Genomic DNA, 57025 nt, shown 5'->3' with positions numbered 1-57025 from the left:
TGCCAACGAGGCCGCGCGCGAGCTCGAGCGCGTCGAGCAGGCGAGCCGCACGCAGGGCAGCCGTCTTGAGGAGGCGCGGTTTGCCCTCGAGCGCATATCCGATGTCGATCCCAAGCCCGGCGAGCTCGAGGAGCTCGAGGAGCGCCTGCCCCGCGTCGAGCACGCGGAGAGCCTCGCATGCTGCGCCAACGATGCCGCTGAGGCTCTGACCTGCGAGGGCGGTGCGCTGGATGCACTCAATACGGCCATCGCGGAGCTGTCCCGCATGGCCCGCGTCGACGTCAAGCTCTCTGAGTTTGCCGACCAGCTTTCCGGCGCTGCCATCACGGTCGAAGATGCGGCTGCGGAGCTGCGCAGATACCGCGATTCGGTCGATTTTGACCCGGCGGAGCTGGCCGCCGCACAGGAGCGCTACTCGGCGTTCAAGGGCTTGTTGCGCCAGTGGGGCCCGCATATGGAGGACGTCTTTGCCCGTCGCGATGAGGCGGCCGAGCTGCTTTCGCTCGTCGATGACGCCGAGGCCCGCGTGAGGCGCGCCCGCGATGCCCGCGATGCAGCCGAGGCCGAGCTTGCCGAGGCCGCCCGGACGTTGACCAAGCGTAGAAACGCTGCGGCGCCGCGTTTTTGCCGCGAGGTGGGCAAGCAGATGGCGCGTCTCGAGATGGGCCGCGCCGAGCTCGTGTGGGACAGCAAGCCGCTCGCACGTGAGCGCTGGACCGTCCAGGGCCCAACCGCTTGCGAGCTGCTGTACCGCAGCGGTGCCGGCATGACGCCTCGTCCGCTGCGCCGTATCGCCAGCGGCGGCGAGCTCTCGCGCGTCATGCTCGCTTCCAAGGTGGTCCTCGGCGAGGCGGACGCCGTCGACACGCTCGTGTTCGACGAGGTCGACGCTGGCGTCGGCGGCTCCACGGCCCGCTCCCTCGCGCAGGTGCTCGCAGACCTGGCGCGCACCCATCAGGTGATCGTTGTCACGCATCTGGCCCAGGTGGCCGTGCAGGGCTCCGTCCACTACGTGGTGCGTCGCGACGATGCGGCCGACATCCCCGAGACGAGCCTCATCCGCGTCGAGGCCGCCGACCGCATTGCCGAGATTGCTCGCCTCCTCTCCGGAGACGCCACCGAAGAGTCCCTCGCCCACGCCAAGCAACTCCTCGCCGAAGCAGGAAGGCTCTAACTGTTCGCCCAGCGGGAACGTATAAGGTTCAGCGCTCGGTCAGTCCTGGCTCGCGACGAAGGCCCCACTGGGGCCTTCTGCTCGTGCGGAATCTACGCTGAACCTTATACGTTCCCGCTGGGCTGCGTTGAGCTTATGTTCGCTGGCGGTTTCCAGGCGGAATCTCGTTGTGAATGCGCGTCCGTCGAGCCTTGGGGCTGGGTCGGGTGCGTGTTTGCCGTAGATTCCGCACGCAAAGAAGAGCCCAGTGGGCTCTTCGTCTTGCGCAGGACTTGACCGAGCGGCAAACACGCACCCGACTCAGCCAATTTCAGGTAAGATGGTGAGCATGAATACTTTTGATACCTCCCACATCCGCAACTTCTCAATCGTTGCGCACATCGACCACGGCAAGTCGACGATTTCCGACCGCATCCTCGAGCTCACCCGCACCGTCGAGGAGCGCGACATGGAGTCGCAGCTGCTCGACACCATGGACATCGAGCGCGAGCGCGGCATCACCATCAAGTCCAACGCCGTCCGAGTCATGTACGACGCCGACGACGGTGAGACCTACCAGTTCAACCTCATCGACACGCCGGGCCACGTCGACTTCACCTACGAGGTCTCCCGCTCGCTCGCCGCGTGCGAGGGCGCGGTCCTCGTGGTCGACGCTACGCAGGGCGTCGAGGCGCAGACGGTCTCCAACGCGAGCCTCGCGATGAACGCCGACCTGGACATCGTACCGGCCATCAACAAGATCGACCTGCCCTCCGCGCATCCCGAGGAGGTCAAGGTCGAGATTGAGGACGAGCTCGCCATCCCCGCCGACGACGCCGTGTGCGTGTCCGGCAAGACGGGCGAGGGCATCCACGACCTGCTCGAGGCCATTGTGTTCCTGGTGAGCCCGCCCAAGGGCGACGCCAACAAGCCGCTCAAGGCCCTTATCCTCGATTCTTATTTCGATGAGTACCGCGGCGTCGTTGCCACGGTCCGCATTTTCGACGGCCAGGTCAAAAAGGGCGACCATCTGCGCATGATGCAGGGCGGCGAGGAGTTCCTCGTCGACGGAGTCGGCGTGCGCCGTCCCGCCGAGTTCGCGCTCGACGCACTCGGCGTGGGCGAGGTCGGCTTTGTGGTCACGGGCCTGAAGGACCCCGAGGCCGTGCATGTGGGCGATACCCTCACCCTCGTGGGCAACCCCTGCGATGCGCCCCTGGAGGGCTATCGCGAGGCCAAGCCCATGGTCTACACCGGCCTGTTCCCGATCGACAACAAGGACTACGAGAGTCTGCGCGACGCGCTCGAGAAACTCCACGTCAACGACCCGTCGCTCGTCTGGGAGCCCGAGACCTCCGCGGCGCTCGGCTTCGGCTTCCGCGTCGGCTTCCTTGGCCTGTTGCACATGGAGGTCATCAAGGAGCGCCTGGAGCGCGAGTTCGACCTGGCGCTCATCGCGACGAGCCCCAGCGTGGACTACCACGTCTACAAGACCGATGGCGAGATGCTCGAGGTCCGCAGCCCGCAGGACCTGCCCGACGTCACGCGCATCGACCATATCGAGGAGCCCTATCTCAAGGCCAAGATCATCACCCCGCCCGAGTACACCGGCGCGGTCATGCAGCTCGCCATCGAGCACCGCGGTATCACCACCGACATGATCCACTTGTCGCAGAAGTCCGTGGAGATGCACTTCGACATCCCGCTCGCCGAGCTCATCCTCGACTTCTTCGACCAGCTCAAGAGCCGTACCAAGGGCTACGCGTCCCTGGATTACGAGTTCTCCGACTATCGCATGAGCGAGCTCGTCAAGCTCGATATTCTGCTGTCCGGCGACGAGGTCGACGCCCTGTCGTTCATCGTCCACAAGGACAAGGCCTACGGCCTGGCCCGCGGACTGTGCGACAAGCTCAAGGAGATCATCCCTCGCCAGCTGTTCGAGGTGCCCATCCAGGGCGCCATCGGCAACAAGATCATCGCCCGCTCCACCGTCAAGGCGCGTCGCAAGGACGTTCTGGCCAAGTGCTACGGCGGCGACATCTCGCGTAAGCGCAAACTGCTCGAGAAGCAGAAAGAGGGCAAGAAGCGCATGAAGGCCATCGGCTCCGTCGAGGTGCCGCAGGAGGCGTTCCTCGCCATTTTGAAGGTCGAAGATTGATCGACCTGCGCGAACAATTCAAGCGTCAGCCGTTTCTGATGGCGCCCATGGCGGGCGTCACGGATGCGGCGTACCGCATCATGTGCCGCCGTCGAGGTGCCGAGATGGCCTATACCGAGATGGTGAGCGTGGCCGGCCTCTCCTATAAGAGCGCCAAGACGTGGGTGCTCGTGGAGCCGGAACCAGAGGAGCCGCAGATCTGCGTGCAGCTGTTCGGCACCAAGCCCGAGCAATTCGCGTTCGCGGTGAACGCCGTGCAGGAGCGCGTAGGGGACAAGCTCACGCTCATCGACATCAACATGGCGTGCCCGGCGCGCAAGGTCATTACCAAGGGCGAGGGCTCCGCGCTCATGAAGGAGCCCGAGCTTGCAGCGTCGCTGGCGGAGGCATGCGTGCGTGAGGCGTGCGTGCCCGTCACGGTCAAAATCCGCCGCGGCTTTGCGGCGGGGGAGAACACGGCGGCCGAGTTCGCCGCCCGCATGGAGCAGGCCGGCGTCGCCGCCGTTGCCGTGCACGGCCGCACTGCTAACCAGCTGTACACCGGCGAGGCAGACTGGTCCACCATCGACGAGGTCGCCGCGCGCGTGGGCGTGCCCGTGATCGGCTCGGGCGACGTGTTCTCCGCGGAGGACGCCGCGCGGATGCTCACCGAGACGGCCGCCGACGCCGTGTTCATCGCCCGCGGTACGTATGGCAATCCCTGGGTGTTCGGCGACGCCCGTGCGCTCGCTCTCGACGGCGTGCCCGTGCCCGAGCGTTCGGCGATCGAGCGCATCGAGGCCCTGCGTGAACATCTCACGCTGCTGCACGAGACGCAGCCCTTCATGGCGCGCGGTCGCGCGTTCTCGAGCTGGTACCTCAAGGGCCTGCCGCATGCCGCTGCGTGGCGTGGCCGCGTGGTGCAGTGCACAACCTACGACGAATTCATGGCCCTGCTCGACGAGGCCGAGGCCGAGTTGGCGGTGGGGCCTGACGCGGACGGCCGATGACGTCTGCTTGCCGGAGTTTTGGAGCCCAGTTTTTGATGCGGCGTTGCCCTGGTTTGCCTCGCGGGCCGCATGTACGCCGCGGGAGCCGCAAGCCGCCGTTTCGTGCGGGGTATGTTTCTTCGGATATTTGACATAGTTCGAAACTAATTACCAAAAGTCGACGATTTTTTTCCGAATCCTGGGGAAATGCAAAATAAACTTCGGGTTTTGGTAACTAGGGTTGAGTATCCGCAATCGGTACCTTGGATTTGGGGGTCGCTATTCGTGAAGCCGCGCGCTCTGTACCTGCATATTCCGTTTTGCAAGGCAAAATGCCTGTACTGCGATTTTGACTCGCGCGCCTTGGGTGGCTGTGAGCTCGACGCCGCGATGGACCGCTACTGCACCGCCCTCACATCCCAGATCGACACATACGGTGCCGCGGGCGAGCTCGACGAGGTGGAGACGGTCTACATTGGCGGGGGAACGCCGAGCCTCTTGGGTGCGCGCCTTGTTTCGCTGGTGGAGCGCGTGCGTGGGTATTGCGATCCCACCGAGTTCACCTGCGAGGCTAATCCCGAGTCGTTCACGCTTGAGCTCGCGCAGGCCCTGCGCGAGGCCGGTGTCACGCGTATCTCCCTCGGCGTTCAGACGCTCGATGCAGGCGAGCTAAAGGCCATCGGTCGCATTCATTCCGCCGAGCAGGCCATGCTCGCCATTGCTCAGGCCAAGGCAGTTGGCTTTTCCACCTCATGCGATGTCATGTGCGGGCTGCCCGGGCAGACGCTCGAATCGTTCGGTCGTACGCTCGAGACCCTTATGACGCTACGGCCCGATCACATCTCGGTGTACCCCCTGCAGCTCGAGGAGGGCACGCCGCTTGCGCGTTTGGAGGAGCAGGGTCGCATTGCGGTCCCCGATGAGGATTTCCAGGCCGTATGCATGGACCTTGCCGCCGAGAAGCTAGCGGGCGCGGGCTTTGAGCGATACGAGGTCGCGAGCTACGCCCTGCCTGGTCAGCGCTGCCGCCACAACATTGCGTATTGGACCGGTAAGCCCTATCTGGGTCTCGGCCGCTCCGCCGCCGGCATGTTTGACATCCCCGTCACTTCCGAGATGTGTAATTTGGGGACGTACCCCTTTTACACATCGGGCGCGAACCTCTCGAGCGCCCCGCAGGAGGGGCGTGTGCGCTACCGCCAGCTCGACGATGAGGGTACGCAGTTCGACACTGAGCACCTCACGCCGCGCGAGGCCATGGCTGAGGACCTGATGCTTGCCTGTCGCATGACCGACGGTATTCCGCTCGACCTGCTCACACGGGCCACCTCGTGTATTCCGGAGGCGGACCTGCGTACGGCCTGCGAGACCGCTATTTCCTCCGGTCTTGCGACGTGGGACGAGGACGCGCTCAGGCCCACCCACCTCGGCTGGCTCGATGGCAACGAGTTGTTCGGCCTATTCTGGGGTCTCGCTGAGTAGCCGCATCGGCATATTTCTCGCGGACCCCTTGCGCGCTGCCGCTGGTTGCGCCATGCTGTGCAAAACCGTTTGAGAGGAGAGCGCCATGCCCGGTAAACGCGAAAATGTGATCAGCTGGGACGAGTTCTTCATGCGCGCCGCCGTTGCGGCATCCCTGCGCAGCAAGGACCCCAACACGCAGGTGGGCGCTTGCATTGCCGATACGAACAACCGCATCCTCTCGGTGGGTTACAACGGCACGCCGTCAGCGCTGAACGACGATGATTTCCCCTGGGGCACCGCGGACGACCCGCTGCATGACAAGCACAACTACGTGATTCATGCCGAGGCCAACGCGATCCTCAACTACCGTGGTTCTCTCAAGGACATGGCGGGCGCGACTGTTTACGTCACCCTGTTCCCGTGCCACGAATGCGCCAAGACCCTCGTGCAGGCGGGCATCGGTGAGGTCGTGTACCTGGACGACAAGTACTGCGGCACCGAGGACAACCTTATCTCCAAGAACATCCTCGATCGCTGTGGTATCACGTATCGCCAGGTCCAGCTCGGGGATTAACGTCTCAATTGGGGACAGGCACGAATTGATCCGTCGCGCGTTCGCGCGTGTAAAAGGGGACGGGTGCAAATTGCACATTGTGCAGCTTGCACCCGTCCCCTTTTACACATTGGGGGCATTTGGTGCCCGATGGCGCTCCGTGGGTGTGCCGGGTGTTCATCGGGATATAATGTCTCCCACTGAATACAGCCGTAGCAGGGAGTTTTTTGCCATATGGCAGGAATGAACGATAAAGACTACTACGCCATCCTTGGCGTGGATAAGGACGCCTCGGCCAAGGACATCCAGAAGGCGTTCCAGCAGAAGGCCCGCAAGCTGCATCCCGACGTGAACAAGGAGCCGGATGCCGAGGAGCGCTTCAAGGAGGTCTCCGAGGCCTACGCTGTCCTCTCCGATGAGCAGAAGCGTGCCCGGTACGACGCCATGCGCTCGGGCAACCCGTTTGCCGCCGCAGGCGGTCCCGCACCCGCCTCGGGCGGGTACTCCGGAGGCTACACCGGCTTTGGCGGCTTTGGTTTCCCGTTCGGCGGCATGGGCGGCTTTTCCACGCAGCGCCGCCGCGGCGCCTCCGCTTACAACCCCTCGATCGGCGCGGACGTGGTCGTCGAGGTCAAGCTCTCCCGCGAGCAGGCGCGCGACGGTGCGCGCGTCGCGGTCAAGTACCCGCGCTACGAATCCTGTGATAACTGTCACGGTTCCGGATCGGTGGCCTCCGAGCACCATCGCGCGTGCCCCACGTGCGGCGGCACCGGCTCCATCGCCGTCGATCTGGGCATGTTCGGCATGGGCCAGGCCCGCATGGTGTGCCCCGAATGCGGCGGCTCCGGCAAGGTCGTTGCCGATCCGTGCCCGGTGTGCGGCGGCGAGGGTCGCACGCGCGTCCAGGGCGAGGCCGTGGTCGAGTTCCCAGCAGGAACGCACGACGGCGATCTGGTCCGCATGAAGGGCCGCGGTAACGCCGGCACCAACGGCGGCGAGACGGGCGACCTGGTCGGCCGCGCCCATGTGAGTGCTGAGCGCCTCGAGGGCCGTGCCCGCTCGGGCTTCTACACGCTCGGCTTGGTAACGCCCTTCCTGGTGCTCTCCTCGTTCTCGGGCACGTTCTCCATGTTCTTGCTTCTGTGCGCGATCCCGCTCGTCATGGGCCTGGTCATGGTCCTCTCCGACGACGTGTTCCATCGCAGCGGCCTGTGGTGGAAGCGCGGCTTGCAGGTGTTTGCCAGCGGCGTTTCGAACGGTCTGCTCTTCGCCTTGATCTCCGTGTGGTTCTGCAGCTGCACGCAGGCCATGTTCTTGGGGCCGTATCGGTATATGTAGCGTGCGCCCGATGCGCCCGAGTCATTTTGGGCGTGTGAGGCTGCCGCGCTTTGGGTAGAACGAAAAGCGTCGGTGCGCTGCCCGGGGCCTTATGCGGTCCTGGAGGCGGCGCCGGCATGCCGCATCCGTCGGGGGTGCGGCGCGACCGGCAGGGCGTTCGCGTCCCGCGTGGCCGCATGAGTTAAGGAAAACCTTGGGGGAGGGTCCACACAGTGGCGGACAAGAGGGATTACTACGAGGTGCTCGGCGTCGATCGCGATGCCACGCCCGATCAGATCAAGCGCGCGTTCAGGAAGAAGGCGGTCAAGCTTCATCCCGATCATAACGATGCGCCCGATGCGAACGAGCAGTTCGCCGAGCTGAACGAGGCCTACTCGGTCCTGTCCGACGAGCAGAAGCGCTCCATGTATGACCGCTACGGCACCGTCGATGGCATGCCCGGCGGCTCCGGCTTCGTCGATTTCTCCGACATCTTCGGCGGCGTGGGCGTCGATGACATCTTCTCTTCGATCTTCGGCGGCTCCGGCGGCGGCACGCGCGATCGCGCCCGCGACCGGGCCCGTCGCCGCGCCGGCCGCGATATGGCCATCTCGCTCTCCATCACCCTCGAGGAGGCGGCTCAGGGCTGCAAGAAGACCATCACGTTCGACCGCCTCGGCCCGTGCGAGGACTGCGACGGCTCCGGCAGCGAGGAGGGCGGCCAGGAGCAGCCGTGCCCGCACTGCAACGGCACGGGCTACGTGACCACGGTCCAGCAGTCCATCTTCGGCGCCATGCAGTCCAGCTCACCGTGCCCCGATTGCAAGGGCGAGGGCACCGTCATCGACAAGCCCTGCTCGCACTGCCACGGCGACGGTCGCGTCCGCACCCATGAGCGCCTGGACGTCGAGGTTCCGGCGGGCGTGGGCACTGGTCGCCAGCTGCGTCTGCGCGGCTACGGCGAGGCGGGCTTCCGCGGCGCTGGTGCCGGCGACCTCATCGTGACCATCCAGGTCGAGGCCGACGAGCGCTTCGAGCGCCACGGGGATGACCTGCTGAGCGAGGTGCACATCGGTATCGCCGAGGCGGCGCTGGGATGCACGGTCGACGTCGAGGGCATCCTGCCCGATGAGCATTTCGAGCTCGAGGTCCCCGCGGGCACGCAGTACGGCGAGGCCCTTGTGGTGGACGGCTACGGCATGCCCCGCCTGGGCACCGGCAGCCGTGGCAGGTTCGTCGCCCGCATCGTGGTCGACGTCCCCACCAAGCTCTCCGACGACGCCCGCGAGGCGCTCGAGCGCTTTGCCGAGGCGGCGGGCGAGAACGCGTCCGGCTCCAAGAAGCATCGCACCATGGGCGACCGCATCCGCGACGCCATCGACGAGATCCTCGATTAGGACGGTAGCCATATGACGCGTCCCTTCGCATGCGTGGTCAACCTGGGTTGCCGGGTCAACCGCGTCGAATCCGATCGCATCACTTCCGACCTCGTGGGCGCCGGCTTTTCGCTGGTTGATCAGGACGAGGCCGACATCATCGTCATCAACACCTGCGCCGTCACGGGCGAGGCAGAGTCCAAGACGCGCAAGGCCGTGCGCCATGCGCTGGGGCTCCCGCGCGAGCCGATCGTGGTGGTAACGGGCTGCGTGGTCAACCTGCATCCCAGCGAGCTCACCGACCTGTCGCCGCGGGTCATTGCCCAGCCCTCCAAGATCGACGTGGCTCGCACCGCCGCCGACGCGGCGGGCCTGCCCGCGCGCACGGTCAACCTCGACGAGGGGCACGACCTCGCCGACCTACTCGGCCGCTCGCGCTTGGGCGTCAAGGTGCAGGACGGATGCAACAACCGCTGCTCGTACTGCATCGTGTGGAAGGCGCGCGGGCCGGAGCGTTCCGTGCCGGTTGCATCGGTGCTCGAACAGGTGCGTCGAGCCGAGCGCGCGGGCATCCCCGAGGTCGTTCTCACCGGTGTGAACCTCGGCGCCTACGACGGCATCGATGCGTCCGACTCGCACGTCGAGATCGACGAGCTGCTCGACATCATCCTCGAGCAGACGGACATCCCCCAGGTGAGGCTGTCCTCGCTTGAGCCCATGGACGTCCACGACCGCCTTATCGACGCCATGGTCGCGGGCGGGGAGCGCGTCGCTCCGTTCCTGCACCTCCCGCTGCAGTCCGGCTGCACGGCCACGCTCGAGCGCATGAACCGCCCTTATACGGCCGAGCAATACGAGGCCATGGTCGATCGCATCCGCACCAAGCTCCCGAACGCCGCCATCTCCTGCGACATCATCGCCGGCTTCCCCGGCGAGACGGATGAGGAGTTTGCCGAGAGTCGCGCCCTGTGTGAGCGCGTGGGCTTTTCCCGCATGCACGTGTTCCGTTACAGCGCCCGCCCCGGCACCCCCGCCGCCACCGCTCCCGGACAGGTGGCGCCCGAGGTCATGGCCGCCCGTTCGAGCGAGCTTCGCCATGTGGCCGAGAGCACCTCCCAGGCCGACGCACGTGCGCGCATCGGTGCGTTCGAGACGGCCGTGCTCGAGTTTGGCAACCGCGGCACGCTCGGCAGCTTCCATCGCGTGATCGTGGACGATGCCGGGACCGACCGCACGGGCCAGCTCGTCCGCGTGAAGATCACGGGCATGGACGACCGCGGTCTGCTGCATGCGAGCATGGGGGAGAGCGACCTATGAGCGCCGGGACCGCGCGTGTGCGCCTGACCATCCCCGAGGGCGTCGATCCCGGTGCCGTTACCGGGGCGTCTGACGAGTTGCTCCGTGCGATCGAGGCGCTGAGCGATGCGGATGTCACGCTGCGCGGCGACACCGTCTCGATTGCGGGCGATCCCGCGGAAGTCGAGTTTCTCACGCGCGTGTTCCAGCAGCTGTTCGCGGCCGCCCGCGAGGGCGATCGCCTCCGCGCCGACGACGTCGAGCGTCTCATCGGTGCCCTTCGCCGCGAGGATGCGCGGGCGCTGCGCTCGCACGACGACGTCCTGCTTACCTATCACGGCAAGGCCATTCGCGCCAAGACCCCCGGTCAGCGCCGGTACATCGAGGGCATCCGCAACAACACCGTGACGTTTTGCCTCGGGCCCGCGGGCACCGGCAAGACCTATCTGGCCATGGCCATGGCCGTGTGTGCCCTGCAGCGCCGCGACATCGGTCGCATCGTCCTCACGCGCCCGGCCGTGGAGGCCGGCGAGAACTTGGGCTTCTTGCCCGGCACGCTCGAGGAGAAGGTGGACCCCTACGTCCGTCCGCTCTACGACGCGCTGTTCGACATGATGGATGCCGAACGCGTCCACGAGCTCGTCGAGCGCGGCGTCATCGAGATCGCGCCGTTGGCCTACATGCGCGGCCGCACCCTGAACGACGCGTTCGTCATTCTGGACGAGGCACAAAACACCACGCCCGAGCAGATGAAGATGTTCCTCACCCGTCTCGGCTTTAATTCCAAGTTCGTGATCACCGGCGACGCCACGCAGCGCGACCTGCCAGGCAAGCGCGGCGGCCTGACCGACGTGGCGGACATCCTCTCGGGTGTCGAGGGCATCGCGTTCGTCGAACTCGAGCGCGCCGACGTGGTCCGTCACAGCCTGGTTGGTAAAATCGTGGAAGCCTATGAGGCCTTCGACGCCCAGCCCCATGGTCTCAATGGGGGACAGGTACAAATTGATACGTCCGGTGCCAGTGGCAAGGCCGCGGGGAAGGCCCGTCACAGGGGAAAGGATGATGGACATGTCCGTGCTCATCAGTAACGACGCGAACCTCGACACGCTGCTGTCCGAGGACGAGGTCTGCGCGATCGTCGCGCACGTGCTCACCGCCGAGGGCGTGGAGCGCGATGTCGAGATCTCGCTCTCCTACGTGGATGAGGACGAGATGCACGAGCTCAACCGCCAGTGGCGCGACATCGACCGCACCACCGACGTGCTCTCGTTTGAGTGTGATTCCGCCTTTGACGAGGACATCCCGGTGGACGAGGTCCTCGAGCTGGGCGATATCATCCTCGCCCCCGAGGTCATCGCGCGGCAGGCGCCGGGTTTTGGCAACGACCCCGCCGATGAGTGCCGTCTCATGCTCGTCCACGGGCTGCTGCACCTGCTCGGCTACGACCATATCGAGGACGACGAGGCCGAGGAGATGGAGGCACGCGAAGACGCGCTTCTGCGCGAGCTGGCCGTCCAGCGCGGCGACGACCCCTCCAAGGTGGAGGTCGGCCCCATCACCAACCACGCACACGACTAGGAGCTGCCATGATCCCGGGTTCCAATAAGGACCATCCGTCCTTCATTCGTTCGTTCGGCTATGCGATCGAGGGATTTGTCACCGCGGTCAAGACCGAGCGCAACATCAAGGTAATGCTGGTTGCCGGCGTGTTGACGGTGATCATGGGCTTTGTGGCCAAGCTGCAGCTCATCAGCTGGGCGCTTATCGCCATCTGTATCGGCCTGGTGATCTTTGCCGAGCTGTGCAATACCGCTATGGAGGCCATTGTCGATCTGGCCACGCAGGAGCTGCACCCGCTTGCCAAGCGCGCCAAGGACATCGCCGCCGCCAGCGTGTACGTGCTGTCCATCACCGCCGCGATCGTGGGCATCCTGGTGTTCGCCCACGACTTCGGCCTGATCGGCTCCTGGCACTAGCGCCAAGATTCCGCCCGTGGTGTGCAATAGGGGACGGGTGCGTTTTACACATCCGGCACATCGCGTTGCACGATGTGTAGAACACACCCGTCCCCAATTGCACACCTTTAGTTCCAACGTATCTGTTGAGGAGTACCTATGTCCGACACCATGACCGATTTCGACCCGTTTGCCGACCTTTCCGACGATGAGCTCGACGCCATGATCGAGGCGGGGGAGTTCCCCGGCGCCATGGACGCGCCCGCCCCGTGCGCCGATGTCCCCGAGGGCTTCCGCTCCGGCTTTGTCGCGCTGGTCGGCCGCCCCAACGCCGGCAAGTCCACGCTGCTCAACGCCTGCTACGGCGAGAAGGTCGCCATCACCTCGCCGGTCGCCCAGACCACGCGCCGCCGCCTGCGCGCCGTGGTCAACCGCGAGGACTGCCAGCTGATCATCGTGGATACCCCCGGCATCCACAAGCCCAAGGACGGCCTGGGCAGCGAGCTCAACAAGAGCGCCCTGGGGGAGCTCTCGGACGTGGACGTCATCGCCTTTGTGATCGACGCGAGCGCGCCCATCGGCCGTGGTGACGCCTGGGTTGCCGAGCGCGTGGCCGCCGCCAAGGCGCCCAAGGTCCTGGTGCTTACTAAGGCCGACCTTGCGAGCCCGGATGAGATGCTCAAGCAGCTCGAGGCGGCCCGTGTCCTCGTCGATTTCGACGACGAGATCGTGGTGTCTTCCACCGAGGGCTTCAACGTCGAGGCGTTCGTCGACGTGGTTGCCGCCTACCTGCCGCAAGGCCCGCGCTGGTTCCCCGAGGGCATGGGCACCGACGAGGCCGACGAGGTCATGGTCGCCGAGTTTGTGCGCGAGAAGGTGCTGCGTCACACGCGCGAGGAGATCCCGCATGCCGTGGGCGTTATGTGCGATGAGTTTGAGCGCCCCAAGCGCGACCTGCTGCGTCTGCACGCTACCGTGTATGTTGAGCGCGAGGGCCAGAAGGGTATCATCGTGGGCAAGGGCGGCGAGATGATTAAGCGCATCGGCGTCGAGGCGCGTCGCGACCTTGAGCGCATGTTCGGGTGCCGCGTGTTCCTGGGGCTCGACGTGAAGGTCAAGCCGCATTGGCGCGAGGATGCCCGCGAGATTCGCCGTTTTGGCTACGCGGCGGACGATGAGTAGCACCCATCCCCGGGCGTCTCGACCTATACATCGCCTGCTCGGACAGTCCTGCCCGCTCGAAGGCCCCACCGGGGCCTTCGGCTCGTGCGGAACTCGCATTCGACGTATAGGCCGTGACGTTGGAATGGTCCATCTGGTTGCGAGCGGCCATGGCCGGTAGCCGTACGTATCGCACGAAGGCGATCGTGCTTGATAAGACTAAACTCAAAGAGACCGACCTCATCCTGACGCTCGTCGACCAAACCGGTCGTCAGGTCCGCGCGGTGGCCAAGGGCGCTCGCAAGCCGGGTAGTCGCCTTGCCGCCCGGTGCGAGCTGTGCTGCGAGGTCGATCTGCTGCTGGCGCACGGGCGTAGCCTGGACATCGTATCCCAGGCGGAGCTCGTCGCGGCGCCGCTGGGGTCGCAGCCGAGCTACGAGTTGCTCATGTCCGCGAGCGCGGTGGCCGAGGTTGCTCGTCATTGTACGTACGAGGACGCCGAGGACCCATTCGTGTTCGCAATCACGCGCGCGGTTCTTGCACAGTTGGCCTCGCTCGACGCGCCGCATCTCGACCTCATCGTTGCCGCGTGCGTATTCAAGCTGCTCTCGCACATTGGGTACCTGCCCGATTGCTCCTCGTGTGTGGCATGCGAGGACGAGGCACCGACGTATTTCTCCGCGCATGCGGGAGGCCTGCTCTGCGCGAGCTGCGCCTCGAGCGTGGCTGGCAGCGAGGCACTCGAGCCCGGCGAACCCGCTTGGCTGGCAAGCCTTATCTCCATGAGGTTCGACGAGCTCGCCGCAACACCCATTGACCCGTATACGGCTGCGCGTCTGCTTGGCTTCTCTCATGTGTGGGCCGCGACCCACTTGGACTGCCGCCTGCGGGCGCTCGAGTTTTTGCTGGGGCGTTAAATGCGCGAGTTGTACCCATTTTGCGCGTAGTCTTATAAAACTGGGCGATTTGGTATCATTTGCAAATTGAGGAGACTGTCCGTGGTTCGCGCCGTTTGGCAAAATGGGACAGCAATACGCAAACAAGAGGGTTAGGAAGGTCTGGAATGACGCTCCTGGAGTTGTTGGGGCTCTTGAAAAAGAACCTTAAGCTCGTTGTGATTCTTCCTTTGGTGTGCGCCATCGGTATGGGTGCGTATGCCTTTATGGGCATGGAGGACGAATACACCGCGACCGCGAGCATGTACGTGCTGGCAAAGCAGGATGAGATTGGCGATAACCTAAATACCAACCTCTCTGCTTCCCAGATGGTCGCCAACGACGTGGCAACGCTGCTCAAGTCCGATCGCGTGCGCGATCTTGCCGCGCGCGACCTCGGGGTCAAGAGCCTTGCCGGCTTTGATATTTCCGTCACGAGCGAGACCACCTCGCGCGTGCTGAGCGTCACGGTCACGGGCGACGATCCCAAGCAGGTTGCCGAGCTTGCCAACTCCCTGGCTCAGAACGTTTCCGGCATCGCTCAGGACGTCATGCAGATCGAGGCCGTCAACGTCATCGACCGCGCAGACGCCCCTACGGCCCCCAGCGGTCCCTCGCGCGTGCTGTATATCGCTGTCGCGTTCCTTGCTGGTCTGTTCATGGCCGTTGCGATCATCGTGGTCGCTGACATGCTCAACACCAAGGTCCGCTCCGCAGATGAGGTCGAGGAGCTTCTGGGCATCCCCGTTATCGGCCGCATACCCGCCGTGAAGGGAGGGCGTTAAACATGGCTAAGAAGAAGAGGGTCAACACCGAGCAGGTGCGCATCCAGAACGCCGCCAAATCGCTCGTTGCCAACATCCGTTTTGCCTCCATCGACAAGCAGGTCCGCTCCCTTGTGGTGACCTCTTCTGTCCCCAACGAGGGCAAGACCACGGTCGCTATCGCCTTGGCCCAGGCCATGGCTTCGCTGGGTGAGCGCGTGCTGCTCGTCGAGTGCGACATGCGCCGTCGCTCCCTTGCCAACGTCTTGGGCGCGCATTCGCGCGGGGGCCTGTACTCCGTTGTGTGCGGCCAGATGGACCTCGAGGAGGCCGTTGCCACCACGTCCACGCGTGGGCTGCACTTCCTCGATGTTGAGCCCCACATCCCCAACCCGGAGGCCGTGCTCAACTCTAAGCGCTTCGCAGCTTTCTGCGAGCGTGCCGCCGCTTCGTATCGATATGTGATCTTTGACACGCCGCCGCTCACGGCGTTCGTCGATGCCGCTGTGCTTTCCACGGTCGTCGACGGCACACTGCTCGTGGTAGGGGAGAACATCGCTCGCCGTGACGAGCTCGTGGAGGCCTACGCTCAGCTCCAAAAGGCTGGCGCGAACGTCCTCGGTGCGGTGTCCAACATGTGCTCCGGAACGGATGCCAACTACGTTTCCCGTTATTACGAGGAGTCTGACGAGGCCATCCAGCGCGGCGGTAATTTGCCTGACGAGCCGCTCGCTCAGCGCGACGAGGTCCGCCCGGCGTCCAGTGCCCGCTCCGCTTCTGTCGCTCCGCAGGCCGGCGGCGCTGCGCGAGGCACGGTTCCCGTTCAGCCGGTGCAGCCCGTCCAGCCCGTTCGCCCTGTGTCCCCGCAGAGCCCTGCCAGGGGGAACATTTCCCCCGATTCGACTGCTCAGTTCATGATCGGTCGCTACGGTGCCGACGCTGCGCAGCGTCAGGGCAAGTAGCATTAGTATCTTAATCGCAGCCGCCGGGACGACCTGGCGGCTGTTTTTCTGTTTGAGAGGGGAGTGGGAAGTTGAGGGATATCCATTGCCATATCTTGCCCGGCGTTGATGACGGTGCCCGGGATCTTACGATGAGCTTGGAGATGCTCAGGGCCGCCCGCTCCGCCGGCGTCACACGGATTGTGTGCACGCCGCATTGCCGCGACCCGTATTTCGATTACGAGCGCATGCGCGCCTCGTTTGCCCTGCTGCGCGAGCATGCGGGCGGCTTTCCGCTCACTATGGGGTTTGAGGTCGCCTATCCCAAACTCATGGAGCTTGGTATTGAGCAGTGGGCACGTAGGCTGTGCTTTGAAGGTTCCAACGAGTTTCTCTTGGAGCTTGATCCCCGCTGCACTGAGCGTGACTTTATCGATTACGAGCGTGCGATTGTGCAGTTGCAGGGCATGGGGATGAGTGTGATCATCGCCCATCCGGAGCGCTATCGAGCCATTCAGGAGAATATCGACCTCGCGGAGCGCCTGGTCGATATGGGATGCCTGCTGCAGGCATCGAGCGACTTTATGGCGGGTGGGCGTTTTGGCGCGGAGAAAAAGCCGGCTAAACGTATGTTCAAACGAGGACTCTACCGCTATATTGCCAGCGACGCGCATTGCCCTGAGCATTACGGGTACCTCAAGCGCGCTTTGCGTAAATACCCACAGCGAGGGTCACATGGCCGGCTTTGATAATGGACCCAGCGGCACCGGGTGTTTGTAAAGACTTGTGCCGCTGTGTGACTTTTGCCATATTGCCGCCGCTGTTGCTAATTTATGGTGCTAGAATGGCCCAAGGTTAGTGTTACCTCTAACGTACTGTTTCGCTTGTAAAGGAGTATGACATGAAGAAGCAGATCGTCGCTTTCATGAGCGCTGCTCTCATTGCCCTCGCCGCCCCCGTGGCTGCCCACGCTTGGGAGAGCCCGTCCGGCGCCGTTAAGGCCGAGACCATCACCGTCACCACCGAGTCTGGCGTGAACGTGCGTGCCGCCGCTGCCTGCAACGGTACCGGTACGCTCAAGATCGAGGAGGCCGCGGAGGACGTTAAGGCTTCCAACGCCCAGACCCCTGAGGGCTTTACCGAGATTGGCTCCTTCAAGGTTACCTGCACCGGCAAGGTTGAGGCTCCGTATCAGTTTGCCTACAACCTGGGTGCTGCTTACGCCAACGCCGAGGTGACCATCTACGTCGATCACGAGACCGAGGGTGTTGAGAACGAGGTCATCAACAAGACCGCCAGCTCCGACGGTACCGTGACCTTCACCACGGATGCCCTGTCCATCCACACCATCGTGGCCAAGCGGTCTGCCACCAAGCCTGCCACCGATACCGGTGCCCAGTCTCCGCAGACCGGCCTTCCCGTTATGGCCGTTGCCGGCGTTTCCGCCGTTGCCCTCGGTTCTGCTCTCGTGCTTCGCAAGAAGGTTTCCGAGTAGCGATTACTTCTGCTTGTAATTAAGCGAATGGGGGACCTGTCTTTAGGACAGGTCCCTTCTTCTATCAACGAGAATCATTCGGGGGAGCCATGCCCGCATCCAGCAATCAAGACAATCAGAATAGCCAGAGCTCCAATGAGAAGCGTACAGGTTCTCGTCGCAATGCATTATTGCGTGTGGCTGCGACGGTCCTTTTGGTGATAGGCATTTGCGGCTGCGGGTACGTGGTGTGGGAGCAGTACCACGAATATAAGTCCTTACAGCGCATGCAGGGTGCCGAGGTGCCCAAGAATCCCGTGGCGGTCGAAGAGAAGGAGCTCCCCGATAACCCAATTGACTTCTCTGCCTTGTGGGGCAAGAACGTTGAATCGTACGCATGGCTCTATATCCCCGGTGCGGAGATAAACGCGCCCATTCAGCAGAGTGCGCTCGATGACTCCTTCTATCTCAAGCACGACCAGGATGGTAATTACAGCCCCGTTGGCTGTGCGTTCACGCAGCTCGCTAACTCTCAGGACTTTTCAGATCCGGTCACGGTGATTTACGGCCACAATGTGGATGGCATCTTTGCTACGCTGCACTACTTTGAAGATGCCGAATTCTTCAAGCAGAACGATACGTTCTACGTGTACACGCCTGGGCACATTCTCACGTACGAGGTGGTCTCTGCCTACGAGTACGATGGCCGTCACATCCTCAATTCCTTTGACTTTGACCGTACCTCGGTGCGCGAGGAGTACTTCGAATCGGTGCTCAACCCCAATTCCGTGGTGCGCAACGTCCGTGAGGGTGTGGAGCTCGATTCTGATAGCAAGATCGTTCAGCTGAGCACCTGCACCTTTACGCATCCGCACTCCCCAACGGTGCGCTATCTTGTTACCGGTGTGCTTGTGGATGATCAGGAGACCAAATAATGACCGACGAGCGTCCGTACGGCCGGCATTTTGCACCACGATACGAAGATGATTGTATCGAAGATCCTCATGGCCCTGAGCCAGTCTCAGCGCCTGTTGAACAGGTCCAAGAGGCTGATCGGCCCGATTGCGAGTCTTCCTGCGTTTCTTCAGAGTGTGCCGAGTCCTCGGAAGACGTTGATTGCCAGGCAGAGGCTGCTGAACAAGCTTCCGAAGATATCGACCAGAGCGACACTAAGCCCTCGCGTAAGCGTGTTGTTGGCATCACCGTTCTTGTGGTGCTGTTCATCATCGCTATGATCGCTGCAGGCATTGCTCTCTTTGTCAATCATTCCATTGCCCAGGGCAGGCGTAAGTTCGAAGATTCGATGCAGCAAATGATAGACCAGAGCGGTAGCACCATCGAGCACGATGGCGTTACTTATAGGCTTAACGAGAACATGGTCACAGTTGCTTTTATCGGGTTCGATGGCAATGTCACGAATATTACTTCTGGTGATCCGACCACGGGCCAGTCCGACACGATTATGGTCCTTGCTCTCAATGCAGACACCGGTAAGTCTACCTGCATTCTCATTCCGCGCGATAGTTGGGTTGATGTAGATACCTATATTGCCGGCAGCTACAGCGGTCAGCAAAAGATGCAGATATGCTTGCAATACACCTACGGCAGTTCCAACGAGGAGAGTTCGCAACTTGTCGCTCAATGTGCCAGTCGCGTACTTTCGGGAATCCCCATCGACCATTACTTCACTCTTAACGTGAAGGGTGTTGGGCCTCTTGCCGACGCCATCGGCGGAGTAAAGGTCACCCCTGTTAAGTCGGTTGAAAAATACGACATTTTTGAGGGTGAGGAGACCGTACTCAACGGGCGCCGTGCTCAAGAGTATGTCCAATACCGTGATTATCACGTTGACATTTCTACCCTGGAGAGGCAGGAGCGTCAGCTTTCTTTTATTAATGCCTTTGCTAATCAGGTGCTTACTGCCGCATCGGGTGATCCCGCAAAGCTGATCTCCCTCTATCAAACGGCGCTGCAATACACTTGGACGAATTTGGGGATGGAGGAGTTCTCGTATATGGCGAGCATCATGGCCAAGCACGGTGCAACAGATTTTGAGATTAGGACGCTCGAAGGTGAGTTTTCATCCCAAAATGGTCACGCTGTTTTGTACTTGGATCAGGACAGCGTAGCGCAGACGGTCCTCGACGTGTTTTATTCACCGGTATCTTAAATCAGAGCCAGTAGCTGTAATTATTGTTACAGAGCTAACACTTTACACACCCATCAAGTTGAATGTGATAGTCTTGAACAGCCCGATTCTTCATGGAGGGGTCGGGGTTACAAGAACCTTCTTGCGAGGCAGCGCCACGAGCGTGTTTTGATTGGGTGGGGGATGCATAGCAGGTCCAATCGGTCTTCCGATGTGGCGAAGCTATGCGCCTCTCCGCACATTCGAGCCTCGAGATTTACAGCTATGGGGTTCGATGTGTGGTACGTTATACAGGTGATAACGGGGAAAGAACAAAAGACAGTCGAGAGCATTCTCGATGTTGTTCCGCATGAGGTTCTACAGGAGTGCTTCTTTCCTCAGTACACCACGGAAATCAAGATAAAGGGTCAATGGGTCGCTATTGATAAACCCATGTTTCCGGGATATTTGATTGCCGTGACTGATGATCCTTACGGGCTTGATAGGGAATTGCACAAGCTCAATCTTTTTGCGCGCATTGTTTCTCAGGGCAGGGTTCTTTTGCCACTTGATCAAAGTGACATCAAGATTATCGATTCTTGTACAGAGCCCGGACATCGCGTCATTCCCATGAGCAGGGGGTTCAAGGTCGGGGATTCAGTCTCAATTGATCGGGGGCCACTTGTTGGTCAGCAGGCAAGGATAAAACGTATTAATAGGCGGAAAAGCACGGCGCTCATAGAGCTTAATTTGTGCGGTCGCATCGTGTCCGCTCGGATGGGCCTAGCGTTGATCTCTGCTGACGGCGGGGGTTCACACATAGGCACCTAAATTATCAATTCAAGTGATAAGACGGCCGAGTAGTTCAATTTCGGAATGGATAAGAAGTGAATCAAGTTAGTTATTCGGGGGCAACTGACTATCCTTCAGGCAATGGCATTCCTGTTTCGCGGGAAAGGGCCGAATATGTTGCAAAAGTCGGAAAATATGATCGATATCAAGCTATGCAGGATCTGCGCGATGCCAATCGTGGAAAATGGCTCTATCGGGCTGGACGCCGCGTGTTCGACATTGCCTTCAGCGGTACCGTCATTGCCGTTGGGCTGATTCCGGGCGCCATCATCTGTGCGGCGATCTGCCTGGAGAGCCCGGGGTGTCCCATCTACGCGCAGAAACGCATCTCGCGCACGCACCGCGACGGCCGCATGCATGAGTTCACCATGTACAAGTTCCGTAGTATGTACAGGGATGCGGATCAGCGTCTTCAGGAGCTTCAGCGCTGTAATGAGATTGACGGCGCTATGTTCAAGATGAAGGACGATCCGCGCGTTACCAAGATGGGCAAGTTCCTGCGCAAGCATTCTATCGATGAGTTCCCGCAGTTCCTCAACGTTTTTCTTGGACAGATGACTGTGGTCGGTCCGCGCCCGCCGCTGCCCAGCGAGGTCGCGGAGTACGACGCATGGGCCATGCAGCGCCTTGCGGTGAAGCCGGGGCTTACGGGTTATTGGCAGGTAGGAGGTCGTTCCGACCTCGATTTCGAGGACATGGTCGAACTCGACCTCAAGTATATTCGCGAGCGCAGCCTTTGGGTGAATTTACGCACAATACTTCAGACCATCAAGGTTGTCTTCACCGGCGAGGGGGCTTACTAGTGAGGCGTCCACTTAAGATTGCAATGATCGGACACAAGCGTTATGGGAGTCGCGAAGGCGGCGTTGAGGTCGTTGTTACGGAATTAGCTCGGCGCATGGCCGCGCTTGGGCATGTTGTCACTTGCTATGATCGGTCCGGTGCCGATGTCATGACTGGCGACCAAACCGGTGCTTGCGAGCGGATGGTTGACGGTGTGCGCGTGGTTCCCGTGAGAACTATCGACAAAAAAGGTCTTGCCGCACTTAGCTCCTCCTTTTTTGCTACGCTTGCCGCAATTCGACAGCGTCCCGATGTGATTCACTACCATGCGGAAGGGCCGTGCGTACCGCTGTCCCTCGCGCGTTGGGCTGGCATTCGCACCGTGGCCACTATCCACGGCCTCGATTGGCAGCGTGCCAAGTGGGGTAAGCTCGCCAGTACGTATATCAAGATGGGGGAGAAGACCGCTGCAAATAAAGCGGATGGTCTCATTGTTCTTTCTAAGGCAGCGGAATCTTACTTCAAGGATGAATACAGTCGCGATGCGACCGTGATTCCCAATGGTATAGATGGCAAAATATCCTGCCCGGCCGACTTTATTACTTCAAAATGGGGCCTCTCCACTGGTTCTTACATCCTGTTTCTGGGCCGGCTGGTTCCGGAGAAGCGTCCTGAGCTGCTTATCGAGGCATTCAAGGGTCTCGATACGGATAAAAAGCTGGTGATCGCTGGCGGTGGCTCCGATACTTCTGAATATGAATCGCAGTTGCACTATCTTGCCGCGGGCGATGAGCGCATAGCATTTACTGGGTTTGTCAGTGGAGGGCCGCTTGCGGAGCTCTATTCAAATTGTTTTGCCTATGTGCTGCCCTCCGACGTCGAGGGTATGCCAATGAGTCTACTTGAAGCGATGGCTTATGGTTGCTGTTGCGTGACGAGCGATATTCCTGAATGCGCGGACGTACTCGCCGGCAATGGTGTTACGTTTGAGAAGGGGAGCGCCGAGTCGCTGCGAACCGCCCTGTGCGCCCTGCTGGCAGACACCGGGCGCGTCGGCCTTCTCGGCGCCGCCGCGAGGATGCACGTCGAGGAGGCATACACCTGGGACTCCGTCGTCGAGCGGACCCTTGCCGTCTACGAGGGGGAAGCCCGATGAAGATCCTTCTGGTGAACAAGTTCCATTACCGAAAAGGTGGGGCCGAGACCTACTACCTCACCGTAGGGTCCGAGCTCGAGCGCATGGGGCACGAGGTTGCTTATTTCTCCATGAAGCACCCGAACAACCTGCCATGCAAATGGGACAAGTACTTTGTTACTCAGCGCGAGTACAACGATGTTAAGAATCCTCTCTCTGCGGTCCGCGATGGTATTGCCCTTATCTATTCTCCTGGGGCCAAGAGAAATTTCCAGGCCCTATGTGAGGAATTTCGTCCGGATGTTGTGCATCTCAATAACGTTCACAGGCAGATTACCCTGTCCATTCTAGATGCCCCCTATTTAAAGGAGCATCATGTGCCCGTCTTCTACACGGCGCACGACTACGTGACCGTCTGCCCGGGCTATCTCATGCTCGACGGCGAAGGCCGTGTGTGCGATGCTTGCCTCGAAGACGGCAAGTACCGTCATTGCATCGAGAACCGCTGCGTCAAGGGGTCGCGTGCCAAGAGCGCGCTTGCGGCGTTCGAGGCGTCCTTCAACAGGGCGCACCACTCCAACGAGCGGATCGACCGCGTCATCGCCCCCTCGAGGTTCATGCGCTCGAAGCTCATCGAGGGCGGCTGGCCAGAGGGCAAGGTCGAGGCGCTTCAGAACTTCGCGGACGACGCCATCCTCGCCCGCGCCTCGGGGGTGGCGGACGACGTGACCGATAGGGAGAGCCCCTACCTTCTCTTCTTTGGTCGCCTTTCTGCAGAGAAGGGCGTTGATGTGCTGCTTAGGGCGTTTGACGCGGCGGCTCCGTCGCTGCCTCGGGACATGCGGCTCATTGTGGTCGGCGATGGTCCCGATGCCGCCGAGTTCAGGGAGCTCGCCGAATCGCTGTATAGCGCCCCGCGCATCGAGTTCGCTGGCTACCAAACCGGGGACGCCCTCCAAATTTATGTCGAGAGGGCTTCTCTCGCCATCGCGAGCTCGCGATGTCGAGAGAACATGCCGTACTCCATCGTGGAGGCGTTTGCAGCGGGCACGCCCGTTGTCGGCACGCGCATAGGCGGCATCCCAGAGCTCGTCACAGACGGCGTCACCGGCTTTGCATGTGAACCCGGCGACGTCGCAACCATGGCGGATGCTATGGTCCGCGGCGCCGAGGCGTTTCTCGACGCTCCCGTGTACGTGAGGATGCAGGAGAGCTGCCGCGCCTACGTCCGCGAGAACTGCTCGCGCGACAAGTTCATGGACCAGCTTGTGAAGCTGTACGAGGAGGCCGTCAATGGCTAATGGCCACAACAGCATCAAGCGGATCGCGCATCGCTCCTTCGAGGAGATCGGGGCGACGGTCCGCATCGCCAAGGCCACTTCGTGGCCCGAGGCGATCAACACGTTTAGAGCCAAGCTCGATATTCAGGTCATGAGTCGTAATGGCTACAAGGAGCCGCCCGCCGTGAGGGAGCGCCTGCTGCGCAAACATGAGACGGTTCTCAAGTACCTGGATGGACGATTTGGTGATTATTACGCTTCGTATGACTACGGGGCGCTGCTTCCACCACTCGACCCCACTCTCGAGGGCAAGATCTGGATGTGCTGGTGGCAGGGTGAGGAGAACGCGCCGGAGATCGTTCGTGCCTGCATCGACTCCGTGCGGCGTAACGCCGGCGGACACGAGGTCGTCGTCATCACGGACGAGAACCTTTCCGAGTACGTCGATATCCCTGAGTGGGTCCTCGAGAAGGTACGCGCAGGGGTGATGTCGAGGACGAATCTCTCTGATCTTCTGAGGCTCTCGTTGCTCGCAGAGCACGGTGGCATGTGGCTCGATGCGACCTTTTTTTGCAGTGGTTCGCTGGAGAGCTATCTAGACCTTCCCATGTGGTCCATCAAGAGGCCCGACTACCTGCATGCGTCTGTTGCGTGCGGCATGTTTGCCGGTTACTCGCTCGCCTGCGACGCCGCAAACCGTCGCCCCTTCGTTGTCGCGCGTGACTTCTTCTTGGAGTACTGGCGCAAGAGCGACAGGCTTATCGACTACCTTCTCGTCGATTACCTCATCGTCCTCGCCCAGCGCCATGACCCCGCAATCGCTGCGGCGTTCGCCATGATCGAGCCCAACAATCCCCGTTGCGATGATCTCATCTCTCTGCTCGATAAGCCCTTTGACCAGCGTATTTGGGACGAGATGAACACCGACACCAGGCTATTCAAGCTTACCTGGAAGCAGGAGTTCCCAAAACGGCTCGATGACATGAAAACCTTTTATGGCTTGATGCTCAATGGAGCTCTCAGCTAGCCAAGTTGATGCTCGGGAGAGAGAATGATACAAACTAAACCTCATGAACTCTATATGGTTATGCCAACATTGTCCGGTGGCGGTGCAGAGCGAGTTGCAGTAGCACTTGCCAATGAGATGGTTGCGGTCGGTTATCGTTTTACCTTTCTACTTACGAAAAGCAATACATGCGTTTATGACTTAAAACCCAATGTTGAAGTCCAATTTATTTGTTCTCAAGAAAAGAATGGCCCCCTTGAACAGGTTCGTGCGATTCGTCGAGAGATGAAAAGGCATCCTGATTCAACCTTCCTGTCCTTTTTGTCCGATCAAAATGTCCTGCTCCTCCTTGCATCGCTCGCTCTCCCTAATCGAGCGGTTGTGTCTTCCCGGAACTTCCCCTCAGATGATTTCAACGGAAGGGGGGTTTTGTTTCCGCTCCGCGATTGGCTGTATTCTTCGCGTGCGGATGCTATTGTTTTCCAGACTGAGCAGCAAGGTTCCTATTTTCCAGAAAACGTGCGTCGTAAAGGCGTTGTTATAGAAAACCCCTTGACCGAAGGCTTGCCCAAAAGGGTTCCCTTTTCAGATCGGAGACGCGTCCTTGCAGCTTCCGGCAGGCTTACAGCGCAAAAGAATTACCCCATGATGCTCAGGGTATTCGAGCGTGTGCACAAGGTATTTCCCGAATATAGGCTCGAGATATACGGAAAAGGCGATTTGCTTGACGAGCTTCGCCAGCTTGCAGATTCCCTTGGGGTACTCCAGAGCGTCGATTTCATGGGTTTTAGGAAGGATGCGGTTCAAATGATTTCGACCGCATCTGCGAACCTTATGACCTCCGATTGGGAAGGGCTGTCGAACTCCCTGATTGAGGCGCTCGCAATGGGAGTTCCGACGGTCAGCACGCGCTGCGCTGGAGGTGGAGCCGAAGCCGTGATCGAGGATGGGGTTAATGGGTTCTTAGTCGATTGCGGTGATGTGGACGCGATGTCTGCTCGAGTACTCTCTATTCTTGAAGAGCCTGGCCTGAGCGAACGATTGGCCAGTGAGGCCACCAAGATCAATGAGCGCCTTTCTGTTGATGTGATTGCTCAAAAGTGGGAAAATGTTCTATTTCCGGAGGATTCGTTTTGAGGGCACATATCGATGATGCGGCGGTGAGGCGCGGTACTACACTTAACGACTTGTGGCAATACGTCCTAATTTACTTGTCGTTGTTGGCCCCTGGAAGTACATTTGTTTACATGTACGGCGGTTCATGGTTTTACATGATGCTATTGGGCCTATTCATGCTGACCTGCCTGCTTTCAAAAAAGTACCGTGAATCATATGGCATATGCTTGAGCGCCCTGCTATTAGCTAATACTGTGATTGCCCGTGCGCTAAGCGGCGGTGTGGGGCTTAATGCCTTAATGGGGTTCGTCGGCTGTGTATTGGTGGTCCAGATGGCCATCTGTTGCGATTACGCTAACTTCATAAGGCGCTGGCTTATTACGGTCGTCGCGCTCGCCGCTATCAGCATTGGTTTTTGGCTTATAGCTTGTGTGGCACCTTCGATGTTGGACACATTGCTGGGGCCCTCGTTTGTTGTTGACGTGATAGGTACATACCCGTGGCATACGTACGAGTATGGTCGCGGGGTTATTCTATATAGTTGGTTTAATATTCATCAGTTTAGGAACTGTGGCATCTTTACCGAGCCGGGTAAGTATCAAGTAGTTCTAAATAGCGCGCTGTTCATCCTGCTCTTCTGGAAGGGCAGGATCGGCTTTAAATCTGAAAGCCGGTATAATTTTTCCCTGCTTGTAATTATTCTCGCGATTATGACTTGCCAGTCCACGACGGGCTACATCGGCGCTTTATCTTGTGTTTTGTTTTTCGTCCTATTTGAAAGGGAGAGCGCCGGGTCCGGTATTAAGGGCAAAGTATTAATTCTTGTGATGCTGGCGGCAATCGTTTTACTAATCCAGCATTGGACTGATCCTTCTGAAAGCATCTTGACAACGCAGATTCTTAATAAGCTATTTGGCGGTGGTTCCGGTCTCGATTTGAGCGAGGGCACTGGATCTTATCGTTCGGACATGATCGATGTATGTTTACGGGTGATTGCCGATAATCCTTTCGGAGTTGGTTATGATGCCCTGTTTTCCGCCGCCGCCTCCAGCGGCGAGGGACTTGTGGCGGCAGCATTTGTGGCTTATGCGGCAGTCTATGGAATTATTCCTTGGGTTTTGATTCTATTTGGTGTTTTCTACCCGGTATTTAAAGGGCAAAGGTTGTCCTCGGCTTTGTTGTTTGCCGTCTTGTTCGTTAATACGACTCTCGCGCAGACCCACTTCCTTTACACGGGGCTGTTAATCATACCTGCATACCTCGCAATCGGTCACGGTTGGCCGCTGCGCTTGGAGGGGAGGAAGTATTCTCAATGGAAAGATCTTTGGTAATCGTATCTGATGCTGATTTGTACTACTTTCCTGCATTTGCGGGCGATCGCGTATTCATTACCCAGCTATTCTCGGGTAGACCTGGCAGGCTTTTTAACGCGCTAAGAAAGCTTTGCCCGCCCTTGGCTCGATTTCGCTATGGACCATGGAAAAATCAACTTGATGGCTATGACCGCATTGTCGTGATGGACGTGGCCGCTCTTATGGATGCATCCTTGTTTAGTTTTTTAAGAAGCGGTTCCGCCTCCGCTGACATTTTTATTTATTCGTGGAACATGGACCTTAGCGACGGACAGATTAAGATCCTCAAGGAGAAGGCCGAGCGCTATTCTTGCGGACTATATTCATACGATGAGGGATTCTGTGCCAGGCACGGCTTCACCTTTAACACGATTATGTTCGATGCCGGCCTGAGATGCCCGCCCGTTCCCCTTGAATGCGATGCTGTTTATCTTGGTTTGTCGAAAGACCGTCTGGATGTTGTCGAGCGCGCTGCAAGAGTTCTGACCCAAGCTGGCCTTCAACTGGACTTTACTGTTGTTGGGCCCGGGGCGGCTGACGGCATGGAGCCATACATTAAACAATCCATAAATTATGTTCCGTATCAGGAGTATCTTCTCAGAATTTATCGTAGCAGAGCGATCGTTGACATCGCCCAGCATGGGCAGCTTGGGTATTCCATGAGAGTCATGGAATCGATTTTCTACGATAAGAAATTGATTACCACAAATCCCCATGTTGTCGACGCTCCGTTTTTCAAATACGGAAACGTCCTCGTTCTCGATGAGCGCACTTCGCTTATCGAGGTGAAAGAGTTTATGGCGAGGCCCACAGCCCCGTATGGTGACGAGATCCGGCGGTATTACTCCGTCGAGGCCTGGGCGGATAGGTTTATTTAGGAGATGAAAGATTTACCAGATGCTTATTAATAAGCTGAAAAATGCAAGCTTAGAAGTCAAATCAGCAACGGTTTATACATTGTCCAGTGTCATCTCTCGTGGGCTCGCAGTGATCTCGATGCCGGTGTTTACCCGCATCATGTCCGCTTCCGATATGGGTGTCGTTAATCTTTACACATCGTGGTACTCAATGGTCAGCATTGTTTCTACCTTGGCGTTGACTTCCGGTGGGTATTCCCTTGCGATGAAAGAGTTCGGGGACCAGAGGGACGAGTACGAATCTTCGGTGCTAACTCTATCGTCCCTAATGGCCCTGATTATGGGCGGGGGGCTCGTCGCCTCTTCACCGTGGGTTTCGCGTTTTGTCGGTCTCTCTCCCCGTCTAATCATCCTTATGTCGTTTGGTCTACTTGTTATGCCCGCATGGGATTTCTGGACTCTTCGGCAGAGATACGAATACAAATACAAGCTCGCCTTTCTGCTCTCTGTTGGGTCGGCAGTTTTGGCGACGGCGGCGTCCGTGGGCGCCGTCATCATTGCGAGCTCGAGCCCTCATCTGGATTGTAGCCTTGCGGAGGCCAGGCTCTCTGCAAATTACCTCATCGTCTATGGGGTCAGCGGCGTTCTATGGGTTTTGCTGATGGTTCGTGGAAGGACGTTCTACAACTCGCGTTTTTGGCGTTTCTCGCTCGGTCTCAGCCTTCCCCTCATCGGCTATTCCGTGGCGAGCCAAGTATTAAGTGTTTCCGACAGGGTAATGATCTCGGCGATGGTCGGTGATGCTCAAACCGGCATCTACGGAGTCCTGTATTCTGCGAGCAGCATTTCCCTCTTCTTTTGGTCCGCTATCAACTCGTCCTTTATCCCCTATCTTTTCCAAAATATAGATTTCGAGGGGCATGAAGGCATTAAAAAGTCTTCTACTCTGCTACTTGCTTTATTCGCTTTAATTTCGGTGCTTATTTCTTGGTTCGGACCAGAGATAATACGAGTCCTCGCTACCGACGAGTACCTCTCTGCGGTTTCTCTTATGCCTCCCATTGCGGCTGGCGTTTTTCTCACGGCGATTTCTAACATGTATTCAAATATCCTTGTATACTATCGACAGACCACGTATATCATGTTCGCTTCAATTGCCGCCGCAACGGTCAACGTACTGCTTAATCTCGTTGCTATTCCTTTGTTCGGGTTTTACGCCGCCGCATATACTACGCTTGCGAGCTATATCGTTCTTGCATTTTCTCAGCGGGCTTGGGCGGGGAAGGCCTGTCGTGAACGCGGCAGAAAGACGACCGTTTACGAGGATGATAGGCTTGTCGTCCTGTCTGTTGGGACTTTGGCGGCGACAATGTGTGGCATGGCTCTCTACCAGGCGACGCTCGTCCGCTATCTTGCCTGCTTTGCTCTGTTTATCATGGTTCTTCTCGTGCTGGTTAAAGTAAGGGCGAACAAGGAGCGATAGGCGCTCATTCAAGCTGGCCCCTGGGTTTCCCATGCACGCTCCAGCTTCATTTTGCTTCTCATGTCTCTTGATATGCCGTGTGTTTGCTTCCGGCCCAAACGTGCTGGGGGCATACGGCTGGTTTCCGTTCTAAAAGGAGTATTGGTATGAAGGGGATCATTCTTGCTGGCGGGTCTGGGACGCGGCTGCATCCCATTACCAAATCGGTGAGCAAGCAGCTGCTGCCGATTTATGATAAGCCACTGGTGTACTATCCTCTCTCTGTCCTCATGCTTGCGGGCATCAGCGAAGTTCTTATCATTTCGACTCCGCGCGATGCTCCGGCTTTTAAAGGGCTTTTGGGTGATGGTTCCGAGTTGGGCATGCGTATTGAATATGCCGTGCAGGATGAGCCTCGCGGTCTTGCCGAGGCGTTCACTATCGGGCGTGATTTTATCGCTGGCGAGCCATGCGCGCTTGTTCTGGGGGACAACATGTTCCATGGTCAGGCCCTTACAAAGGTCATCGTTGCCGCGAAGGAGCGCGTTGAGCGTGAGGGCGGTGCTGTCGTATTTGGTTATCCGGTTAAGGATCCTAGGGCTTTCGGTGTGGTTGAATTCGATTTCGACGGCCGCGTCGTTAGTATCGAGGAGAAGCCGGAGCACCCCAAGAGCAACTATGCCGTGCCCGGCCTCTATTTCTATGACGGCAAGGTGAGCGATATCGCTGCGGGCGTCGAGCCCAGTGCTCGGGGCGAGCTTGAGATCACTAGCGTCAACGAGGAGTACCTGCGTCGTGGTGACCTTCGCGTCGAGCTGATGGGCCGCGGTATGGCATGGCTGGATACGGGCACGCCTCGGGGCCTTCTAAAAGCGGCTGAGTACGTAGAGGCGGTTGAGAGCCGTCAGGGCTACTACATCGCCTGCATAGAGGAGATCGCCTTCCGCCAGGGTTTCATTGGGGTGGATGACCTGCGCGTGCTGGGCGAGTCGATGCATAAGACCGATTACGGACAATATCTGATTTCTATCGCCGATGAGGCCGGGAGGGAATAGCCTATGTCTGAGTTTTTCGAACCCAAGAACATCATCGTCACGGGCGGCTGTGGCTTCATCGGCAGTAACTTCGTGCACTACGTCGTGAACAACCATCCGGACGTGCACGTCACCGTCCTGGACAAGCTGAACTACGCCGGCAACCCCGAGAACATCGCCGGTCTGCCCTCCGACCGTATGGAGCTCGTGGTTGGCGACATCTGCGACGCTGACCTGCTGGACCGTATCGTCCCCGGCCATGATGCGATTGTGCACTATGCTGCCGAGTCCCACAACGACAACTCCATCGCGGATCCGGAGCCCTTCCTGCGCACCAACGTCGAGGGCACCTTCCGCCTGCTGGAGGCCGTACGCAAGCACGGCATCCGCTACCACCACGTCTCCACTGACGAGGTCTACGGCGACCTGGCACTCGACGATCCAGTGAAGTTCACCGAGGAGACGCCATATAGGCCGTCCTCTCCGTACTCGAGCACCAAGGCCAGCTCCGACATGCTCGTGCGCGCCTGGACCCGCACCTATGGCCTTCGCACCACGATCTCCAACTGTTCCAACAACTACGGACCCTACCAGCACGTGGAGAAGTTCATCCCTAGGCAGATCACCAACATCATCGACGGCGTCCGCCCCAAGCTCTACGGCAAGGGCGAGAACGTCCGCGACTGGATCCATACTGAGGACCACAGCTCCGCGGTCTGGGATATCCTCACCAGGGGGCAGATGGGGGAGACCTACCTCATCGGTGCCGACGGGGAGAAGAACAACATCACGGTCCTTCGCATGATTCTCGAGGCGATGGGAAAGGATGCCGAGGACTTCGACTGGGTCGCTGACCGCCCCGGTCACGACCGTCGTTATGCCATCGACAGCACGAAGCTGCAGCGCGAGCTCGGTTGGAGGCCGGTGCATACCGAATTCGCCGAGGGCCTAAAGGCAACCATCGATTGGTATGTCGCTAATGAAACTTGGTGGCGTCCGGCAAAGGCCGCTACAGAGGCCAAGTATGCGAAGCAGGGACAGTAGAGATAGTTGGGAAAACATGGCAATGAGTGACGCAATCACTTCGGGAAACTTCACTTTTTCGGATACCTCCATCGAGGGCGTGAAGATCGTCGACGTCAAGGCCTACGGCGACGCGCGCGGGTATTTCATGGAGACCTACAAGCAGCCTGATTTCGAGGCCGGAGGAATCGGCTGCACCTTCGTCCAGGACAATCAATCCTCAAGTACTAGGGGCGTGCTGCGGGGACTGCATTTTCAGATCCAGCACCCACAATCAAAATTGGTTCGAGTGGTTTCCGGTAGGGTGTTCGATGTCGCAGTTGACCTACGTAAGGGCAGTGAGACATATGGGAAATGGGAGGGCGTGGTCCTATCTGCCGAGAACAGGAGACAGTTCTTCATCCCACGCGGCTTTGCCCACGGCTTTCTCGTCTTAAGCGACACCGCGGAGTTCTGCTACAAGTGCGACGACGTATACCGCCCCGGCGACGAGGGCGGGCTTATGTGGAACGATCCCGAGATCGGGATAGAATGGCCTGCGCTTGAAGGCGATAGCGTGCTAGACGATTCCCAGTTGGTTCTTTCCGAAAAGGACAAGCACCACCCTTCTCTTGCTAGATTGAAAGACATTGGATGTCTCATGCATCAGTAGCGCATATCGCCTTGCTGACATTTCAAGAGTATGCATTATCGGACGTATTGTTTAGGAGGTTAAATGAAGATAGCTGTTACGGGGGCTAATGGTTTTCTCGGCGTGGGAGTCGTGAGGGAGTTGGTCGGTCGCGGCCATGATGTCGTGGCGGTTGATCGGGCGGTTGACCGAGTTCCGGACTCCGCTGTGCGCATTCAGGCAAGTCTGTTTGATATGACGGATCCTTATGTGGAGATGGGAGCGCCGGACATCGTTGTGCACCTTGCCTGGCGTGACGGCTTCAAGCACGGGTCCCCTGCACACATGGAAGACCTTCCCTTGCATATTGAGCTTGTCCGCAAGCTGTCCAATTCTCCCCTTAATAGATTGGCCATCATGGGAAGTATGCACGAGATCGGATATTTCGAGGGGGGTATCAGGGCCAGCACTCCATGTAATCCACAGAATATGTACGGTATCGCAAAGAATGCCTTGAGGCAGTCTGCCGCGTTGATTTGCGACGAGACGGCTGTCGAGCTCCAGTGGCTTCGCGGCTATTACATCGTCGACAACAACCCCTACGGAGCTTCGATTTTCTCCAAGATTTGCAAAGCTTCGGCAGATGGCAAAAAATCATTCCCGTTTACGACGGGGCAATGCCAATATGATTTTCTGGATTACAGCGATTTTTGCTCGCTTGTGGCTGATGTTGTTACAGGTTCTGAGGGGGGCGGCATTTACAACATCTCCTCTGGCCACCCAGAAAAGCTTGCCGACCGCGTCGAGCGTTTCATTAAAGAAAACCACCTGGACATTGAATTAGATTACGGGGCATTTCCCGATAGGCCTTATGACTCTCCTGCCGTTTGGGGATTCAGGGATCACGCGTCAATTCCTGGCGATTTTTAGTGTGATTTCGATCTATATTTCAATTCGGGACTGCGGACATGGCAGGTGCATGTTGGATTATTGCCCCTTCGAGTAAAGCGCGGAAATTCTGTTCACGCTCTTTTCGACTTTGGTTTCCTAGTTCGCACCGCTTGCGGTTGCCATTCTTCCTGCGAGTGATTACGTATTGCTGGCTCTTCAGGTTGTTATTCCGGCAGTGGTTTACCTTTTGGTCTCGAAGTTGGTTCGCAGCGAGGGGTTTCTTGTTCTAGCTGGCTTCTTGTCTGCTAAAAAAGATTAGTTTGGTTTGGGTTTTGCCCACGCATGCGCTGTCGCGCGCCAACGTTCCCGTTGTTTTGTGTTGCCAATGCGCATGTTACACGTTGCGTTGAATTGAGGGTGATCTGAATGTCCCTGTTCACATCATTGGCCTGGCATCTCAAGTCCGGCGATAAAAAGCTCGAGCAGCTAAGATCTCGCGGTCTTACTATTGGGGAGGGGTGCGAGATTCTTAATGGCTATGACTTTGGCTCCGAGCCCTACCTCGTTACCCTTGGCAACAACGTGCGCCTTGCGAGTGGCGTGAAAATCACCACCCATGATGGAGGCGTTTGGGTGCTTAGGCACCTTTATCCTGAGCTCTCGGACGTCGATAGGTTTGGACGCGTGACGATTGGCGATAACTGTCATATCGGAATGGATGCGATGATTATGCCCGGGGTGACCATAGGTGGGAACTGCATCGTTGGCGCTCGATCCGTGGTGACCCACGATGTTCCGGATAACACGGTGGTGGCTGGTGTTCCCGCGCGCCCGATTGGGACCATCGATCGATACCGTGAAAAGCATGAGGAAGAGTTCGTCAACACGAAGCATCTGGGTTTCGAGGAGAAGCGCTGCTTCTGTGAACGGGCCTATCCAGCCTAGAGCTGATGCTCTTGATGGTGTGGATGCATATCGACCAAATGGCTGTCCAAACGCATCGTGAAGGGAGTGTGTACTTTTGAATCATGGAATGGATTTCGTGGGGGGGTGCCTCGATTGGCAGAGATGGCCAGAGGCGTCCTCGCCTTGGTCTGATCACGCGATGAGATTCATTTGGGTGTTGCGCAGATGCCAGTTATCCCGCAACCCATTCCTGAGGTTCGTTTTAAGGCGTATGCGTGAGAGATATGGTTTGGAGATACCTTGCGGTGCCAAGATAGGCCCCGGTTTCTACCTTGGGCATGCTTTCAATATCACGGTTAACGATGCTGCCGTGATCGGAGCAAATTGCAATCTGCATAAGGGCGTTACGATCGGCCAAGAGAATCGTGGGGGTCGCAAAGGCGTTCCCGTATTGGGAGACTGCGTGTGGGTTGGGGTCAATGCAACGATTGTTGGCGGGATAACCGTGGGCGACGACGTACTCATAGCCCCCGGGGCGTATGTGAATTGCAACGTACCGAGCCACTCCATCGTCTTGGGCAACCCATGCCGCATCATTTCTCGTGTGAATGCAACGGATGGCTATATCAACCGCAAGGTTCAGCTGGTTTAGTCTGACTAATGTATTGGAGTATCGAAAATGGCGAATAGAAAAGTATTCGTGACGGGAGCCGCTGGTTTCATTGGCGCGTTCCTGGTCAAGAGGCTGCTCGAGATAACCGATGATACGATCGTCGGCCTCGACAACGTCAACAGCTACTACGATCCTGCTATCAAGGAGGCTCGCCTGCACATGCTTGGCGAGGCCGATTCGGATGGCCGCTTCACCTTCGTGCGCGGCGACCTGTGCGATGCCGCCCTCGTTGAGCGCCTCTTCGCGGAGAACGGCTTCGACGTCGTGGTGAACCTCGCCGCCCAGGCGGGCGTCCGCTACTCCATCGAGAACCCGCGCGCCTACCTCGAGAGCAACCTTGTGGGCTTCTTCAACGTGCTCGAGGCCTGCCGCCATCACCCGGTGAAGCATCTGGTCTACGCGAGCTCCAGTTCGGTTTACGGCGGCAACAAGAAGGTGCCGTTCTCCGAGGAGGACCGCGTGGACTCGCCGGTGTCGCTCTACGCCGCCACCAAGAAGTCCAACGAGCTCATGGCCGCCGCGTACTCCAAGCTCTACTCAATCCCCGCCACCGGCCTTCGCTTCTTCACGGTGTACGGTCCCATGGGAAGACCCGACATGGCTTACTTCGGCTTCACCGAGAAGCTGCGCCGCGGTGATACGATTAAGATTTTCAACATGGGTGACTGCCGCCGTGACTTCACCTACGTCGACGACATCGTCGAGGGTGTGAGGCGCGTCATAGATGCCGCTCCCGTGGTCGAGATGGGCGGGGACGGGCTGCCGCTCGCCGCGCATCGCGTCTACAACATCGGCAACTCGCAGCCGGAGAACCTGCTCGACTTCGTCGACACGCTGCAGCGCGTGCTGGTGGAGGAGGGCGTGCTTCCGGCTGACTACGATTTCGAGGCCCATAAACAGCTCGTGGCAATGCAGCCCGGAGACGTCCCCGTCACCTACGCCGACACCACGGCGCTCGAGCACGATCTGGGTTACAAGCCCGCGACGCCACTCGAGGACGGTCTGAGGGCTTTCGCCAAGTGGTATCGTGAGTACTACCAAATCTAATTTACGGCTCCCGAGAGGGGGTCATTTTCATGCCGTTTTCATAGCCTTTGATAATTGGAGAATGAAATGAAGATTGCTGTCGCTGGTACCGGTTACGTGGGCCTGTCCCTCGCCGTCCTCCTTTCTCAGCATAACGAGGTTCACGCTCTCGATATCGTTCCCGAGAAGGTTGAGATGATCAACGCGTTCAAGTCGCCGATTCAGGACGACGAGATCGAGCGCTTCCTATCTGAGGCTGAGGCGGGGGAGCGCGCGCTCGACTTGCATGCCACCACTGATGTCGAGGAGGCCTATCGAGGCGCCGACTATGCCGTTATCGCCACTCCCACCAACTACGATAGCGATAAGAATTTCTTCGACACTTCTTCTGTCGAGGCGGCGATCTCGGCGGTTCGCTCTGTTAACCCCAATGCCTGGATCGTTATCAAATCGACCATCCCCGTTGGTTACACGGCGGGTCTTCGCGAGCGCTTGGGCGATGAACGAATCTTCTTTAGCCCGGAGTTCTTACGCGAGAGCAAGGCGCTTTACGACAACCTGCATCCGAGTCGTATCGTGGTCGGTGCGCCTAGGGAAGATGCGGACGCTGTCGCAGCTGCGGAGAGGTTCGCCAGCTTGCTTTCCTGGGGTGCGGATCCATCCGAGCATCAGCGCGTGAATGCCGATGGCACAATCGGTATCCCTGAGCTCGTGCTCGGCACCACCGAGGCTGAGGCCGTGAAGCTCTTCGCCAACACCTACCTTGCCCTGCGTGTCGCTTATTTTAACGAGCTCGACACCTATTGCGAGGAAAAAGGCCTTGCTGCAGCGGACGTCATCCGTGGCGTGTGCCTGGAGCCCCGCATTGGGTCGCATTACAACAATCCCAGCTTTGGTTACGGTGGTTACTGCTTGCCCAAGGACACCAAGCAGTTGCTTGCCAACTACCGCGATGTTCCGCAGAACCTCATCGGTGCCATCGTCGACTCCAATCGCACGCGCAAGGACCACATCGCCGATGTTGTGATCGACCGAGTGATGTCGCTGGTGTACGCTGGGGAGCCCATGCCTGTGGTCGGCGTCTACCGTCTCACCATGAAGAGCAATTCGGATAACTTCCGCGCGAGTTCGATCCAGGGAATCATGAAACGTGTGAAGGCAAAGGGCATTCCCGTTGTGGTGTATGAGCCTACGCTGGACGCACCTGATTTCTTCGGCTCCGAGGTCACGCACGACCTTGACTACTTTAAGTCCCGTTGTGGCGTCATCGTCGCCAACCGCTGGAGTGACGATTTGACGGACGTTGCAGACAGGGTGTACACCCGGGATTTGTTCAAGAGGGACTAAATGGGCATATCGCTTTGTATTGTGTCGGGCTGCAATGTCGCATGTGGCTCCCGCTGTGAATTGGAAGAGAGTCGCACATGGGCGAATAAGATAATCGAGATGGCTATCTCGATTATCTTAAAGGGCTGGCAGTCGTTCTCGTAGTTGCTGGTCATTGTATCCAGTTCGGCCAGGGCGAAGCAGTTCTGCAGGACAGAACATTCTTTGACGATTGGGCTTTTAGGGGCATTTATAGCTTCCATATGCCATTGTTTGCCTTGATTTCGGGATGGCTGTTTGGGGCCAGCATAGAGCGCCATGGTTTGAGCGCGCAGATGTTGCTGCATAGGTGTCTCTCCCTTGTTGCCGTAAACTTCGCATTGGTCTTGCGAGCGGAATCTATGTGCAAGGGGGCGATTGCCGCATGAATGATGTGATATGTATTGACGCTAGTGGGTTTAGCAGGCAGCGGCAACTGGTGATGGGCATTGCTGCCCTCATGATTTACTTTGCCCATGCTTATGCGATCGTTCCGGTTGATGGTGTTGTTGCAAAGTTGCTAAGCCTTGGGAACCTCGGAGTTGATATTTTTCTATTCGCGTCTGGCTTTGGGATGTATTACTCGCTGCGGAACATGGGGCGACTTTCGCTTCGCCAGTTTTATTGGAAGCGTTTTGTGCGCGTGGGAGTACCCTTCCTTCTGATCATCGGCCAGTTTATCTATTGCTCGATATGCTGATTTCCCGTGGGGGGGTGCATTCCTACTCGACATCTCAACGTTGAGTTATTGGATAGAGCATGATGGAGCCTGGTATGTATCTGCGATGCTCCCCGTGTATGCTTTGACGCCGATTTTGCCCTCGCTGCTAAGGGATGACCCCGAGCGTTGCTTGTGTCTGATTGCCTTCTTGGTTTTGGCGGTTTCATCCTTAATTCATGCGATGTCTTTTTTCTCAACAATATCGGCTTTGTGATCTCGAGGTTGCCCTCATATGCTTTGGGGTGGTGCGCGGGCAAATATAGTTATGAGGGCAGGAAGTTTTCCATCAAGGAGTACCAACTGGTCGCCGCGCTGCTAACGTCTGTTGTTATTTGGCGCTTGGGCGCTAAGATCGGGTTTGATCTCAGTTTCCTGCTCATGCTGGTGCTGTTGTTTCCTATTCCGCTGAACTGTGCGCCGTTGAAGCTCCTTGGCGATTCATCGCTAGAGTCTTACTTGCTTAACGTATATGGATTGCTACTCGTCAAGGAGCTTGCGCTTCCACTTGCTGGCGGATTTGCGTATCTCTGTTTTTCGATCGCCTGCATTATTCTTTCATTGGCGTTGCATCACATGAACGCTATTGTGACTAGGCACTTGATTTGCCGTTAGGGTGGATCAGAAATAGCTGCGCATTAGACTGTGCAGTTGTTGGAGCTGGTATTATCCGTCCGAGGATGCATTTCTGTAGACAATTCGCGCGCGGGGACATCTTCAAATAATCAAACCGCTGCACTGGGTCAAGCTGGCCGGGTGGGGGCGTTCACAACTAATCAATAGAATTGTTGATGATTTCGGTCAGGTTCATTTATGCTCCATCATCTTGGGATGTTAAAGTTTATCGAATGCAAGACTATGGATCCTGGAATCTTTAGGTTACTGCTCCAAAATGAGATAGGGAATTAACAATGAAGGCTATCATCCCCGCCGCCGGCCTCGGCACCCGCTTCCTGCCCGCCACCAAGTGCACCCCCAAGGAGATGCTGCCGGTCCTCGACAAGCCGGTCATCCAGTACGTGGTGGAGGAGGCCCTCGACCCTGAGGAGGTCGACGCCGCCATCATCGTGACGAGCCCCGGCAAGCCCGAGCTGCTGAGCTACTTCCAGCCCGACCGCTCGCTGGAGGCCCTGTTGCGCGAGCGCGGCAAGGCAGGCTACGCCGACGCCGTCGCCCACGCCGGCAGCATGCCCGTGGACTTCCGCTACCAGTACGAGCCGCGCGGCCTCGGCCACGCCATCCGCTCCGCCGCCGACGCCTGCGCCGGCGAGCCCTTCCTGGTCCTGCTGGGCGACTACGTGGTCCCGGCCAAGGACATCTGCGACAAGATGCTCGAGGTCTCCCGCGCCCACGGCGGCGCGTCCGTGATCGCCGTGGCGCCCTGCGCGCCCGACCAGGTCGACCGCTACGGCGTCATCGCCGGCGACTTCGTGGGCACGCTCGAGGGATACGAGGGCGCGGGGGAGACCGAGCCGGGCGCCGTGTGGCGCATCGGCGGCCTGGTCGAGAAGCCGAGCCCCGAGGCGGCCCCCTCCAACCTCTACATCGTGGGCCGCTATCTGCTGAGCCCGCTCGTGATGGAGCTGCTCGCCAGCCAGCAGCCCGGCAAGGGCGGCGAGATCCAGCTGACCGACGCCATGGCGCGCAGCCTGGACCGCGAGGCCATGTACGCCGTCGTCATCGACCCGCTGTCCGGCTACGACACGGGCACCCCCTCCGGCTGGATCGCCACCAACGCCCTCATGGCCGCGTCCGACCCCCGCTTCGCCGGCGAGTTCTGGGCGGCCGTCGACGAGCGCGGCGGCTTGGAGCGATAGGCCCCGATAGGGGAGGGTTCGGCCCCGCCCCCTCCGACATAGGCACCTTGCAGGGCGCGCTATCGCAATACGGTGGCGCGCCCTAGTTGTATGGAATCGCCCGGTCGTGGCGCAGCTGTGCTCCCGACTGTTATCAGGATATGGAGACCTATGACCGCTGTATCAAAAATGAGGCGTAGGCTGTTTGCCGTTGCCGCTTGCGTCGCTGCGCTAGTTTTCTTCTGTATCTATGTTCTGTCCGAGCAGGATCCTGCTCAGACGACCGACCTTTCGACAAGTGCTTATGAGCGTGTTGCAAATGAGGAGGCACGTTCTGAGGCAGCTGAGGGTGCGTCCGATGATGAAAGTCTATCGACTGGGGTGACAATTCCGTCTCCATCAGTTGCTGAATGGTTACTGGGTATTGCGGGCATCCGAAAATGGGCACACACCGTTGAGTTTTTCGCTTTTGGTGTCCCTGTTGCGGCTGCTTTGCTGCTTTGGTGGGGTCGTCCTGAGTTGACTGGCGCACGCATGTTGGTGTCTTTTGCCATTAGTGCCTGTGCCTCGCTTTTCGATCAGACTCACAAGCTGTTCGTTCCCGGGCGCGAGTTCGATGCCTCTGATTTAGTGTTTGATGCATTGGGTTATGGCGTTGGGATTGTCCTTATGTTTGGTGTCGTTGGAATCGTTCGTTGCTATATGAGGTGTCGGATTGCACGTCACGCTTGATTGGGGGCGCTATGGCTGAGATCGCTTTCGAGCCCGAGCGCATCGTCGTCACCGGCGGCTGCGGCTTCATCGGCTCCAACTTCGTCCACCACGTCGTGCGCGAGCACCCCGGCGTCCACGTCACCGTCCTCGACAAGTTGACCTACGCCGGCAACCCCGACAACATCGCGGGCCTGCCCTCGGACCGCGTCGAGCTCGTCGTGGGCGACATCTGCGACGCCGCGCTCGTCGACCGCCTCGTGTCCGGGACCGACGCCGTGGTCCACTACGCCGCCGAGTCCCACAACGACAACTCCATCGCCGACCCGAGCCCGTTCCTGAAGACCAACGTCGAGGGCACCTACACCCTCATCGAGGCCTGCAGGAGGCACGGCGTGCGCTACCACCACGTCTCCACCGACGAGGTCTACGGCGACCTGGCGCTCGACGACCCGGCGCGCTTCACCGAGGAGACGCCCTACCGCCCGAGCTCGCCCTACAGCTCCACCAAGGCGTCCTCCGACCTGCTGGTGCGCGCCTGGGCCCGCACCTTCGGCCTGCGAGCCGCCATCTCCAACTGCTCCAACAACTACGGCCCCTACCAGCACGTGGAGAAGTTCATCCCGCGCCAGGTCACGAACCTCATCGACGGCGTCCGCCCCAAGCTCTACGGCGACGGCAGGAACGTCCGCGACTGGATCCACACCGAGGACCACAGCTCCGCCGTCTGGTGCATCCTCACGAAGGGCCGCATCGGCGAGACCTACCTCATCGGCGCCGACGGCGAGCTGGACAACATCACCGTCCTGCGCGAGATCCTCAAGGCCTTCGGCCGCCCCGAGGACGACTTCGACTGGGTGCGCGACCGCCCCGGCCACGACCGCCGCTACGCCATCGACGCGACCAAGCTCCGCCGCGAGCTCGGCTGGGAGCCCTCGCGCACCGACTTCGCCGCCGGCCTGGCCGAGACCATAGCCTGGTACCGCGACAACGAGGCCTGGTGGCGCCCGGCCAAGGAGGCCACCGAGGCGAGGTACGCCGCCCAGGGGCAGTAGCTAAGCTGAGCCCCGAGGCGGCCCCGTCCAACCTCTACATCGTCGGCCGCTACCTGCTGAGCCCGCTCGTGATGGAGCTCCTCGCCAACCAGCAGCCCGGCAAGGGCGGCGAGATCCAGCTGACCGACGCCATGGCGCGCAGCCTGGACCGCGAGGCCATGTACGCCGTCGTCATCGACCCGCTGTCCGGCTACGACACGGGCACCCCCTCCGGCTGGATCGCCACCAACGCCCTCATGGCCGCGAGCGACCCGCGCTTCGCCGGCGAGTTCTGGGCGGCCGTCGACGAGTGCGGCGGCTTGGAGCGCTAGGAATGCTTAACACAAGATGATGTCTAAGAGAGGCGAGTCGGCTTGTGCCGACTCGCCTCTCTTTTGTAGATATCGTTCGGGCAAACTGCGACTTAGATTGCAGGATAATGGGAATTGAATAGTCTCGAGGTGAATAGGTAGGAGTGATACCGTGAACTCGCAGATCTCGAATAGCGTCCTACTCCGCACCATGGAAGAATGCGTACATGGCTTCCTCAAGGAGCAAGAGGAAAATGCCCTGTTTACCAGCTCTGTCGTTCCTAACTGGAATGATTCGGGCTTCCCAATCTTCGAGCCGGCGAATGACGAGTATTTCGCGCTAAAGCATGCCCAGGTGAAACTTGAAGTGGCAATCAGGGAACACCTGGCTGAGCCCATTCTTGGTGCCATGCTCGAATCGTATGGCTATAAGGTTGAGTTCTTCCGCCCCGAATCTATGCCTGCTTTCCCAACAAATGGCGTGCTGGGGAGGCGGCTTCCTTTCAACCTCACGATCGAACGAAATGGAATCAAAAAGGCTTTTCGCTATACGGAGATTGGTGGCGCGAGAGGCTATATGGGGAGCGAGGAAGGGGAGCCGGGAAACTGCCTTACGAGAAGCTGATGAACAGCGAACAGACGTTCGTAATTATGCTATAATTCAATTAGCGAACGGGCGGTGTCCTCCGAGTCCTTGCGGGGAGATTGGAGGGATCCCATGCGCGCGTTCACGCAGCTGTTGCTGGCACTTGCAATCGTCATGGCGCTTGCCATCGCGTGGATTGTCTTGTTGTTCTTCTAGCGGCTGGGTGATGCCCGCGAAAAGGGACGAGCCGCCTTGTGGCTAAGGCGGCTCGTCTGTGGGCATTGCCCACGTGCCAAATTGCTACAGGAGGGCTTTAACCTCTTGTTCGTTACGAGTATACCCCAAAGCGCCACCCCGCGGCGCGGGGTGTGCTCGGGCCACTATAGAAGCGTTTTGATTTGTGTGTAAGACTGGTTTAACAGAGCGGGATTTGACCTGTCAGGTACCTTCGAGTCCACCTGTATCGTCGCCACCGCGGGCCATTTCTTTTGGGGGATGACATGCGTCAATCGTGTCTAGATGCGTTTAATTCATATGTCGCTCGTTACGACGCCTCGGATGAGCGGATCGCGCTCAAGTTCGAACACACCTATGAGGTTGCCGGGTTGTGCGACGAGATCGCGCGAGGGGAGGGCCTGCCCCCGGCCGACGTCGACCTCGCGTGGCTGTGCGGCCTGCTGCACGACATCGGGCGATTCGAGCAGCTGCGCCAATGGGGGACGTTCAGCGACGCGGACTCGTGCTGCCATGCGGCGCTCGGGATCCAGGTGCTCAAGGATGAGATGGCAAGTTTCACCAACGATCCGGAATGGGCGCACATCATCGAGCGCGCCGTTGCCCTCCACAGCGACTTCAGGCTCCCGTCGGACCTGGGCGCTCGCGAACGCCTCTTTTGCACCATCACGCGGGACGCCGACAAGGTGGATATCCTACGTGTGTTTAACCAGTCGAGCTGCGAGGCGGTGCTGGGAATCGATCCCAGCGAGTTCTCGCGCGGGGAGATTTCGGACGTGGCGTTCGAGGCGTTCGGCGAGCGCCGTTGCCTCGCGCGCGATGAGCGCCCTGGGTCGCTCGACGGCCTTGTGGGCGCCGTCTGCCTCGCCTTCGAGCTCGAGTTGCCCGCGTCCCGCAAGGCTCTGGGGGATAGGGGATACCTGCAGGCGCTCCTGCGCGAGCCCTTCGGCTTGAGCCCGCATTTCGAGTCCGAGCTCACCCAGTACCGCTGGGATGCCATCTGCGATGTGATGGGGGAGATGTAGGTTCTGCCCGCTTGTCATATAATTTAATAATTTTGCCATTACTGGCGCAGTTTGATTGGGGTTTTATGGACGACATGCTTGGAGGAGTGAATGCTTCGCTGCGGGGTTCGCTCGACGCTAGCTTACTAAAAACCGGCGACATAAATATCGGTATCGATGGCTGTGCAATTGGAGATCCATCCAAATCCGGGGTTATTGGGTCGATGTGCAGGGCTTTTAAGGTTAGAAATGAGCTGAAGGCTCACACATTAGAAATTGATTGGGACATAGAGAGCGCTCGTAGAATTAAAAGAGAGTATCCATCATGGTCTGATGAGCGATGCTTGATGGAGGCTCGCGGTTATCGTTTAACCGATGCTCAGGCTAAGAATCTCGCTGATATAGCCTCGCGCGCAATTCATGACGTGGACGCTAAAGGTGTCTCCCCTAAGCCTCTTGATCCTGAGAAATCTGATCTGATCGTAGAAGGTGCTAAAGGAGCGTACTCTGAAGAAATTAAGGCTCTTTGGGCTGCTCTCTTATCGAGAGAACTCGAATCCGAATCCTGTTGCTCTGTGAGAACGTTAAAAAAGCTGAAAGAATTAGATTCAGGTCAGGCCTCTTTGTTCAGCAGGATGTGCACCTATTGCGCTGGTGGGCATGTCTTGGATGGGGGTATGATCCAGGTTATTCCGCTTGTGTTCAAATATAAAGACGGTACAACATATAATGGCGGGGATCTCTCATATTCCGAATTGGTAGAGCTTGAAAGAATTGGCCTGATCAAGCTGAATGCAACAACGTATTTTGAAGCTGGCCAAAGCCCTCTGCTCAGGATAGGCGACCTTACATACGTCATTGCCCATCCTGAGAATCGAATCTCGATTGGCGATATTGTTCTCACGTCCTGCGGTGAAGAAATCTCAGCTCTATGCCAACTGGGATCGGCTGACGGTCTGCTTGACTTGTTGATAGAAAGAATGGCAGAACAGGATGCTTTTCTTGTTGAAATGCCGGATCGCTTCGCCGTCAACAAGGTCAGCGTCTGAAATATTTCGTGTATCTCGACGCCCCATCTAGTTAATTGGCCGTATAGGACTGCCGCCTTAATGGTGCGTTCATCTCTATGTAGTCATTTCTATGCGGTCCGACAGGTGCTTGAACGGACTAAATATCCAGAATCCCGCACTCTTTGCGCAGGAGTGCGGGATTGCATTCTATTTGCCTGAATATTTCTATCTGGCTTATCAGAATCGGCGGTTATCCGGATTGGCTACAACAGGGTTTTGCTTCCATTTTGTTGGCTGTTTTGACCTTTGGCTATGCTGCCATGCTTGCCGTGCTGCGCTTAGCGGTTTGTGAGACGTCCTTCGTGAGGGTACTATTCCGATCGTCACTTCGATTATTTGATTGAAGGGTTTTATATTTGCCCACCTGGTTCTCATATTCACGAATAAGGTGCTCCAACGTCTCATCGATGAAGAACAGCATCTCACTTCCGTCGTAGCCGTCTTTTGTGGTGCCTGCAAACTTGCACCCCGCAAGCGGAAGATCCATTGCGCAGTTAAATAGCAAGTATTCTAAGGTTTTCAGCCTGCTGAGCATGGCATCGCCGTCATCAATTAGATCGATCCAGCTTGTAACGTCTTTGCTGAAATACATTTTCTTCCTTTCGTCGTTTGTTCTTTGTTGCGACAAAGGGAATGTATGCGAGCGTGCGGACATAAGCTCTGGGTGCTTCGTCGACGGCAGGGACTTGTTAATTTCCGGCATGAATCGAGCCTCGATAAAGCGTGGTACAATATGGCCACGATGTAAGGAGGCCGCCATGGCGCTTTGTGTTCCCGTTCGCGAGTTGAAAGATACCGCTAAATTTCTCTCAGTCGTCGAGGGTTCTAAAGACCCGGTGACGGTGACGCGCAATGGGCGCGATGCTTTGGTTGTCATGACGCCCGAAGCTTACGATGGACTTAGAAGCGAACTTGCCCATGAGCGCCTTATGCGCCGTCTTGATCGTGCGGAGGCCGAGTTTGATTCTGGCGCGTATCTCGATGGCGATGCATTTTTAGACGCGTTGCTGGAACGTTATGATGGTTAGACTTGTAATCTCAAAGAACGCTGCTCTGGAGATCAGTGGCATTGCCCAATACCTCAAAGATGAGTTGGCCTCCCCGGGCGCGGCAAGTTCATTCATTCAGGAGTTCAGGCACCAGGCTAAGCTTGCCTGCTCATTTCCCTCTTCCCATGCGCTATGCCCTCATCCCGAGCTTGCGCAGAGAGGTTATCGTTCGTTTCGCGTGGGCAGGTACGTCGCAATCTATTCCTTCATGGATGATTGCCTGAAGATTCTCCATGTGTTCCATCAGTCTCAGGACTATGTCGATGATGCCCTGGGTTGATTGGGGCGACGCCTACGGGCGACATTTCTTCGAAGACGCTGCATAACATGGGCAAGTTGTGCGATTGCGGCATTGTGCTGCTGGTCTGTGGTAACATACCGACCTGTTGGTACCCTCCACTTGGATATCCGCTCCACCGGCGGCTTCCCAGTTGAGGGCGAATCGAGGCCATGGGGAGCGCATCCCGCGGCCGCTACAAGAAAGGTGAAATCATGACGATTTCCAAGGAGCGCAAGGCGGAGCTCACCGCCAAGTTCGGCAAGAACGCCCAGGACACCGGCAACTCCAAGGTTCAGGTTGCCATCCTGTCCGAGCGCATCAAGGAGCTGACCGAGCACATGAAGTCCCACCAGAAGGACTTCCACACCCGTCGTGGTCTGCTCATGCTGGTTGGTAAGCGTCGTCGTCTCCTCTCCTACATCAAGAAGAACGACATCAACGAGTACCGTGAGCTCATCAAGGAGCTCGGCATTCGCGACAACATCCAGTAGGGATTTGTGCATGCAGGGGCGTCCGCTGGGCGCCCCTTTTCATGTTGGGCCGCTATCACGGCGATAGGGGTCCGGGCCGGCGCCAATGCGCCGTCCAAAAGGGGAGGGGGGCCTCATGTGCCCGCCCCGCAACCGATCGGCGGGAGGGTCCCGCCGACCTAGAGAAGCCCGCGCGCAAGGGGCGCGTGGGGATAGGAGTATTCATGACACTCGTAAGCAAGACCTTCGACCTGTTCGGCAAGACCTACGTCTTCGAGGTCGGCGAGCTCGCCAAGCAGGCCACCGGTGCCGCGCTCGTCAAGCAGGGCGACTCCACCGTGCTCACCACGGTCGTCGTTTCCAAGGAGCGCAAGAACTACGACTTCTTCCCGCTGACCGTCGACTTCAACGAGAAGATGTACGCTGCCGGCCGCATCCCGGGCGGCTACCTCAAGCGTGAGGGCCGTCCCTCCGAGAAGGCCACCCTCACCGCTCGCATGATCGACCGTCCGATCCGCCCGTCCTTCCCGGACGGCTTCCGCAACGAGGTCCAGGTCGTTGCCACCTCCCTCGTGGCCGATCAGAAGAACCCCGTCGACGTGATCTGCGTCATGGGCGCCTCCCTCGCCATGACCATCGGTGGCGTGCCGTTCGAGGGTCCGCTGGCCTGCGTGCGCATCGGCCGCGACAAGGAGACCGGCGAGTTCATCGTCAACCCCACCTATGAGGAGCGCGAGAATTCTGATCTCGACCTCGAGCTCGCGGGCACCCGTGACTTCATCTCCATGGTCGAGGCCGGCGCCGAGGAGGTCTCTGAGGGGGACATGCTCGCCGCCATGCAGTTCGGCCAGGAGGCCATCGGCGCCTTCTGCGACGCTCAGCTCGAGTTTGTCGAGGAGTGGGAGCGCGTCAACGGCCCGATCGTCAAGCGCGAGTACCCGCTCGACCAGCCGGTCGAGGAGGTCCACGACCGCATCTTCGCCCACTACGATGAGATGGCCGCCGCCCTGCGCGACGCCGACAAGCTGTCCCGTCAGGACAAGGTCGCCGAGCTCAAGGAGGCCATCAAGGCCGAGTTCACCGAGGAGGAGCAGCTCGTTTGGGAGCGCGAGATCCCGGTGAACCTCAAGAAGCTCGAGAAGACCGCCATGCGTCGCATGGTTGTAGAGACCGGTGAGCGCGTCGACGGCCGCACCGCCGCCGAGATCCGCCCCATCATGGTCAAGGGCGACTACCTGCCTCTGGTTCACGGCTCCGGCCTGTTCCAGCGCGGTCAGACCCAGGTGCTCTCCGTGCTCTCGCTCGGCATGCTCAACGAGGGCCAGCGCCTCGACACCATCGAGCCCGTCGATGGCAAACGCTACATGCACCACTACAACTTCCCGCCCTACTGCACCGGCGAGACCGGCCGCATGGGCACGCCTAAGCGCCGTGAGATCGGCCACGGCAACCTCGCCGAGCGCGCTCTGATCCCGGTCCTGCCCGACGAGAACGAGTTCCCTTACGCCATTCGCGTTGTGTCCGAAGTCATGGAGTCCAACGGCTCCTCTTCGATGGCTTCCACTTGCGGCAGCTGCCTGGCCCTCATGGACGGCGGCGTGCCGATCAAGCGTCCCGTGTCCGGTATCGCCATGGGCCTCATCCAGGAGGAGGGCAAGACCGTCGTCCTGTCCGACATCCAGGGTCTCGAGGACTTCCTCGGCGACATGGACTTCAAGGTCACCGGTACTGAGAAGGGCATCACCGCGCTGCAGATGGACAACAAGGCCACCGGCCTGACGTTCGACATCCTGCGCACCGCCCTCGAGCAGGCCAAGGAGGGCCGCGCCTACATCCTCGACAAGATGCTCGAGGTCGTACCCGGCCCGCGTGAGGAGACCCGCGCTACCGCGCCCAAGATCCAGTGCATTACCATCCCGACCGAGAACATCCGCGATGTCATCGGCAAGGGTGGCGAGACCATTCGCGGCATCCAGGACGAGACCGGCGCCTCCATCGACATCCACGAGGACGGCACCGTGTACGTTGGTGGCGTGGGCGAGTCCGTCGCCGCTGCCATCGAGCGCATCGAGCTCATCGTCAAGGTTCCCGAGGTGGGCGAGGAGTACACCGGCCGCGTTGTTTCCATCCAGCCGTTCGGCGCGTTTGTGAACCTGCTGCCCGGCAAGGACGGCCTGCTGCATATCTCCCGCGTTGCCCAGGGCCGCGTTGAGAAGGTCGAGGATGTTCTGAACGTTGGCGACGAGGTTAAGGTCAAGGTCATCGAGATCGACGACCGCGGCAAGATCTCCCTGGATCGTCTCGAGAAGCCCGAGGCCCCGGCTGGTGCCGGCCGCGGTGAGGGCGAGGGTCGCGGCGAGCGTCGCGAGCGCGGCGATCGCCCGGGCCGTGGTGCCCGCGACACCGGTGCCCGCGGTTTCGACCGTCCCGCCCGTCGCGAGCGCGGTGACCGTCCCCGTCGTCCCGGTGACAACGGCGGCCGTGCCCCGCGGCGTCATCACGAGGCCGAGTAACAGATAAGCCTACGTTTACGAGAGTTTCTGCGCGCTAGTCGTATTTCAACTCTCATGCAAAGGGGTCCGTGCATATGCGCGGACTCCTTTTGTCTTTCGAGTTAAAAAATCTTGCGCGCATCGCAGTACGAAATAGCGAATTGTCAAATTTTCCGTTTGCGTAACTGATCGCGCGGCGGTCAATGCGCCAGAAAGCGTAATAGATGGTCGTTGAGCCAAGATAATGGACATCCATATCGCTTATTCTGACAATGGGCATTGGCACATTGAATTCAAAGGCCCAGTAATGCCATTATCGGCAATTATTTCTAGTAAACCGACGAGGTCATTGAGTAGGGCGGTTACAAATCTGGCGAATTTGACAGTCGAGCAAGCGATAAGGGTCAAATCACCGTAGTTTGTCAGCCTTGATTCTTCAATCGGTCCGCCAGGATTTTGAGTGCGTGGGCGTAGCCTGCCAGACCTTCGCCGGACACGCGTGCAAAGCAGGCCATCCCTGCATACGATATCTGCCGGAACGCTTCGCGCTTCTCAACTGCTGAGATGTGGACTTCGACCGCCGGGATGCCAACCGCTTTGAGCGCGTCGAGGATCGCGATGCTCGTATGGGTGTAGGCCGCCGGGTTGATAACGATGCCGTCCACCCTGCCATAAGCCTCTTGGATCCGGTCGACGATCGCGCCCTCGTGGTTGGACTGGAAGACCTCGATGCCGTCGAACCCGAGCTCATCAGCGCTATCCTGGCAGATCGAAACGAGCGTCTCATACGAGTCCGTTCCGTAGATCCCGGGCTCGCGAATGCCGAGCATATTGAGGTTCGGTCCGTTGATGACCAGCGCTTTCATGGTGACTCCTTGAGGTCTGTCCGAGATTTCCGTTAGGGGAGCATGGGTGGCAGAGCGTCGCGGACGGCCTTGGCCGTGTTCTCGGCACAGTCGCATGAGGCCACGATGAGATCGGCCCATTCGCGATAGATCGGCATGCGCTGTTGCGCGAGCGCCTCGATGCCGTCGCGCGCGGTGATGGGACGGTTCTCCTTGGAAAGCTCATTGACGGGGCGGTCGAGCATGGCGATGATGCCGTTCTGGTGTATGAGCGGATAGTTCTCTGCGCGCGTTACCACGCCTCCTCCGCAGGAAATGACGAGTCCCGAACGAGCGGCCATGCGGCGCAGCACCTCGGTCTCACGCTCCCTGAACGCCGCCTCGCCATGTTGACAGATGTATTCGGCGCAGGTTGTTTGCAGCTCGTCTTCGAGCACGTGGTCGATATCGACATGCTCGCGTCCCAAGAGGGCTGCAAGGCGTTCTCCTACTCGGGTCTTACCGCACCCGGGCATGCCAATGAGGACGATGTTCTGCTCCGTTGCGGAGAGGCGGGCGGTGACATCGAGGATGCGGTCCATGCCAATGACCTCGCCGGTGTAGCGCTCCACGGCTTGCGCCGCCTGTGCGACGAGCATGAGCAGGCCTCCGGCGCACGGGATACCGCGTACCTCAGCCTGCATCATGAGGGCGGTGCGTGCGGGGTTGTACACAATGTCCACGAGGCCCTCGAGCTGCGGGAACACATCGAGTGAGCACGGGGCCGCCGGGCACTTGGGGAACATGCCGACGGGTGTGCAGTTGACGGCGAGCGCCGCATCTGCATGACGGTCGAGGTTTTCGTACGTGTTCTCGCCCGCGCGGTCGATCGAGACCGCCTCCATGCCCAGGTCGGCGAGGACCATCATCGCGGTCGAGCCGGCACCGCCCGCGCCTCCGAACACGACTGCCTTCTTGCCGGCGAGCTCCAGTCCGAGGGACTCCACAAGTACCTTGAAGCCGTAATAATCCGTGTTGCCGCCGCGCAGGCGGCCGTCGGGCAGGCGCGTGATGGTGTTGATGTTGCCCATGCGCTGGGCAACATCGGACAGCTCGTCCATATAGGGTACGAGATCGCGCTTGTACGGGATGGTGACGTTCACGCCCTCCCACTCATCCGAACGGATGAACGCCTCGAGCTCATCGGGTTCACGCTCGAACTTGCGGTAGTCGAGCCCGGCGAGCTCCCGATAAATGACGGGTGTGTAGCTGTGACCCAGGACGCGCCCCAGCACGCCGTAGGGGCGAGGGGAGTTTTGGGCCATGATGTGCTCCTGAGAGCGCTTGCTGAGGTCCATGAGCAGGCGGAAAAGCTTCTCTGCTTCATCTTCGAGCCCCTGGGGTGCGCGGCGACGCACGTCATCGATTTTGCACTGCTCGCGCTCGGGGTCGAATATCGCGCGCCCCGTTTGGGACTTCACGCGGGCAACGTCCTTGGCCAGTGCCATCCTCATGCCGAACAGGTCGAGTATCTTGCCGTCGACCTGGTCGATCTGGCTTCGCAGTTCATCGAGGTTCATCGGTATCTCCCTAGAGTATCCGTTGAGTGGCGGCTGAGGTGAGCATGGCGTCGAGGATCGCGCACGCGCAGGCGGCCTCAGCAACGGGGACGGCGCGCGGGGCGATGCACGGGTCGTGCCGTCCGCGGACGGTGAGTTCCGTGTCGCGATGCGCGTCGAGGTCGACGCTGCGCTGCGGCTTGCCGATCGACGGCGTTGGCTTGACCGCCATGCGCCAGATGAGAGGCGTTTCACAGGTAATGCCGCCGAGGATGCCGCCGGCATGGTTGGTGGCCATATGCGGATGCCCGTCTTGCATGCAAAACGGGTCGTTATGCTCGCTCCCGCGCATGAGGGTCGCTCCAAATCCCTCGCCGAATTCGACCCCCTTCACGCCGGGGATGCCGAACGCGATGCGGGCGATGCGGCTCTCCATCCCGTCGAACATGGGGTCGCCAAGGCCTGCGGGGACGTTGTATGCCACACATTCGATCACGGCACCCAGGCTGTCGAGCTCGGATTTTGCCTGGAGAATGGCCTCGTGCATGCGCCGTGCGACCGGGGCGTCGATGCAGGGCAGCGGGTTTGCGGCTATGGCGTCAAGCTGCGCTTCGTCGAGCTCCATGGGGTTGAGGGGCTTGTCCGTAATGGGCTCGGGGCCGAGCTGCGCGATGTGCGCGGCGATTTTGATCCCCCTTGCCTCGAGGGCCTGCAGGGCGATCCCGCCCGCGACACACAGTGGTGCGGTGAGGCGGCCCGAGAAGTGGCCTCCGCCGGCCACGTCCCGATGCTCGCCGTACTTGATGGCGGCGGTCCAATCGGCATGGCCCGGGCGGGGGACGCGGTGGAGCTCGCTATAGTCGGAGCTTCGCATGTCGCCGTTACGAATGATGGCGGCGATGGGCGCGCCGTTCGTGTGGCCCTCCGTTATGCCGGCGATGACTTCGACCGCGTCCGCCTCTCGACGAGTGGTCGAGGTGTCCGAGCTGCCGGGTGCGCGCCTGTCGAGAAACGCCTGGAGGCGATCAAGGTCGATGGGGATACCCGCGGGCAGGCCGTCGACCGAGCAGCCGATGGCGGGGGAGTGCGATTGCCCAAAGATGGAGATGCGTAAGCTGTCGCCGCACATGGAGGCCATTGTCGCCCCTTACTCGTCGATGAGCTCGACGTCGCCGCCGAGCAGGCGGTAGTGTTCGAAGAACAGCGGGTAGCTCTTGTCCACGGCCTCCGCCCCTTCGATCTCGACGGGGGAGGCGCAGCGCACGGCGGCGATGGCCGCCATCATCGCGATGCGATGGTCGTTGCGACTGCTCACACGTCCGCCGTCGAGCTGTTCGCGGCCCTCGATCACGAGGGCATCGCCGTCGACGCACACGTTGGCGCCGAGCTTGCCGAGCTCCGTTGCAATCGCCTCGAGACGGTCGCATTCCTTGATGCGCAGGCGGGAGCATCCGGTAAAGCGTGTGGTCCCCTCGGCGCATGCCGCCACCGCGGCGAGTGCGGGGACGAGGTCCGGGATGTCGCGTACGTCGAGCTCTATACCGTGGATGTTGTCCGGGCGAACCGTCGCGGCTCGGGCGCTGCGCTGCCCCTTGGCGCCGAACAGCATGAGCGCGGCGCTGATGGCGCGATCGCCCTGGATTGAGGAGGGGGTCACGCCGCGGACGGTCACGGAGTGGCGGCCCAGCGCGCCGGCGCTCAGCCAAAACGCTGCGTTGGACCAATCACCCTCGACGGCGATGGCGCCGGGGGTGCGATATCCCTGGCGCTCGATGGTAAAGACGGTGAGCGGCAGGCCGCCCGGCGTCGCGCCCTCCTCGATGCCGACCTTCACGCCGAACGCGTTGAGGACGGCCAGCGTGAGGCCGATGTAGGGACGGCTCTCAATCTCGCCGGTCACGGCGATCTGGGTGTCGCCGTCGAGCAGGGGCGCGGCGAGCAGCAGGCCCGAGATGTACTGTGAGCTCACGTTTCCGGGCAGCTCGAAGCGTCCGGCACGCATGCGCCCGGTGATGCGCAGGGGGAGTCCCGTGGCTCCCTGGAACGTGCAGCCCGCGGCCATGAGCTCATCGGTGAGCGGGGCGATGGGGCGCTCGCCGAGCCGCGGTGAGCCGACGAAGGTCGCATCCGCGCCGAGGGCGCAGGCGACCGGGAGCATGAATCGAAGCGTCGAGCCAGATTCGCCGCAGTCGAGGGTCGCGCCTGCCAGCGCGCGCAAGATGCCGTGCTCGAGGCTCTTGAGCACGGGGTGGATCTCAAAGCCGCCCTCGATGGGGTCGATTTTGGCGCCGATCGCGGTAAGGCAGCGGATGGTCGCGTCGATATCGGCGCACGTGGTGTCACAGGCGACGCGGGTCACGCCGTTCGCGAGGGCCGCCGCGATGATGATGCGATGCGCCATCGATTTGGATGAGATGGCCGGGACGGTGCCGGAGAGGGGCTTGGGGTTGATCTTGGCTAGCATGCGTCCTCCTCGCCGTCGATCTCGGCGGACAGTGCCTGGGTGCAGGCGAGGCCGACCTCGAGGATGCGCCTGAACTCGTCGAGCGGGGTGGGTGCGAGGGACGCCGCCCCAATGCCGCGCGGGACGATGAGGTCGATGGTCGAGCCGGAGCGCTTCTTGTCGTGCAGCGCCTCGTTGAAGATCTTGTCGGGCGCCGCGTCAAAGGCGAGGGAGAGCCCATGCGCCTTGATGAGGCGGGCGAGGCGCTCGGGCAGTTCCTCGGGGCAGAGCTCGGCGGTGACGCTGGCGCTCGCGATGGCGACCATGCCGATGGCGACGCAGGTGCCGTGGCCGAGACGGTAGCCCTCGGCCGCCTCGACGGCGTGTCCGATGCTGTGACCGAAATTCAGCAGCTTGCGGATGCCCGCCTCGCGCTCGTCCTGAACAACGACGGCACGCTTGATATCGACGTTGCGCGCGATGAGCCAGCAAACGCGTGCGAGGTCCTGCTTGAGCAGGTCGAGGGTGAGGGGCGTCTTCTCAAGCTCGGCGAACAGCTCGGCATCTGCGATGAGGGCGTGCTTGATCACCTCGGCACAGCCGTCGGCGAACTGCTCGTCGGAGAGGGTGCCTAGGCAGCCGGCGTCTGCAATGACGGCGAGCGGCTGCCAGAAGGCGCCTGCGAGGTTCTTGCCGGCGAAAAGGTCGATGGCGGTCTTGCCGCCCACGGAGGAGTCGACCATCGCCAGCAAGGTGGTGGGCACCTGGATGTAGCCGATGCCGCGCATGTACGTCGCCGCGACAAAACCTGCGAGGTCTCCCACAACGCCGCCGCCCAGTGCGATGATCACATCGTCGCGCGTGAGCTGCTCTTCTGCCGCACGCTCGAGAAGCTCGGCATAGGTTGTTGGGTTCTTGCTCTGCTCGCCGGCCTCAAAGGTCGCAACGCCCACGGTCAGCCCGGCCTCTTTCAGCCCCTGCTCGACGGGCGCCAGGAACAACGGGCCGACGTTCGAGTCGGTGATGATGAGTGCGCGCTGGGCCTGAGGGGCGACCGACTGCGTGATGGCGCCGACCTGCTCCAGAAGAAACGTGCCGATGTGCATCTGATAGGGATGTGCCGTATCGATGTCGAGCGTGTATGCCGAGGTTGCCATGATGCCGTCCTTTGCCGAGTGGTGGGTGTGTGTTGTTCGCGCGGCTATTCGCCGCGTGGGCTTGAGATTGCCGAGCGGATCGCGCGTATCCGTTCCATCGTCGCGTCGAATTCGTCGCACGTGAGGGCCTGTGGGCCGTCGGACCAGGCGTTCGCCGGGTCGTCGTGCACCTCGATCTCGAGTGCGTCGGCTCCCGCCGCGCAGGCTGCGAGTGCCATTGGTCCCACGTAGCGGGCGCAACCGGTCGCATGGGAAGGGTCCGCCGCGACCGGGAGATGGGTGAGGTGATGCAGCGCCGGGATGGCGTTGAGGTCAAAGGTGTTGCGCGTGGCCGTCTCGAACGTGCGGATGCCACGCTCGCACAGGATGACTTGCTCGTTGCCCTCGCTCATGATGTATTCGGCGGCCATGAGCAGCTCTTCGAGCGTGCTTGCCATGCCGCGCTTGAGTAAGACCGGGGTCTTTGTTCGGCCGACTTCCTTGAGCAGCGCGAAGTTCTGTGCGTTTCGCGCCCCGATTTGCATGACGTCGATGCCGCGGTTCACGAACAGCTCCACGTCGCGCGTGTCCATGACCTCGCTCACGATCGGCATGCCCGTTTGGGCGCGCGCCTCGAGCAAGAGGTCGAGCCCGTGCTCGCCCATGCCCTGATGGTCGTAGGGGGAGGTGCGGGGCTTGTACGCGCCGCCTCGCAGGAGTGTGGCGCCCGCCGCCTTGCAGCGCGCGGCAATGGTGAGCAGGTTGTCGCCCTCCACAGAGCAGGGGCCCGCGATGACCTGGAAGTGTCCGCCGCCGATCTTAACGCCGCCGCCGAGGTCGATGACCGTGTCCTCGGGGTGTGAGGCGCGGTCGACCTTTCGCTGCGGCTTTGCCGCACGTGCGTGCGAGATCGCGATCATGGAGCCCCTTTCGTTTACGTTGCAAGTTGCGCCCGGCATAGCCGGACTGACTGACCCCATCGAGTGTACCCCACCGTCCCGACGGGGTTTGCGGCTCGCGTGTATTAGAGTAGAGACTACAGAACGGCGGTACCGAGCCCGGGGTTGCGTTTTTGAAAGATTGGCAAAGAGCATCAGTCCGTCCCCTCACTTGGGTATAATGCAATCCGTCGCGCGCCATTAGCTCAGTGGATTAGAGCGTCTGCCTCCGGAGCAGAAGGCCGTAGGTTCGAACCCTATATGGCGCACCAACAAACATCCTCGGGCTTTGAGCCCGAATCCTTATGGGTCGCGGGCGGTTTCGCACGTGGCCTTTCTTGTAATCAGGCAGCGTGCGCTGCGGAACGGATCGGTTATGGGTATTGCAAGCAAAGGCGCGTCCCCGGACGAGCGCGCCACTGTCGAGTTCGGCACGCGCGGCTTGACGTCATCCGAGGTCGCCGAGCGCGTCGCGCAGGGCAAGGTCAACGTCAACACCGAGCTCAAGACCAAGTCGGTCAAGGAGCTCGTCATCGAGAACACCTGCACCCTGTTCAACCTGATCAATATCATCCTGGCCGCGCTCGTCATCGTGACTGGCGCCTGGAAGAACCTGACCTTCCTGGGGGTCGTGCTTCTCAACACGGGCATCGGTATCGTGCAGGCCTTGCGCTCCAAGCGCATGGTGGACAAGCTCACGCTGCTCGCCTCGAAATGCGCCGTCGCGGTTCGCGACGATCGGGAGGTCGAACTTCAGCTCGATGAGCTCGTGCTCGACGACCTGATTCGCCTGGGCAGGGGAGACCAGATCCCGGCCGACGCGGTCGTTGTCTCGGGCGAGTGCCACGTGAACGAGAGCCTACTCACCGGTGAGAGCGACGCGATTCACAAGCGTCCCGGCGATGAGCTCATGAGCGGCAGCTTCATCGACGCGGGTCTCGTGTACGCACGCGTGATCCATGTTGGCGCCGACAACTACGTCGCGCGCATCAACAACGAGGCGAAGTACGTCAAGAAGGTCAACTCCGAGATCATGAACGCGCTGAACGCCATCGTGCGGTTTGCCAGCGTTCTCATGGTGCCCATCGGCCTTGTGCTGTTCTACTCGAGCGTCCACAACTCTTATCAGTCCTGGTGTGCGCTCGATCCCAATTCTTCCTCCACGCTCGCCTCGTGGGTCGCATCGGGCGATTCGTGGGGTGCCATCTCGTCGGCCATCCTCTCCACGGTGGGTGCCCTGCTCGGCATGATCCCGCAGGGGCTGGTGCTTCTCACCTCCTCCGTGCTTGCCATCGCGACCATCCGCCTCGCGCGCCGCAAGGTGCTTGCGCAGCAGCTCTATTGCATCGAGACGCT

At 59.7% G+C, this 57025-nt stretch carries 57 protein-coding genes, 1 tRNA gene and 1 pseudogene (2 of these 59 cut by a window edge); 52 read left to right on the top strand and 7 right to left on the bottom strand.

Translation table 11 applies throughout. The features are described 5' to 3' along the window. From recN to AOBCEHNH_RS03685, 46 genes and pseudogenes are all read left to right on the top strand, one after another. Positions 1-1174: the 3' portion of a DNA repair protein RecN gene (gene recN, locus AOBCEHNH_RS03910; RefSeq protein ID WP_152063241.1), read on the top strand. 461 nt of this gene lie to the left of the window's left edge; only the last 1174 of its 1635 coding nucleotides appear in the window; the start codon falls outside the window, past its left edge; the stop codon is at positions 1172-1174. A gap of 328 nt (positions 1175-1502) precedes the next feature. Continuing rightward, the gene (gene lepA, locus AOBCEHNH_RS03905) at positions 1503-3311 is read left to right on the top strand and encodes a translation elongation factor 4 (protein ID WP_152063240.1); all 1809 of its coding nucleotides are present in this window, start codon (positions 1503-1505) and stop codon (positions 3309-3311) included. Then, entirely contained in the window at positions 3308-4300 is a 993-nt protein-coding gene (gene dusB / locus AOBCEHNH_RS03900; RefSeq protein WP_193221171.1) for a tRNA dihydrouridine synthase DusB, read from the top strand. Before lepA ends, dusB begins: the two co-directional genes overlap by 4 nt. 264 nt (positions 4301-4564) lie before the next feature. Further along, on the top strand, positions 4565-5761 hold the full coding sequence (gene hemW / locus AOBCEHNH_RS03895) for a radical SAM family heme chaperone HemW (protein ID WP_226803230.1): 1197 nt from the start codon (positions 4565-4567) through the stop codon (positions 5759-5761). A gap of 85 nt (positions 5762-5846) precedes the next feature. After that, on the top strand, positions 5847-6317 hold the full coding sequence (locus AOBCEHNH_RS03890; RefSeq protein WP_152063238.1) for a deoxycytidylate deaminase: 471 nt from the start codon (positions 5847-5849) through the stop codon (positions 6315-6317). Positions 6318-6530: 213 nt separating this feature from the next. Further along, positions 6531-7634, top strand: a complete 1104-nt coding sequence (locus AOBCEHNH_RS03885; RefSeq protein ID WP_193221170.1) for a DnaJ domain-containing protein — start codon at positions 6531-6533, stop codon at positions 7632-7634. A 212-nt stretch (positions 7635-7846) separates the two neighbouring features. Then, positions 7847-9010, top strand: a complete 1164-nt coding sequence (dnaJ, locus tag AOBCEHNH_RS03880; RefSeq protein ID WP_152063237.1) for a molecular chaperone DnaJ — start codon at positions 7847-7849, stop codon at positions 9008-9010. A 12-nt stretch (positions 9011-9022) separates the two neighbouring features. After that, positions 9023-10306: a MiaB/RimO family radical SAM methylthiotransferase gene (locus tag AOBCEHNH_RS03875; protein ID WP_152063236.1), complete on the top strand. Its 1284-nt coding sequence runs from the start codon at positions 9023-9025 to the stop codon at positions 10304-10306. Next, entirely contained in the window at positions 10303-11373 is a 1071-nt protein-coding gene (locus AOBCEHNH_RS03870) for a PhoH family protein (RefSeq protein WP_152063235.1), read from the top strand. Before AOBCEHNH_RS03875 ends, AOBCEHNH_RS03870 begins: the two co-directional genes overlap by 4 nt. Further along, positions 11354-11863: an rRNA maturation RNase YbeY gene (gene ybeY / locus AOBCEHNH_RS03865; RefSeq protein ID WP_152063234.1), complete on the top strand. Its 510-nt coding sequence runs from the start codon at positions 11354-11356 to the stop codon at positions 11861-11863. Before AOBCEHNH_RS03870 ends, ybeY begins: the two co-directional genes overlap by 20 nt. Positions 11864-11871: 8 nt before the next feature. Next, positions 11872-12261, top strand: coding sequence for a diacylglycerol kinase family protein (locus AOBCEHNH_RS03860; protein WP_152063233.1), 390 nt, complete (start codon positions 11872-11874; stop codon positions 12259-12261). 138 nt (positions 12262-12399) lie between these two features. Beyond that, a complete protein-coding gene (gene era / locus AOBCEHNH_RS03855; RefSeq protein ID WP_152063232.1) occupies positions 12400-13422 on the top strand; it encodes a GTPase Era in 1023 nt (340 codons plus the stop codon). 149 nt (positions 13423-13571) lie between these two features. Beyond that, positions 13572-14318 (top strand): DNA repair protein RecO, encoded by a 747-nt coding sequence (gene recO, locus AOBCEHNH_RS03850; RefSeq protein ID WP_152063231.1) that lies wholly within the window; start codon positions 13572-13574, stop codon positions 14316-14318. Positions 14319-14464: 146 nt separating this feature from the next. Further along, positions 14465-15121 (top strand): YveK family protein, encoded by a 657-nt coding sequence (locus tag AOBCEHNH_RS03845; protein ID WP_152063230.1) that lies wholly within the window; start codon positions 14465-14467, stop codon positions 15119-15121. Between the two features lie 2 nt (positions 15122-15123). Continuing rightward, on the top strand, positions 15124-16062 hold the full coding sequence (locus AOBCEHNH_RS03840) for a CpsD/CapB family tyrosine-protein kinase (RefSeq protein ID WP_152063229.1): 939 nt from the start codon (positions 15124-15126) through the stop codon (positions 16060-16062). A 71-nt stretch (positions 16063-16133) separates the two neighbouring features. After that, positions 16134-16790, top strand: coding sequence for a tyrosine-protein phosphatase (locus AOBCEHNH_RS03835; protein ID WP_152063228.1), 657 nt, complete (start codon positions 16134-16136; stop codon positions 16788-16790). A 152-nt stretch (positions 16791-16942) separates the two neighbouring features. Further along, on the top strand, positions 16943-17536 hold the full coding sequence (locus AOBCEHNH_RS03830) for a hypothetical protein (RefSeq protein WP_152063227.1): 594 nt from the start codon (positions 16943-16945) through the stop codon (positions 17534-17536). A gap of 281 nt (positions 17537-17817) precedes the next feature. Next, positions 17818-18450 carry a class B sortase gene (locus AOBCEHNH_RS03825; protein ID WP_226803228.1) on the top strand — a complete coding sequence of 211 codons (633 nt, stop codon included), beginning with the start codon at positions 17818-17820 and terminating at the stop codon, positions 18448-18450. Continuing rightward, positions 18450-19685, top strand: a complete 1236-nt coding sequence (locus tag AOBCEHNH_RS03820; protein WP_152063225.1) for an LCP family protein — start codon at positions 18450-18452, stop codon at positions 19683-19685. Before AOBCEHNH_RS03825 ends, AOBCEHNH_RS03820 begins: the two co-directional genes overlap by 1 nt. A 255-nt stretch (positions 19686-19940) precedes the next feature. Beyond that, entirely contained in the window at positions 19941-20474 is a 534-nt protein-coding gene (locus tag AOBCEHNH_RS03815) for a transcription termination/antitermination NusG family protein (RefSeq protein ID WP_193221169.1), read from the top strand. A 56-nt stretch (positions 20475-20530) separates the two neighbouring features. Further along, on the top strand, positions 20531-21298 hold the full coding sequence (locus AOBCEHNH_RS03810) for a sugar transferase (RefSeq protein ID WP_226803226.1): 768 nt from the start codon (positions 20531-20533) through the stop codon (positions 21296-21298). A gap of 23 nt (positions 21299-21321) precedes the next feature. Continuing rightward, a complete protein-coding gene (locus tag AOBCEHNH_RS03805; RefSeq protein WP_152063223.1) occupies positions 21322-22434 on the top strand; it encodes a glycosyltransferase family 4 protein in 1113 nt (370 codons plus the stop codon). Then, complete coding sequence (locus tag AOBCEHNH_RS03800) at positions 22431-23714, top strand: glycosyltransferase family 4 protein (RefSeq protein ID WP_152063222.1); 1284 nt, start codon at positions 22431-22433, stop codon at positions 23712-23714. The genes AOBCEHNH_RS03805 and AOBCEHNH_RS03800 overlap by 4 nt, the downstream gene beginning before the upstream one ends. Beyond that, a complete protein-coding gene (locus AOBCEHNH_RS03795; RefSeq protein ID WP_152063221.1) occupies positions 23707-24720 on the top strand; it encodes a capsular polysaccharide synthesis protein in 1014 nt (337 codons plus the stop codon). The genes AOBCEHNH_RS03800 and AOBCEHNH_RS03795 overlap by 8 nt, the downstream gene beginning before the upstream one ends. Positions 24721-24744: 24 nt before the next feature. Continuing rightward, complete coding sequence (locus tag AOBCEHNH_RS03790) at positions 24745-25836, top strand: glycosyltransferase (protein ID WP_152063220.1); 1092 nt, start codon at positions 24745-24747, stop codon at positions 25834-25836. Then, entirely contained in the window at positions 25833-27146 is a 1314-nt protein-coding gene (locus tag AOBCEHNH_RS03785; RefSeq protein WP_152063219.1) for an O-antigen ligase family protein, read from the top strand. Before AOBCEHNH_RS03790 ends, AOBCEHNH_RS03785 begins: the two co-directional genes overlap by 4 nt. Next, the gene (locus tag AOBCEHNH_RS03780; RefSeq protein ID WP_152063218.1) at positions 27128-28045 is read left to right on the top strand and encodes a WaaS/CpsH family glycosyltransferase; all 918 of its coding nucleotides are present in this window, start codon (positions 27128-27130) and stop codon (positions 28043-28045) included. Before AOBCEHNH_RS03785 ends, AOBCEHNH_RS03780 begins: the two co-directional genes overlap by 19 nt. Positions 28046-28064: 19 nt before the next feature. Then, a complete protein-coding gene (locus tag AOBCEHNH_RS03775) occupies positions 28065-29507 on the top strand; it encodes a lipopolysaccharide biosynthesis protein (protein ID WP_152063217.1) in 1443 nt (480 codons plus the stop codon). A 146-nt stretch (positions 29508-29653) separates the two neighbouring features. Then, a complete protein-coding gene (gene rfbA, locus AOBCEHNH_RS03770; RefSeq protein WP_152063216.1) occupies positions 29654-30541 on the top strand; it encodes a glucose-1-phosphate thymidylyltransferase RfbA in 888 nt (295 codons plus the stop codon). A gap of 3 nt (positions 30542-30544) precedes the next feature. Further along, positions 30545-31564 (top strand): dTDP-glucose 4,6-dehydratase, encoded by a 1020-nt coding sequence (gene rfbB / locus AOBCEHNH_RS03765; RefSeq protein WP_152063215.1) that lies wholly within the window; start codon positions 30545-30547, stop codon positions 31562-31564. 22 nt (positions 31565-31586) lie between these two features. Beyond that, positions 31587-32195, top strand: coding sequence for a dTDP-4-dehydrorhamnose 3,5-epimerase (gene rfbC, locus AOBCEHNH_RS03760; RefSeq protein WP_226803224.1), 609 nt, complete (start codon positions 31587-31589; stop codon positions 32193-32195). Positions 32196-32258: 63 nt separating this feature from the next. Beyond that, positions 32259-33083 carry an NAD-dependent epimerase/dehydratase family protein gene (locus tag AOBCEHNH_RS03755; RefSeq protein ID WP_152063213.1) on the top strand — a complete coding sequence of 275 codons (825 nt, stop codon included), beginning with the start codon at positions 32259-32261 and terminating at the stop codon, positions 33081-33083. 387 nt (positions 33084-33470) lie between these two features. Further along, positions 33471-33989, top strand: coding sequence for an acyltransferase (locus AOBCEHNH_RS08090; RefSeq protein ID WP_152063212.1), 519 nt, complete (start codon positions 33471-33473; stop codon positions 33987-33989). Positions 33990-34077: 88 nt separating this feature from the next. Beyond that, positions 34078-34602 carry a serine O-acetyltransferase gene (locus tag AOBCEHNH_RS08185; protein WP_370739241.1) on the top strand — a complete coding sequence of 175 codons (525 nt, stop codon included), beginning with the start codon at positions 34078-34080 and terminating at the stop codon, positions 34600-34602. A 27-nt stretch (positions 34603-34629) separates the two neighbouring features. Continuing rightward, positions 34630-35670: an NAD-dependent epimerase/dehydratase family protein gene (locus tag AOBCEHNH_RS03740; RefSeq protein WP_152063210.1), complete on the top strand. Its 1041-nt coding sequence runs from the start codon at positions 34630-34632 to the stop codon at positions 35668-35670. Between the two features lie 66 nt (positions 35671-35736). Next, positions 35737-36996 carry a nucleotide sugar dehydrogenase gene (locus AOBCEHNH_RS03735; RefSeq protein WP_152063209.1) on the top strand — a complete coding sequence of 420 codons (1260 nt, stop codon included), beginning with the start codon at positions 35737-35739 and terminating at the stop codon, positions 36994-36996. A gap of 125 nt (positions 36997-37121) precedes the next feature. Next, positions 37122-37403, top strand: coding sequence for an acyltransferase family protein (locus AOBCEHNH_RS08180; protein WP_152063422.1), 282 nt, complete (start codon positions 37122-37124; stop codon positions 37401-37403). After that, positions 37400-37714 carry an acyltransferase family protein gene (locus AOBCEHNH_RS03725; protein WP_152063208.1) on the top strand — a complete coding sequence of 105 codons (315 nt, stop codon included), beginning with the start codon at positions 37400-37402 and terminating at the stop codon, positions 37712-37714. Before AOBCEHNH_RS08180 ends, AOBCEHNH_RS03725 begins: the two co-directional genes overlap by 4 nt. 153 nt (positions 37715-37867) lie before the next feature. Beyond that, positions 37868-38347, top strand: a complete 480-nt coding sequence (locus AOBCEHNH_RS03720) for a hypothetical protein (RefSeq protein WP_152063207.1) — start codon at positions 37868-37870, stop codon at positions 38345-38347. 296 nt (positions 38348-38643) lie between these two features. After that, positions 38644-39549, top strand: a complete 906-nt coding sequence (locus AOBCEHNH_RS03715) for a UTP--glucose-1-phosphate uridylyltransferase (protein ID WP_152063206.1) — start codon at positions 38644-38646, stop codon at positions 39547-39549. A 150-nt stretch (positions 39550-39699) separates the two neighbouring features. Continuing rightward, complete coding sequence (locus tag AOBCEHNH_RS03710) at positions 39700-40260, top strand: VanZ family protein (RefSeq protein ID WP_193221167.1); 561 nt, start codon at positions 39700-39702, stop codon at positions 40258-40260. A gap of 11 nt (positions 40261-40271) precedes the next feature. Beyond that, positions 40272-41294: a dTDP-glucose 4,6-dehydratase gene (gene rfbB, locus AOBCEHNH_RS03705; RefSeq protein ID WP_152063204.1), complete on the top strand. Its 1023-nt coding sequence runs from the start codon at positions 40272-40274 to the stop codon at positions 41292-41294. Then, a pseudogene (locus tag AOBCEHNH_RS03700) lies at positions 41285-41605 on the top strand (UTP--glucose-1-phosphate uridylyltransferase); the annotation flags it as partial. The gene rfbB (AOBCEHNH_RS03705) and the pseudogene AOBCEHNH_RS03700, both read left to right, overlap by 10 nt. 151 nt (positions 41606-41756) lie before the next feature. Then, positions 41757-42209 (top strand): hypothetical protein, encoded by a 453-nt coding sequence (locus AOBCEHNH_RS03695; RefSeq protein WP_152063203.1) that lies wholly within the window; start codon positions 41757-41759, stop codon positions 42207-42209. 461 nt (positions 42210-42670) lie between these two features. Continuing rightward, the gene (locus AOBCEHNH_RS03690; RefSeq protein ID WP_152063202.1) at positions 42671-43429 is read left to right on the top strand and encodes an HD domain-containing protein; all 759 of its coding nucleotides are present in this window, start codon (positions 42671-42673) and stop codon (positions 43427-43429) included. A gap of 65 nt (positions 43430-43494) precedes the next feature. Continuing rightward, positions 43495-44457, top strand: a complete 963-nt coding sequence (locus AOBCEHNH_RS03685; RefSeq protein ID WP_152063201.1) for a DUF2806 domain-containing protein — start codon at positions 43495-43497, stop codon at positions 44455-44457. Positions 44458-44728: 271 nt separating this feature from the next. Here AOBCEHNH_RS03685 and AOBCEHNH_RS03680 read toward each other — a convergent pair whose 3' ends face one another. Continuing rightward, positions 44729-45181 (bottom strand): hypothetical protein, encoded by a 453-nt coding sequence (locus AOBCEHNH_RS03680; RefSeq protein WP_193221166.1) that lies wholly within the window; start codon positions 45179-45181, stop codon positions 44729-44731. 55 nt (positions 45182-45236) lie between these two features. Between AOBCEHNH_RS03680 and AOBCEHNH_RS03675 the strand changes: the two genes are divergently transcribed. The 4 genes from AOBCEHNH_RS03675 to AOBCEHNH_RS03660 all read left to right on the top strand — a co-directional run bounded on the left by AOBCEHNH_RS03675 (position 45237) and on the right by AOBCEHNH_RS03660 (position 48790). Next, positions 45237-45506, top strand: coding sequence for a type II toxin-antitoxin system Phd/YefM family antitoxin (locus AOBCEHNH_RS03675; protein WP_006722528.1), 270 nt, complete (start codon positions 45237-45239; stop codon positions 45504-45506). Beyond that, entirely contained in the window at positions 45496-45807 is a 312-nt protein-coding gene (locus tag AOBCEHNH_RS08175) for a type II toxin-antitoxin system RelE/ParE family toxin (RefSeq protein WP_152063199.1), read from the top strand. Before AOBCEHNH_RS03675 ends, AOBCEHNH_RS08175 begins: the two co-directional genes overlap by 11 nt. 212 nt (positions 45808-46019) lie before the next feature. Then, on the top strand, positions 46020-46298 hold the full coding sequence (gene rpsO, locus AOBCEHNH_RS03665) for a 30S ribosomal protein S15 (protein WP_006721138.1): 279 nt from the start codon (positions 46020-46022) through the stop codon (positions 46296-46298). A gap of 203 nt (positions 46299-46501) precedes the next feature. Further along, the gene (locus AOBCEHNH_RS03660; protein ID WP_152063198.1) at positions 46502-48790 is read left to right on the top strand and encodes a polyribonucleotide nucleotidyltransferase; all 2289 of its coding nucleotides are present in this window, start codon (positions 46502-46504) and stop codon (positions 48788-48790) included. 401 nt (positions 48791-49191) lie between these two features. Here AOBCEHNH_RS03660 and aroQ read toward each other — a convergent pair whose 3' ends face one another. From aroQ to aroF, 6 genes are read right to left on the bottom strand one after another with little or no spacing between them, the layout of a single operon-like run. Then, positions 49192-49635 (bottom strand): type II 3-dehydroquinate dehydratase, encoded by a 444-nt coding sequence (aroQ, locus tag AOBCEHNH_RS03655; RefSeq protein ID WP_152063197.1) that lies wholly within the window; start codon positions 49633-49635, stop codon positions 49192-49194. A gap of 32 nt (positions 49636-49667) precedes the next feature. After that, complete coding sequence (locus AOBCEHNH_RS03650; RefSeq protein WP_152063196.1) at positions 49668-51173, bottom strand: shikimate kinase; 1506 nt, start codon at positions 51171-51173, stop codon at positions 49668-49670. Positions 51174-51183: 10 nt separating this feature from the next. Beyond that, positions 51184-52290 carry a chorismate synthase gene (gene aroC / locus AOBCEHNH_RS03645; protein ID WP_152063195.1) on the bottom strand — a complete coding sequence of 369 codons (1107 nt, stop codon included), beginning with the start codon at positions 52288-52290 and terminating at the stop codon, positions 51184-51186. 9 nt (positions 52291-52299) lie between these two features. Then, positions 52300-53616: a 3-phosphoshikimate 1-carboxyvinyltransferase gene (gene aroA / locus AOBCEHNH_RS03640; protein WP_152063194.1), complete on the bottom strand. Its 1317-nt coding sequence runs from the start codon at positions 53614-53616 to the stop codon at positions 52300-52302. Continuing rightward, positions 53610-54752 (bottom strand): 3-dehydroquinate synthase, encoded by a 1143-nt coding sequence (gene aroB, locus AOBCEHNH_RS03635; RefSeq protein ID WP_152063193.1) that lies wholly within the window; start codon positions 54750-54752, stop codon positions 53610-53612. The genes aroA and aroB overlap by 7 nt, the downstream gene beginning before the upstream one ends. A 44-nt stretch (positions 54753-54796) precedes the next feature. Beyond that, positions 54797-55651, bottom strand: a complete 855-nt coding sequence (aroF, locus tag AOBCEHNH_RS03630) for a 3-deoxy-7-phosphoheptulonate synthase (protein ID WP_152063192.1) — start codon at positions 55649-55651, stop codon at positions 54797-54799. Positions 55652-55864: 213 nt separating this feature from the next. On the opposite strand from aroF, the gene AOBCEHNH_RS03625 reads away from it, so the two are divergent. Continuing rightward, positions 55865-55941: transfer RNA gene (locus AOBCEHNH_RS03625), tRNA-Arg, on the top strand. 104 nt (positions 55942-56045) lie between these two features. Beyond that, positions 56046-57025: the 5' portion of an HAD-IC family P-type ATPase gene (locus AOBCEHNH_RS03620; protein ID WP_152063191.1), read on the top strand. The gene runs 1852 nt beyond the window's last position; 980 of the gene's 2832 nt are visible here — the first part of the coding sequence; the start codon lies at positions 56046-56048; the stop codon falls past the right edge of the window.

This window comes from Collinsella intestinalis, from assembly GCF_902501455.1.
Lineage (GTDB): Bacteria > Actinomycetota > Coriobacteriia > Coriobacteriales > Coriobacteriaceae > Collinsella > Collinsella intestinalis.
The sequence above is the reverse complement of the archived record's forward strand: the minus strand, read 5'-3'. Positions and strand labels throughout refer to the sequence as shown.

Coding starts and splice junctions, on each gene's coding strand:
- AOBCEHNH_RS03830 (WP_152063227.1), top strand. CDS start 16,943: ATGAAGAAGCAGATCGTCGCTTTCATGAGCGCTGCTCTCATTGCCCTC.
- AOBCEHNH_RS03650 (WP_152063196.1), bottom strand. CDS start 51,173: ATGAACCTCGATGAACTGCGAAGCCAGATCGACCAGGTCGACGGCAAG.
- AOBCEHNH_RS03795 (WP_152063221.1), top strand. CDS start 23,707: ATGGCTAATGGCCACAACAGCATCAAGCGGATCGCGCATCGCTCCTTC.
- AOBCEHNH_RS03805 (WP_152063223.1), top strand. CDS start 21,322: ATGATCGGACACAAGCGTTATGGGAGTCGCGAAGGCGGCGTTGAGGTC.
- AOBCEHNH_RS03660 (WP_152063198.1), top strand. CDS start 46,502: ATGACACTCGTAAGCAAGACCTTCGACCTGTTCGGCAAGACCTACGTC.
- AOBCEHNH_RS03685 (WP_152063201.1), top strand. CDS start 43,495: ATGGACGACATGCTTGGAGGAGTGAATGCTTCGCTGCGGGGTTCGCTC.
- AOBCEHNH_RS03775 (WP_152063217.1), top strand. CDS start 28,065: ATGCTTATTAATAAGCTGAAAAATGCAAGCTTAGAAGTCAAATCAGCA.
- AOBCEHNH_RS03800 (WP_152063222.1), top strand. CDS start 22,431: ATGAAGATCCTTCTGGTGAACAAGTTCCATTACCGAAAAGGTGGGGCC.
- aroF (WP_152063192.1), bottom strand. CDS start 55,651: ATGATCGCGATCTCGCACGCACGTGCGGCAAAGCCGCAGCGAAAGGTC.
- rfbC (WP_226803224.1), top strand. CDS start 31,587: ATGAGTGACGCAATCACTTCGGGAAACTTCACTTTTTCGGATACCTCC.
- rfbA (WP_152063216.1), top strand. CDS start 29,654: ATGAAGGGGATCATTCTTGCTGGCGGGTCTGGGACGCGGCTGCATCCC.
- AOBCEHNH_RS03875 (WP_152063236.1), top strand. CDS start 9,023: ATGACGCGTCCCTTCGCATGCGTGGTCAACCTGGGTTGCCGGGTCAAC.
- AOBCEHNH_RS03845 (WP_152063230.1), top strand. CDS start 14,465: ATGACGCTCCTGGAGTTGTTGGGGCTCTTGAAAAAGAACCTTAAGCTC.
- AOBCEHNH_RS03790 (WP_152063220.1), top strand. CDS start 24,745: ATGATACAAACTAAACCTCATGAACTCTATATGGTTATGCCAACATTG.
- rpsO (WP_006721138.1), top strand. CDS start 46,020: ATGACGATTTCCAAGGAGCGCAAGGCGGAGCTCACCGCCAAGTTCGGC.
- aroQ (WP_152063197.1), bottom strand. CDS start 49,635: ATGAAAGCGCTGGTCATCAACGGACCGAACCTCAATATGCTCGGCATT.
- AOBCEHNH_RS03675 (WP_006722528.1), top strand. CDS start 45,237: ATGGCGCTTTGTGTTCCCGTTCGCGAGTTGAAAGATACCGCTAAATTT.
- AOBCEHNH_RS03820 (WP_152063225.1), top strand. CDS start 18,450: ATGACCGACGAGCGTCCGTACGGCCGGCATTTTGCACCACGATACGAA.
- AOBCEHNH_RS03780 (WP_152063218.1), top strand. CDS start 27,128: ATGGAAAGATCTTTGGTAATCGTATCTGATGCTGATTTGTACTACTTT.
- era (WP_152063232.1), top strand. CDS start 12,400: ATGTCCGACACCATGACCGATTTCGACCCGTTTGCCGACCTTTCCGAC.
- AOBCEHNH_RS03755 (WP_152063213.1), top strand. CDS start 32,259: ATGAAGATAGCTGTTACGGGGGCTAATGGTTTTCTCGGCGTGGGAGTC.
- AOBCEHNH_RS03680 (WP_193221166.1), bottom strand. CDS start 45,181: ATGCCGGAAATTAACAAGTCCCTGCCGTCGACGAAGCACCCAGAGCTT.
- AOBCEHNH_RS03735 (WP_152063209.1), top strand. CDS start 35,737: ATGAAGATTGCTGTCGCTGGTACCGGTTACGTGGGCCTGTCCCTCGCC.
- ybeY (WP_152063234.1), top strand. CDS start 11,354: ATGTCCGTGCTCATCAGTAACGACGCGAACCTCGACACGCTGCTGTCC.
- aroB (WP_152063193.1), bottom strand. CDS start 54,752: ATGGCAACCTCGGCATACACGCTCGACATCGATACGGCACATCCCTAT.
- AOBCEHNH_RS03715 (WP_152063206.1), top strand. CDS start 38,644: ATGAAGGCTATCATCCCCGCCGCCGGCCTCGGCACCCGCTTCCTGCCC.
- AOBCEHNH_RS03885 (WP_193221170.1), top strand. CDS start 6,531: ATGGCAGGAATGAACGATAAAGACTACTACGCCATCCTTGGCGTGGAT.
- AOBCEHNH_RS03725 (WP_152063208.1), top strand. CDS start 37,400: ATGAATGATGTGATATGTATTGACGCTAGTGGGTTTAGCAGGCAGCGG.
- AOBCEHNH_RS08175 (WP_152063199.1), top strand. CDS start 45,496: ATGATGGTTAGACTTGTAATCTCAAAGAACGCTGCTCTGGAGATCAGT.
- aroA (WP_152063194.1), bottom strand. CDS start 53,616: ATGCTAGCCAAGATCAACCCCAAGCCCCTCTCCGGCACCGTCCCGGCC.
- AOBCEHNH_RS08185 (WP_370739241.1), top strand. CDS start 34,078: ATGGATTTCGTGGGGGGGTGCCTCGATTGGCAGAGATGGCCAGAGGCG.
- rfbB (WP_152063215.1), top strand. CDS start 30,545: ATGTCTGAGTTTTTCGAACCCAAGAACATCATCGTCACGGGCGGCTGT.
- AOBCEHNH_RS03710 (WP_193221167.1), top strand. CDS start 39,700: ATGACCGCTGTATCAAAAATGAGGCGTAGGCTGTTTGCCGTTGCCGCT.
- AOBCEHNH_RS08090 (WP_152063212.1), top strand. CDS start 33,471: ATGTCCCTGTTCACATCATTGGCCTGGCATCTCAAGTCCGGCGATAAA.
- recO (WP_152063231.1), top strand. CDS start 13,572: ATGGCCGGTAGCCGTACGTATCGCACGAAGGCGATCGTGCTTGATAAG.
- AOBCEHNH_RS03690 (WP_152063202.1), top strand. CDS start 42,671: ATGCGTCAATCGTGTCTAGATGCGTTTAATTCATATGTCGCTCGTTAC.
- rfbB (WP_152063204.1), top strand. CDS start 40,272: ATGGCTGAGATCGCTTTCGAGCCCGAGCGCATCGTCGTCACCGGCGGC.
- AOBCEHNH_RS03890 (WP_152063238.1), top strand. CDS start 5,847: ATGCCCGGTAAACGCGAAAATGTGATCAGCTGGGACGAGTTCTTCATG.
- AOBCEHNH_RS03870 (WP_152063235.1), top strand. CDS start 10,303: ATGAGCGCCGGGACCGCGCGTGTGCGCCTGACCATCCCCGAGGGCGTC.
- AOBCEHNH_RS03840 (WP_152063229.1), top strand. CDS start 15,124: ATGGCTAAGAAGAAGAGGGTCAACACCGAGCAGGTGCGCATCCAGAAC.
- lepA (WP_152063240.1), top strand. CDS start 1,503: ATGAATACTTTTGATACCTCCCACATCCGCAACTTCTCAATCGTTGCG.
- aroC (WP_152063195.1), bottom strand. CDS start 52,290: ATGGCCTCCATGTGCGGCGACAGCTTACGCATCTCCATCTTTGGGCAA.
- AOBCEHNH_RS03740 (WP_152063210.1), top strand. CDS start 34,630: ATGGCGAATAGAAAAGTATTCGTGACGGGAGCCGCTGGTTTCATTGGC.
- AOBCEHNH_RS03860 (WP_152063233.1), top strand. CDS start 11,872: ATGATCCCGGGTTCCAATAAGGACCATCCGTCCTTCATTCGTTCGTTC.